This is a genomic window from Azospirillum sp. FG154, assembly GCF_057809575.1.
The window spans coordinates 1-57671 of the sequence record NZ_JBMDKF010000016.1 but is presented as its reverse complement, the minus strand read 5'-3'; the positions used below and the strand labels follow the sequence as shown (position 1 = coordinate 57671).

Genomic DNA, 57671 nt, shown 5'->3' with positions numbered 1-57671 from the left:
AGCGACCCGCCGCCCCGCGCGGGCGACAGCTTGGCCGCGCGCTCCAGCAAGCGGGCGTGCAGGTAAAAGACGTCGCCGGGGTAGGCCTCGCGCCCCGGCGGGCGGCGCAGCAGCAGCGACAATTGCCGGTGCACGGCGGCGTGCTTGGTCAGATCATCGACGATCACCAGCGCGTGCCGCCCGCTGTCGCGAAAATGCTCGGCCATGGTGAAGCCGCTGTAGGGGGCCAGCCATTGCAGCCCCGGCGGGCTGTCGGCGGCGGCGACGACGAACAGGCAGCGGTCCGCCGCGCCGCCCGCGCGCACCGCCTCGATCACCGCGCGGACGCCGGACGCCTTTTGGCCGATGGCGATGTAGACGCATAGAACGTCGCCGCCGCGCTGGTTGAGGATGGCGTCCACCGCGATGGCCGTTTTGCCGGTGGCGCGGTCGCCGATCACCAATTCGCGCTGCCCGCGCCCCAACGGGAACATGGCGTCGATCACGGCGGTTCCGGTCAGCATCGGTTCCGTCACCGCCGCCCGGTCGGCGATGGTCGGGGCGGGGCGCTCCACCGGCTCCCAACGGTCGGCCTCGACGGGCGGCCCGCCGTCGAGCGGGTTTCCCAGCGGATCGACCACCCGGCCCAGCAGGGCGTCGCCGACCGGCGCGCGCACGACGGCCCCGGTCCCGCGCACGATGTCCCCGGCGGACAGATGGCGGTCCTCGCCCAGCAGCACGCAACCGATGTCCTGGTCAAGATCGACCGCCAGCCCGGCCACCCCGCCGGGAAAGACCAGCCGTTCGTCCGACCGCGCGCCGGGCAGGCCGGACACGCGGGCGACGCCGTCGCCCACCGATTCAATGCGCCCGATGGATTCAAAGCGCGGGTTGGCGGCCACGCCGTCCACCCGGCGCAGCGCCTGCGGCAGCCAGAGATCCAGCGCGTCCTTAAGCGGCGTCGTTTTGGGTGCGGTCATCGCGCGTCAGCTCCTCCATCGCCTCGGCCAGAGCCTGTTTCCAGGAATGGCGAAGGACGCTGTGCGGAAAATGCAGCTCCACCCCCGCGATCAGGCCGGGATCGTCGCCCGTGTCCAGCGCCACGGGCCGCCCCAGGGCGGTTTCCAGCCGCGCCCGCGCGTCGGTCAGTGTTCCCTCGCCCAAGGGCGCGGCGCTGACCAGCCGCAGCGGCAGCGGATTGGGCGGACTGGCCCCATCCTCGACCAGCGCGCGGCGGTCGGCCTCGGCCAGCCCGGCGACGCTTTGGCAGGCTTCGATCAGGAAGCGTTGGGTCAGGCTGGCCGCGCCGTCCGCCGCGCCCAGCAGCCGCGCCGCCACCGCCAGAGCCAGTTCGGCGGCGGCCTGCCGCTGGCCGTTGACCGCTTGGCGGCGCTCGTCGTCCAGGGCAGCGGCGGCTTCGGCCAGCAGGCGCGCGGCCTCGGCGCGGGCGCGCTCAAGCAAATCGGCGCGTTCGGCGTCGGCCTGACGGCGGGCGTCGGCGAGCAGGCGGTCGCGCTCCTCCGACAGCCCGGCCCGTTCGCCCTCCAGCCCCTGCCGCAGCCGTCCGGCGTCGGCGCGGGCGGCGTCCGCCTCGACCCGCGCCCGTTCGGTGGTCGCCTGCCGTTCGGCGATCACCGCCAACACCGGGCGGTAGAGGAAATGGCGGAGCAGCCACGCCAGAACCAGAAAATTGATGGCCTGAAGAAGCAGCGTCCAACCGTCGATTCGCATGGCCGCCCCCTTCAGACGAACGGATTGGCGAACAGCAGCAGCAGCGCGATGACCAGACAATAGATCGCCATCGTCTCAATCATCGCCAGCCCGACGAACAGGGTGCGCGACAGGGTGTTCGCCGCTTCGGGTTGGCGGGCGATGGCCTCCATCGCGGCGGCGACCGCCCGCCCCTCCGCCAACGCCGGGCCGATGGCGCCGACCGACACGGCGATGGTCGCGCACAAAACGCTGATGGCGTGGATGTCCATGGCTTAACCCCTTTCGATGGAGCCGACCGCGCCGCCGATGAAGACGGCGGCGAGAATGGTGAAGATGTAGGCCTGCACAAGCCCCAGCAGCAGTTCCAGCGCCATCAGCGGCACCGGCACGAACAGCCCGGCCAGCGACAGGACGATGCCGATGACGAATTCGCCGCTCATCACGTTGCCGAACAGGCGCACCGACAGCGAAAAGGCCCGCGTCAGCTCCGCCAGGATGTTCAGCGGCAGCAGCAGCGGCGTGGGTTGGGCGAAGCCCTTCAGATAGCCCCACAGCCCGCGCGCCCGCACCCCCAACGCCTGGGTGGCCAGCAGCACGACCAGCGCCAAGGCCCCGGCGGTTTCCAGGAACGCGGTGGGGGCCTTCAAACCGGGAACCAGCCCGGTGAGGTTGGCCGTGGCCAGATACAGGAAGAGCGTGCCGAGCAGCGGCAGGAAGGGGGCGGGGTCGGCCTGCATGGTCTCGCCGATCTGCCGGTTCAGCGTCTGCACCACCAGCTCCAGCGCCGTTTGCACGCGGCCCGGCTCCACCACGCGCAGTCGCCGCGTCGCCAGGGCCGATCCGAGAGTCAACACCGCCATCAGGCCCCAGGTGGTGAGAACCGGCAGGGTGATGGTCACAGGCCCCAGCGCGAAGGCGATTGGGGCGGTGAGAGGCGATTCGATCATGATCGCGCCTCCTGCGTCGGGTTTTTCGCTTTTTCGCGGCGGACGATCACGACGCGGGCGGCGTGGAAACCGACCAACATGCCCAGCAGCGCCGCCGCCCCGGCCAAGGCGGCCAGCGTGAAGGCGGCGACCGCCCCGACCAGCCGCAGGGCGTAGAGCGGCAACACCCGGCGGACGCCGCCGTCCAGGCAACGGTCGATCGTGACGGCGAGGCTGCGGAAGAACAGGACGCCCAGCGCCGCCCCGGCCAGCAGCCCCAGCAGGGCCGACAGGATGGTGGAGATCGTCATGTTCACCGCTCCTCCTCGATGCGCTTCCAGGCCAGCCAGCCGCCGAGAACCACCCCGGCGAAGATCAGCGAGGCGGTCCAGAAGATTCCCCCCCCAACCATCCGGTCGAGCCAGCGTCCGATGAACAGGCTGACGAGCAGCGGCGTCACCACCAGCCAGCCAAGCGCGCCGATCAGCGCCAGATTGCGCCCGATGGGCCGTTCGCCCTCGCGCGCCCATCGTTCGCGCCGCTCGCGGCGGCGGCGCACCGGCTCGGCAAGGTGGTTGCGGCCATTGCCGTTGGAAGCATCCGGTTTTGGGTTGGTCGGTTCGGTCATGGCGCGTCCCCTTCCCCGCCCCCGCCGTCGCGCAAGGATGGCGGGGCGGTTCGCCGGTCGGGGCGCAGGTAAGACAGGATGTGACGAACCGCCGCCAGCCGCAGCCGCCGGGCGCCGCCGCGCGCCTCGCCCTCCGCCGCGCGCTCTTGACGGAAGCGGGTCAGCACGTCGCGCTCCAGCGTGGCCAGATCGTCGCCCGCCACCGCCTCCCGCGTCGCCACGGCGATCCGCGCCCCGTCGGCGACGGTCAGCACGCCGCCGCGCACCGCGCAATGGCGCTCCCTCCCGGTTCCGTTTGCGTCGTCGTCCGCTTCGCGCCAACTGACCACCGACACCGACAGCGCGGTCAACAGATCGGCGTGGCCGGGCAGGATTCCGAACGCGCCGCTGTCGTCCTCCGCCCGCAGATGGGTGACGGCGGCGCTGCGCGCGACCACGGCGGTCGGGGTGGTGATGACCAGATCCAGGAATCGGCCCGCCATCAGCGTTTCCCCTCCGTTTCGCGGGCTTGCGCTTGCGCAAGCGTGCCGGTCATGAAGAAGGAGGATTCGGCCCAATCGTCGCCGACCCCGTCCAGAATGGCCCGGCATCCGGCCAGCGTGTCGGCCAGCGGCACGCTGACGCCGCTGTGGCCGGTGAAGGCCTCCGTCACGGCGAAGGGCTGGGTCAGGAAACGTTGCAGACGGCGGGCGCGCTTGACCGCCAGACGGTCGGCGGCGCTCAACTCCTCGACGCCCAGCAGGGCGATGACGTCCTGCAAATCGCGGTAATGGGCGATGGTGCGGCGGACGTCCTCGGCCAGCCGGTAATGCTCCTCCCCCACCACCAGCGGGTCGAGCAGGCTGGAGGTGGAGGTCAGCGGGTCGATGGCCGGATACAGCCCCTCCGCCGCCATGGCGCGGGACAGCACGATGGAGCTGTCGAGATGGCTGAACAGCTCGGCCACCGCCGGATCGGTGAAGTCGTCGGCGGGGACATAGACCGCCTGGATCGCCGTCACCACCGCCCCGTCGGTCGAGGCGATGCGCTCCTCCAGCTCAGCGACTTCGCTGGCGAGAGTCGGTTGATAGCCGACCCGCGACGGCAGCCGCCCCAGCAGGCCCGACACCTCCGCCCCCGCCTGGACGAAGCGGAACACATTGTCCATCAGCAGCAGCACGTCGCGCTTGGCCGCGTCGCGGAAATGCTCGGCGATGGTCAGCGCGGTCAGGCCGACGCGCCAACGCGCCCCCGGCGGCTCGTTCATCTGGCCGAACACCAGGGCGGTGCGGTCGAGCACGCCCGACGCGCGGGTTTCCTCCCACAGCTCCTGGCCTTCGCGCGACCGTTCGCCGATGCCTGCGAAAACGGAAACGCCGCTGTGCAGGTCGGCCATCTTGCGGATCAGCTCCATGACCAGCACGGTCTTGCCGACCCCGGCCCCGCCGAACATCGCCCCCTTGCCGCCGCGCGCCAGCGGGGCCAGCAAATCAATCACCTTGATGCCGGTGGCGATGGGTTCCCGCTTGGACGAGCGTTGGGACAGCGACGGCGGCGCGCGGTGGATCGGCAGGCGCGGCCCGTCGGCGGGCAGATCCGGCCCGCCGTCGCGCGGGGTTCCCATCACGTCGATCAACCGCCCCAGCACGGCGTCGCCGACCGGCGCGGTCAAAGGCGCGCCGGTGGCCCGCGCCGCCACGCCGCGCGCCAACCCGGAGGTGCTTTGCAAAGCGATGGCGCGGGCTGTTTCGGGATCCAGGTGCGACTGAACCTCGGCGATCAACCGCTCCGGCCCGTCCCACAGGATTTCGACGGCCTCCAGCAACGCCGGAAGCGCGTCTTTGGGAAAGGCGAGGTCAAGCACGGATCCATGAACCGCTGCCACCCGCCCAAGAGACGGGACGGCGCGGGGCGCGTCGGAAGGCTGCATGATGATTCCAGCCGAAAGGCTCGGAAGGCCCAAAAGGCTCACAAGATAGGGGAACGATGGGCGACGCCCTTCATTCCGCAGGACACAAGCCTACGCCCCCGACATCGGCCTGGGTATGGTCCAAATCAACGCAGTCAATGGTGAGAGGCGTCACGCGGCGGTTTTCTCCGCCCCCAGCCGTTCGGCCAGCGGGTAGAGTTCGGCGTTTTCGCGGGCGATCCGGTTTTTGAGCTGGTCCAGAATCGTCCTGGTTTCGGCGACGAAGCCCGCCGGATCCTTGGCGATGGCCAGCGGGCCGGGCCAGCGTTTGCGGTAGGCCTCAAAGCGCTGGGTCAACCCGCCCATCTCGTCGTGAAAGCGGGTGGCCAGACCGCGCAGCGTCGGATCGCCGTCGCGCGTCAGCCGGGGATAGAGCGCCTTGTCCTCCACCGCCAGATGGACGGAGAATTTGCCGAACAGCCGCACCAGATCGGCGGCGACCGGGGCCGGATCCGCCGCGACGCCCGCCGGGTCCAGCCGCCGTTCGACAGCCGCCGCCAGAGTCAGAACGTCGTTGTGATGGTCGTAGAAATTTCTCATGTCCATGATCGGACGTTCCTTGAAAACACAGGATGTTCGCTCCCCCATCCGGTAAGGAATGGGGGAGCGGGCGGACGGCGTGGGCGCTCAGGCGACGGCTTCCTTGGGACCGAAGAACTCGTGGAAAATGGCGCCGCTCGGCAGGCCCAGCGCGGTCAGGGCGGCGATCACCGCCGCCATGAAGGGCTTCGGCCCAACGACATAGGCCTCGGTCCCGGCGTCGGTCGGCAGCAGGGCGGCCAGTTGCTCCTGGTCCAGCAGGCCGATCAGGTCGGGTTGGTCGTGGGCGTCCGGTTCGGCGTAGCAATAGACGGTTTGCAAGGCGGCGTGGCGGGCCGCCAGCGCGTCGACATGGTCGCGGAAGGCGTGAACCGATCCGTTGATCGCCGCGTGGACATAGACCACCCGCCGCCCGGCGGCCAATGCCTGTTCGGCCAGCGGCAGGGCTGGGGTTTGTCCGACGCCGCCAGTGATGAGCAGCAGCGGCGCGGCGCTGTCGGTCAACACGAACTCCCCGGCGGGCGGGTAGACCTCCAGCTCGTCGCCCACGGCGGCGCGGTCGTGCAGGAATCCCGAAACCTGCCCGCGCTCCTCCCGCTTGACCGAGATGCGGTAGGTCTGGCCGTTCGGGCTGGCCGACAGGCTGTAGTTGCGGTGGACGGTTTCGCCGTCGATGGTCAGCTTCAGGCCCAGATATTGGCCGGGCTGGAAATCCATCACCCGCCCACCATCGACCGGGGCCAAGCGGAAGGAGGTGATGACCGCGCTTTCCGGCGTCTTTTCGACGATGCGGAAGCGCCGCGCGCCGCGCCAACCGCCGGTCAGCGCCGCCTTGCGGGCGTATTCGGCCTCTTCCGCCGCGATCAGCAGGCGGGCGAGCTGCCAATAGGCGGCCCCCCAGGCGTCGGCGATCTCCGCCGTCACCGCGTCGCCCAGAACCCGCCCGATGGCCTCCATCAGGCAGCTTCCGACAATCTCATACTGATCCGCTGTGATGTTCAGCGAGACGTGCTTTTGCACGATGCCCGCCACCGCTGACCCCAAAACCTCCAGCCGGTCGATGTTGGACGCGTAGGCGATGATGGCGTTGGCCAGCGCCTGCGGTTGGGCGCCGCCGCGCTGGTGGCTTTGGTTGAAGACGGCGCGCACCTCGGGGAAACGCTCGAACATCAAGGGGTAGAAGGTGGCGGTGATCTGGTTGGCGTGGGCGGCGACCACCGGGGCCGTGGCCTTGATGATGGCGGTCTGGGCGGGCGTCAGCATGGCGGGCGTGATCCTTTGTTGCGCGGCGAGATGTCGCATCTCCAATGGCAATCCCTGTGCCAGAGCGTCGGGCGCGGGTTTCCGCGCCGCGTCAGCGGGCTGTTGTCAGACGGACCGACTGGGGTATGATGTCGAATGGACAACATGGATGTCTTTTCGACACTCTCCTTCGTTCCCGACGAGGTCGCCGGGCTGCTGGACCGGCTCGATAGCCCGGATCGGCTGTGGCCGACGCTGTTGGAGCTGGTCGCCCGACGCCTGCCCTGCGACGCTTGCGCGGTGTTGCGCTTGGACGGCGATCGGCTGGTTCCGCTGGCCACGCGGGGCCTCAGTCCCGACACGCTGGGCCGCCGCTTTCGCCTGGACGAGCACCCGCGCTTGCGCGCCATCGTCGAATCCGGCGCGCCGCTGACGCGCTTTCCCGCCGATTGCCCCCTGCCCGACCCTTACGATGGGCTGATTCCCGACCGGCTCGACCGGCTGCACGTCCATGATTGCGTTGGCGCGCCATTGAGGGGATCAGGTGGGGATGTGGTGCGGGGGGTGTTGACGTTGGACGCGCTGCATCCCGGACGGTTTGACGGGCTGGACGACGCCATCGCCAGTCTGGCCCGATTGACGGCGGCGTTGGCCGAGGCGATGGAGCGGCGGGCGCAATTGGCGGAGCCGTCGCGCGCCTTCGACGAGCGGCCCGATCCGGCGCATGAGCTGGTTGGCGAAGGCCCGGCGATGGCCGCGCTGTTGCGGGAAATCGACGCGGTGGCCGACAGCGATCTGGTGGTGCTGGTGCTGGGCGAAACCGGCGTCGGCAAGGAGCTGGTGGCGCGCCGCCTGCACGCCCGATCGCGTCGGGCGCGCGGCCCGCTGGTGCATGTCAATTGCGCGGCTCTGCCTGACGCGCTGGTGGAAAGCGAGCTGTTCGGCCATGTGCGCGGGGCCTTTTCCGGCGCGGTGGCCGACCGGCGCGGCAAGTTCGAGCTGGCCGACGGCGGCACCCTGTTTTTGGACGAGGTTGGGGAACTGCCCCTGGCGGTTCAGGCCAAGATGCTGCGCGCCTTGCAGAATGGCGAGATCCAGCGGGTGGGATCCGACCGCCATCTGACCGTGAACGTCCGCGTCATCGCCGCGACCAACCGCGATCTGGCGCGCGAGGTGGCGGAGGGGCGTTTCCGCGCCGACGTCTACCACCGGCTCAGCGTTTACCCGCTGCCGGTGCCGCCGCTGCGCCAGCGCGGAACCGAGGCGTTGCGGCTGGCCGGGCTGTTCCTGGACCGCAACCGGGCGCGGCTGGGTTTGCGCAATTTGCGCCTGTCGTCGGACGCGGAGCGGCGGTTGCTGTCCTACCCCTGGCCGGGCAATGTGCGGGAGTTGGAGCACGCCATTGGCCGGGGGGCCATCCGCGCCCGCGCCGCTCGCGCCGCCGAGGGCGGGGTGCTGACGCTGAACGCCGCCGATCTGGGGCTGACGGACGTCGATGGGCCGGTCAGTCCGACGACGCCCTCTGTTGTTCCGGCGGTCGAGCCGCCGTTTGCCGCTGACCTGCCTTTGCGCGAAGCGGTGGAGGATCTGCAACGCCGGATGATCCGCGAGCATCTGGCCCGTCATGATGGGAATTGGGCCAAAGCGGCGCGCAGCCTGGGGGTGGACCGCAGCAACCTGTTCCGGTTGGCCGGACGGTTGGGGCTGCGGGAGGGCTGATTTCACCCGGATAATATCTTGCGCTTCCACTTCATCCGGGTATATTGCCGCCGCAACCAAGAACCCGGCGGAGAGCAGTGGTGAAGAGCGCGGACAAAAAGGCGGCGGTCGCCGCCTACAAGGAACGGAAATCGGTGGCGGGGATCTACGCGGTGCGCTGCGCGCCGTCGGGTCAATTGTGGGTCGGGCAAGCGCCCAATGTGGACACGGTGCAAAACCGCCTGTGGTTTTCGCTGCGCACCGGCGGCGACCCGCACCGCGACGTGCAACAGGCCTGGACCACCCACGGCCCCGACGGCTTCACCTTTGAAACGCTGGAACGCTTGGCGGACGAGGAATTGCCCTACGCCCGCCAAGCCCAAGTGAAAGCCCGCTTGGCCCATTGGCGGGCGACGCTGAAAGCCGGGGCAATTTGACGCGGCGGGGGAGACGAAGCCCTCTCCCCTCTGCCGGGCAAGACCCGCGCGCCTTGTGGGGCGGCGGCGCTGCGCATCATTTTTTGCAAAACAACACAAACGCTCAACCCCCGGCATCTCCTTCTGGCAAAGTTGTTGAGAAACATTTTGCGATATCAGCAACAAAACAGCATATCATTCATTGCTTCAATACAAAGAATGATTTGAATATTGACCATGAAATTTTTATTGGTCTTTCGTCTAATCGTTTGATGTGAATCAAGAAGGCACTCTCATTGAAGAGGCACACTCTGACATGCCTTCCTTGCGACATGATGGATGGCGAAAACGGCTTCGCGCAGAGATGAAGAGTTTTCCGACTCTTGCTTGATCTCCTATGGGGCCGTCATTCGCCATGTTCTTCGTCACGCGCTGCACGGCATGATGACTTTGGGGGATGCGATGCGGATGAAATCGATACAAAACAAAATCGCGGCTTTGGCGGGCGCCTGCTTGGCCGGAACCGTGATGACTCTCGTCGCGTTCGGCGTGGCGTCCACCCGAACGACGAACAGTTATGTCGGCGACAGCGTTTCGGGCATTCTCGACAAGACGACGCAGGAGTCGCTTCAGAATCTCGCCGCGTCGCAAGCCGGGCTGATCCGTTCGGAGTTTGAAACGGCGCTGAACGCCGCCCGCACCATGGCCCACAGCTTCGCCACCATGGCCGACGGGATGAATCCCGGTCATGTCCCCGTGGAACGGCGCCGCGAAGCGCTCAACGGCGTTCTGCTCAACGTGCTGCGCAACAACCCGCTGTTCAACGGCACCTATTCGGCGTGGGAACCGGACGCGCTCGACGCCGCCGACAATGAGTTCCGCAACCGGCGCGACACCGGGACCGACGCGACCGGGCGCTTCATCCCCTATTGGAACCGCGATGAATCGGGCCGCGTCGCCATGCAGCCCTTGGTGGAGTATGACAGCCGCGCCCTGCACCCCAACGGCGTGATGAAGGGCGGCTGGTACATCGGGCCGCAGGAAACCGGCAAGGAAAGCGTGCTCGACCCCTTGCCCTACATCGTGCAGGGCAAGCAGGTGTTCCTCGCCACCCTGTCGGTTCCCATCGTCGTGGGCGGCAAGTTCGTCGGCGTCGCCGGGTCCGACTTCAACCTCGACTTCGTTCAGCAATTGGCGACCAAGGTCAGCAAAGCGGTCTATGACGGGCGCAGCGAGGTCGTCATCATCAGCAACATGGGCCTGATCGTCGCCCACAGCGCCCGCCCGGCGAGCGTCGGTCAGCCGCTCGCCACCATCGATCCGTCCTGGCGGGAGGATCTGGCCATCGTGCAGGGCGGCAAGCCCCAGGTCGATGTGCAGACCGGAACCAACCTGCTGCGGAGCTTCGCGCCGATTCCGTTGGGGGCCACCGGAAAGCCGTGGGCGGTGTTGATTCAGGTGCCGCGCGACGTCGTTCTCGCCGATGGCCTGGCCCTGTCCGCGTCGTTGAACGAGCGGGCCAACAGCAGCGTGCTGTGGCAGGTCGCCGTCGGCGTCCTGGTCGTGTCGTTGGCGGTCGGCGCGATGTGGATGATGGCGCGCGGGATCGCCCGTCCGATCCGGGCCAGCGTCCGCTTCGCCGAAGGGATCGCCGCCGGTCAGTTCGACCAGACGCTGGACATCCGGCAGGAGGATGAAATCGGCGTGCTCGCCGACGCGCTGCGCAAGATGCTGGACGATCTTCAGCGTATGATCGCCCAGCGCGCCGCCGATCAAGCGCGGATGGAGGCGGACCGGCGCGCGGCGATGCTGCGGCTCGCCGACGATCTGGAGGCGCGGGTGGGCAACGTGGTCGAAACGGTCGACTCCGCCGCCCGGACGATGAACGGCACGGCTCAGGCGATGGCGGCGACCGCCAGCCAGACCACGCAGCAGGCGGGCGTCGTGGCCGCCGCGTCGGACGAGGCCAACGTCAATGTGCAGACCGTCGCGGCGGCGACCGAAGAATTGTCGGGGTCGATCCGCGAAATTGGCCAGCAGGTCAACCGTTCGGCCAGCGTCGCCCGCGAGGCGGTGGCCGCCGCCCAGCAGGCGAATGGCCGGGTTCTGGGGCTGACCGAGGCGGCTGTCAAGATCGGCGCCGTGGTCCAGTTGATCCAAGACATCGCCAGCCAGACCAATTTGCTGGCGCTGAACGCCACCATCGAGGCGGCGCGCGCGGGCGAGGCGGGCAAGGGCTTCGCCGTCGTCGCCGGGGAGGTGAAGAACCTCGCCACCCAGACGGCCAAAGCCACCGAGGAAATCGCCGGGCAAGTCAGCGACATGCAGCGGGTGACGAGCGAAACGGCGGCGGTGATTAAGGAGGTCGGCGTCATCATCGCGCAGATTGACGACATTTCGACCAGCATCGCGGCGGCGGTGGAGCAGCAGGGCGCGGCGACGGTTGAGATCGCCCGCAACGTCCAGCAGGCGGCCACCGGCACCCGCGAGGTGTCGTCCACCATCACCGACGTGCGGCACGCCGCCGAGAAGGCGGGGCAATCGGCGGGCGAGGTGTTGACGGTGTCCACGCAGCTTTCCGGCGAATCCACCCGGCTGCGCAGCGTCGTGGACGCCGCCCTGTCCCAGATCCGCGCGGCCTGACAGGCGCGGCGATTTCCCAATGGCCCCCGGCGTCAGAGTTTTTGCGCCTGGGGCCAAACAGGGAGAATGGTGTGCGCCGCTTTGGATGACGACAGGCGGTGAGGGGGGCCACAAGGGTCAGCCGGGTGATTTCGCCATCGACGGCCCGGTGAAAAAAGCGCATCTCTTGGCGACAAAACCAAAGTCGCGGGGGTACGGTTGTTCGCAGCCCCGCAAGCCGTCACGCAAGGTTGGTGAATGCCCAAAGTTGGAATGGAACCCATCCGTCGCCGTCAGTTGATCGACGCCACCATCGCGTCGATGGGGGAACGCGGGCTGGCGGACACCACGGTTCAGACGATCAGCCGGGGGGCGGGCGTGTCGCCCGGCATCATCCACCATTATTTCGGCGGCAAGGACGAACTGCTGGCGGCGACGATGCGCAGCATGTTGGAGCAACTGCGCGCCGACGTGACCGAACGTCTGGCCGCCGCCGATTCGCCGCGCGCCCGGCTGGAGGCGATCATCGACAGCAATTTCGCCGCCGGCCAATTTGATCCGCGCGTGGTGTCGGCTTGGTTGGGCTTTTGGGCGCAGTCCCCGCACAACCCGGCGCTGGCCCGTTTGCAGCGGATCAACGCCCGGCGTCTGCATTCCAATCTGCGCCACAGCCTGCGCGTCTTGCTGCCGTTGGAGCGGGCCGAGCGGGTGGCGAGCGGACTGGCGGCGATGATCGATGGGCTGTGGCTGCGCTCGGCCTTGACCGGGGCGATGGATGGGCGGGAAGCGCGCGCCGTCGCCTTGAGTTATCTCGACGCCGAACTGAACGCCTGAGGCCGGGGCGCGGAGCGGCCTGCGTTCACCGCGCCCCGCCCTTTCCCGCCGCTCGCCCAAAGCTCTGGGTGATGCGGTCGAGCATGATGGCCAGCAACACGACCGACAGGCCGCTTTCGACCCCCAGCCCGATGTCGAGCCGCTGGATGCCCTGAAGCACGACGTTGCCCAAGCCCCCGGCTCCGATCATTGACGCGACCACGATCATCGACAGCGCCATCATCATGGTCTGGTTGACCCCAGCCATGATCGACGGCAGCGCGTTGGGCAACTGCACCTTCAACAGCAATTGACGCTCGCGGCAGCCGAAGGCGCGCCCCGCTTCGACCAGTTCGACCGGCACTTGACGGATGCCCAGCGCGGTCAGGCGCACGGCGGGCGGCATGGCGAAAATGACCGTGGCGATGATGCCCGGCACCCGACCCAAACCAAAGAACATCACCGCCGGAATCAGATAGACGAAGGCGGGCATGGTCTGCATGAAGTCCAACAGGGTCGCCCCCACGCCGTTCGCGACCCGGCTGCGCGCCATCCAGATTCCCAGCGGAATCCCGGCCAGAAGGCTGAGCGTGGTGGAGGACAGCACCAACCCAAGGGTCGAGACCATCGGTTCCCACAGCCCCATGGAGAAGATGGCGGCGAGCGACAGCAGGGTGAACAGGGCGAAGCCCTTGCCGACCCGCCACAGCGCCGCCGCCGTGACGACCGCGCCCAACGCCCAAGGCGGCGTGGTCAACAGCGCCGCGTCGATGGCGCCGCCGAACCCATCGACCACGGCGGCGATGACGTCCAACGTCGGTTGCCCATGGTCCAGGATGAGATTGACCAGCCAGTCGGCCCCGCGTCCGACGCCGCCGTCGAGAAGGGTGTTGAGGAGGGCGCCGAGGAGCGCGGAGAGCCGCTCATCCATGGCGCGGCGCTCCACGATCCAGCGCGCTCAGCAGCGCCGCGCGCGACAGCGCGCCGAGGAACCGGCCCGCGTCGTCCACCACCGGCAGCGGACAGGGGGCCGAGGCCACCCGGAGCAGCAGGCTGTGGAGGGAATCGTCGGCCCGCGCCGGTTCCAGACCGCTCACCACAGTTCCAGAGTCCCGCGACAGCACGCCGAGGAACCGCCCGTCATGGCCCCGGATGTAGCCGTAGCCGACGCCACGCTCGGCCAAGCGGCGCAGAGCCGGGGCCGGGTCGGCCTCTTCGTCCAGCAGAACCGTTCGGTCGTCGCAGCGGGCCAGATCACGGGCGCGCAGCACCCGCGAGGCGTCCACCCCCCGGAAAAAGGCGCGGACATACTCGTCGGCGGGGCTGCGGATGATCTCCGCCGGGGTTCCAATTTGCACGATGCGGCCATCTTCCATCACGGCGATGCGGTCGGCGATGCGCATCGCCTCTTCCGCGTCGTGGGAGATGAAGACGATGGTCCGCGCCTGCGCGCGCTGAAGCCGCAAAAGCTCGTCCTGCATGTCGGCGCGGATCAGTGGGTCGAGCGCCGAAAACGCCTCGTCCATCAGCATGATGGTGGGGTTCTTGGCCAACGCGCGGGCCAACCCGACGCGCTGTTGCATCCCGCCGGACAATTCGCGCGGGTAACGGTCGGCGTAGGCGGACAGGCCGACCTTGTCCAACGCCTGCAAGGCGGCGGCTCGCCGCTCGACCTTGCCCATTCCGGCGATCTCCAGGCCGAAGGCGGCATTGTCCAGGGCGTTGCGGTTGGGCAGCAAGGCGAAGGATTGGAACACCATCGACATGTCGCGGCGCAAAACCTCGACCAGTTCGCCTTTCGACAGCGCCGTCAGATTGCGGCCGTCCAGCCGGATGTCGCCGCCGGATGGTTCAATCAGCCGGTTCAACAACCGGATGATGGTCGACTTGCCCGACCCCGACAACCCCATGATGACGAAGATCTCACCCGCCCGAATGTCGAAGCTGGCGTCCACCACCCCGACATTGACGTTCAGCCGCCGCAGCACCTCCGCCTTGTCAGCCCCGGCCTTGAGCAGGGCGAGGGCTGGACGGGGGTCGTCGGCGAAGATTTTGCACAGATTGCGGATCTCAAGCCGAACGGTGGACCGCGCTTCCACCACCCGCGCGTCTGGTCGCGTTTGCGCCGCGACCGCCGAAGAAAAAGCGGCGGCGGATGGCAAGATCATGGTCATTAAGGATGAGTCCCTGAACGCTGCGGAGGCCTCCCAGAGCGAGAGTCGCCGCAGATTGCCCTGAGACCCCTGGCCGGGTCGATAGTCACGTCGCCTGGAATTGCATTTTGATGACTGGATCGTGACCAAAGGACAACATGCCGCGCTTTGTTTTTTATTGAACGATCAATTAAAAAAACAGACAAACAGTCCCAAATGCCTTTTCAAGAGTCTCCGAGCGGGTTGTCGCTCTCGACAAATGGCGACGGACCATGGTCGCCATCGTCATCAATCTGAAAGCGCGTTTGCACGCCACGCAGGCGGCGCGCCTTTCGGCGCGCGCCTGCCGTCGCGAATGACGTCAGATCCGAAGGGTCAGAACTTTCCGGATCTGGTGTTACAAAACGCCCTTGCCCGCGACCAGATCGCGGAGATTGACCTCGGGCCGCGCGCCGACATGGCTGATGATCTCGCCCGCCGCGATGGCGCCCAGACGACCGCAGACCGCCGGAGACAGATCGCGGGTGAAGCCGAACAGGAAACCGGCGGCGTAGAGATCGCCCGCCCCGGTGGTGTCGACGACGTGGGCGACCGGCTCCGCCGCCACCTCGACCACGCTGTCGCCAGACACGATGACCGCGCCCTTTTCGCTGCGGGTCAGCGCCGCGACCTTGCCCAACCGCTTGACGGCGGCAAGAGCGTCTTCAAAGCGATCAGTTCCGTACAGCGCGCCGATTTCATGCTCGTTGGCGAACAGGATGTCGACATGGTTTTCGACCAAATCCAGGAATTCGGCATGATGGCGGTGGACGCAAAAGCTGTCGGACAGGGACAGCGACACCTTGCGCCCGGCCGCGTGGGCGATGGCGGCGGCCTTGCGGAACGCTTCTTTGGCGCGGGGCGGATCCCACAGATAGCCTTCCAGATAGGTGACTTGCGAGGCGGCGATCAGCTCCTCGTCAATGTCCTCCGGTCCCAGTTCGACGCAGGCGCCGAGGTAGGTGTTCATTGACCGCTGGGCGTCGGGCGTCACCAGGATCAGGCAACGCGCGGTGGACGCGCCGCCAACCAGGGGGGCGGTGTCAAAGCGCACGCCCGAGGCGCGGATGTCGTGGCCAAACACGTCGCCCAATTGGTCTTTGGCGACCTTGCCGATGTAAGCGCCCTTGCCGCCCAGCATGGCGACGCCGGCCATGGTGTTGCCGGCCGATCCACCGGACATTTCAACGCCCGGTCCCATGCGGCCATAGAGGGCTTCGGCACGCGCCGTGTCGATCAGGGTCATGGCCCCTTTTTCAACGGCGTTGGCGGCGAGAAAGGCGTCGTCGGCGTGGGCGATGACGTCCACGATGGCGTTGCCGATGCCGGTGACGTCGAAGGCGGCGGTGGCCATGGGCGCTCCTTACAGGAAATGGGGTCGGTGGCGAATGCGGGCGGGAGTATAGCGGCGGCGACGGCGTTCACAAGGCTGGCGGCGACCGTGACGCGCGCAAATGTTGTGAACAGTCACCTGCTGTGGAATTTTAATTGTTTTCAACAAATTCGAGTGCGCGAAAGCCTCTCGCATCAAAAATTCCAAAGAACTCAGCCGGTTGAAATCAGGGTTAGCCCTGAGTTCGACGATGAACATCCCTTGCTTGACAGGCCCAATCTTGAGAGTGAGGATTTCCGGGCGTCGACACGAGCGCCGATTGCCCAAACAGGTTGGCCCGCCGAGGAGGCGAGATGCTGCAAAGCCGTATCCGGCGTTTGTCCCTGCGAACGGCGATCATGCTGCCTTTCGCCACGCTGATGCTGGTGTCGGTGGCGTTGATGGGCTACGCCGCGCATGTCGGCCATGAGCGGTTGTTGACCGAACAGAGCCAGCGCGTGATTGGCGGTCTGACCGCGCGCACGCATGATGTGCTGTCTCATTTCCTGGATGCTCCCTACGCCATTTTGCGAGTGATGCGGCAGGAGATCCTGTTCGACGATCTGTACACGCCCGGCGACATGACGCGGATCGAAAACAAAATCCGGTCGCTGTACAACGGCGCCTTCATCGATCTCCAGCAAATCAACGTCATCGGGTACGCCACCCGGCAAGGCGAATGGTTTGGCTTGCGCCGGGAAGCCGGGGGCGGTTTCGCCGCCATGGTGCGCGACAAACGCAGCGATTGGGAATTGCGCATCCACGCGGGTGATTCGCTGAACAGCCCGATCATCGCGCGTTATCCTGATTACGATCCGCGCAAACGCCCCTGGTATCAGGATGGACTGGCGAAGAACGCCCCCGCCTGGACATCCATATACAGCAATTACGACGAGAAACAGGAGATCACCATCTCCGCCACAGCGCCGAGTTTGGACGCGGGCGGGGCCGTTCAGGGCATCGTCGTCGCCGATGTGAAGCTTGAGGGGATCAGCCGTTTTCTGAGCGACGCCCCCGATCTGCGGCGTGGGGCGATCTTCATCATCGACGCCGAAGGCCGTCTGGTCGCCCAATCGGGCAACAGCCCGATTCTGGCGTCATCGTCCGACACGGAAAAGGTTGGAGCCCGACTGTTGGCGCGCGACAGCCATCATCCTATGGTCCGGGCGGCGGCGCCCTTTCTGGACGAGGCGACGGACAGCGCGCGGGAAATCACCCGGAATGAAGGGGAGCGCCTGTTCCTAAAGGTTACGCCCTACGCCGACCCTCGTGGTCTGGATTGGCGGATCGCCGTGGTGATGCACGAGAACGACCTGATCGGATCGCTGCGGGGCGAAATCCTGGCCACCTTGTGGGGGGTGATCGGCATCGCCTTGTTGGGGGTTGGGGTTGGTTTGGTGTTGCTGCAACTCATCATCCAACCGATTTTGCGCACCGCTCACGCCGCCAACAGTCTGGCGCGTGGCGAATGGCGGCCTGAGTTGAAGGTGGACGGCGCGCTGAAGGAAACAGCTCTGCTGATCGACGCCTTCAACGACATGTCGGTTCGGTTGAGAAACTCGTTTCAGGAGCTGCGCGACCGCATCGTGCGTGATCCGTTGACAGGTCTGTTGAGCCGATCGGGCCTGTGCGAAACGCTGGCTGAGCGCAGCCGCAACGCTCCTGACGCCGGTGCGGGCGTCGCAACCGTGGTGGCCCTGATCGGGCTGGACGGTTTTCGCGGCATCAACAACAGCATCGGTCATGGCGCGGGCGACGCCTTGTTGTCCAGCGTCGCCAACCGTCTGACCCTCCATTGCCCCAACGACGGGCTTGTCGCGCGGGTGGAGGGGGACGAATTCGCCGTGGCGCTGCGCGGCCCCGTGACGACCGAAACGATGGAGAGCGTCGCGCAATGGGCGTTGGAGTTGTTCGCCGCCCCCTTCCGCGCCGGGGATGACGAGGTGGTGGTCAGCGCCTGCGTCGGCGTGGCGGGCGGCGCGCTGGACAAGCAAGACGACGTTGAGGCGCATCTCCGGCACGCCAGCGTCGCGTTGACCGAGGCCAAACGGCGCGGTCCCCGCGCCGCCAGCGTTTTTGAACCCGCCATGATGAGCAGGTTCATGGAACGCGCCCGGCTGATCGCCGAAATGGCGCCAGCGTTGGCGGGGGGAGAGTTTCGCTTGGTCTATCAGCCGGTGGTTGATCTGGGCCGGGGCGGGCGCGTGGTGGGGGCGGAGGCCCTGTTGCGCTGGCATCACCCGCGATCCGGGTTGATTCCCCCCGATCTGTTCATTCCTTTGGCCGAGGAGTGCGGACAAATCCTGGAGATTGGCGATTGGGTGTTGCGCGCCGCGTGCCGCGACATCGCCAGTCGCCTGCGTCAAGGATGGCCAATTGATTTTGATCTGCACGTCAACGTGTCGGTGCGTCAGCTCATTCAGTCCGGCTTCGTCGAAACGGTTGAAGCCGCGCTGGCCTCTTCCGGGCTGCCCGCCGACAATCTGACTTTGGAAATCACGGAATCGTCGTTGGCCACCGATGGGTTGATCGCCAGCGAAACCCTGACGCTGTTGCAAAAGCTGGGCGTGCGCATCGCCATTGATGATTTTGGCGCCGGCTATTCCTCGCTCTCTTATTTGACCTGTCTGCCTTTCGATGGCTTGAAGATTGACCGTTCTTTCGTCAACGGCATGACCGGGACCGGCCAGGCGCGGATCATCGTCCACTCCATCGTTGGCATCGCCCGCAGTTTCGACGTGCATTTGGTGGCTGAAGGGGTGGAGACGCTTGAACAGGCCGCCGCTCTGCGGGATTTGGGCTGTGAGCGGGCGCAGGGTTATCTGTTTGGCCGCCCCGTTCCTCTGGATGATTGGACCGATCCGGCGCATCGGTCCCAATTGGTCACTGGGTGACGGTTTGCAGACGCATGAGCGGCGGCGCAAGGCTTGGACCGGGGCGGGAAGCGGCTTGACGTTGGCGTATGGTCGATGGCCAAATCAGCGCCCCAACCCGCGCCCCACCATCGGATTCCCCTCCCATGACCTCCGCCTTCTCGCGTCTGGCGAATCCCTTCGCCGCTTCCCCCGTCACCTGCGTTGAGGATTTGCGGCGGCTGGCCAAGCGGCGGGTGCCGCGCATGTTTTATGATTACGCCGATTCCGGCTCCTACACCGAAGGCACCTATCGAGCCAACCAGTCGGATTTCGCCAAGGTGACGCTGCGCCAGCGCGTCGCCGTGGACATGACCAACCGCAGCCTCGCCAGCCAGATGGTCGGGCTGCCGGTGGCCATGCCGGTGGCGCTGGCCCCGACCGGCCTGACCGGAATGCAGCATGGCGACGGCGAGATCCTCGCCGCCCGCGCCGCCGCCAAGGCCGGGGTTCCCTTCACCCTGTCCACCATGAGCATCTGCTCCATTGAGGACGTCGCCGAGAACACCGACAAGCCCTTTTGGTTTCAGCTCTACGTGATGCGCGACCGTGATTTCATCGACCGGCTGATCGACCGGGCCAAGGCGGCGCGCTGTTCGGCGCTGGTGTTGACGCTTGATCTGCAAATTCTCGGGCAGCGGCACAAGGACATCAAGAACGGCCTGTCCACCCCGCCGCGCATGACGTTGCCCAACATCCTGGACATGGCGACCAAGCCGCGCTGGTGCCTGAGCATGTTGAACACCCAGCGGCGGACCTTCCGCAACATCGTTGGTCACGCCAAGGGGGTTGGCGATCTGCGCTCGCTGTCCTCCTGGACCGCCGAGCAGTTCGACCCGACCCTGAGCTGGGACGACGTGCGCAAAATTCGCGACCGTTGGGACGGCAAGCTGATCGTCAAGGGCATTTTGGATCCGGAGGACGCGGTCATGGCGGCGGAGAGCGGGGCCGACGCGCTGATCGTCTCCAACCATGGCGGGCGTCAATTGGACGGGGCCATGTCCTCCATCGCCGCCCTGCCCGCCATCGCCCAGGCGGTCGGCGACCGGATCGAGGTGCTGATGGACGGCGGAATCCGCAGTGGTCAGGACGTCATCAAGGCGCTGGCGCTGGGGGCCAAGGGCGTTTTCATCGGTCGGGCCTTCCTGTACGGATTGGGCGCCGGCGGCGAGGCGGGCGTCACCCAATGCCTGGACATCATCCGCAAGGAACTGGACGTCACCATGGCCATGTGCGGCCTGCGCGACGTGCGGGACGTCACCGGCGCCATTCTGGCCGGAACGCCGAACTTCGCGCCGTAAGCGCAAAGGCGCTTCGCTCCATCCCCGTTCCCGTCACAGCGTTGCGGCGACGCTGGCGATTTTCTCGCGCAGCCAACTGTGGGACGGGGATGCGGAGTGCCGTCGGTGCCAGATCAACGACATTTCATAAGATTCGGATGGGAAGGGCAAGGGGCTGATCGTCAATCCCAAAGGACCAGCGCAGAGGTCGGCCACTTTTCCGGGCAGAGTCGACAGCATCGGCACTTGTGTCAGCATGGTTGGAATCGTCATGAACTGCGTCGTTGACGCGGCGACGCGCCGTTTGGTTCCTAAAGCGTGCAGTTCGTCGTCAACGAAGCTGCTGAATCCTCCACGCATCGACGGCATCAAATGGGGGAAGCGGGTGTAATCCTCCAAACTGATTGGCGGTTCCAGCGGCACCAGGCGCGGGTTGAACAGGCACACAAGATTTTCCGAATAGAGAGCTTGACGGTCGTGCCAACGTCGGATGGTCGGAAAATAACCAATGGCCATGTCCACGCTTCCGTTGTCCATCGCGTCCAACGTGGCTTCTGGATCCAAACTTATGATGGCGATGGCGATTTGTTGACGACTGGCGTCCCATAAAACCGTCGTCAGCAAGATCGGTTGGACGGAATCAAACGCGCTGATGGTGAAGCTTCGCTCCTCGTTTCCGGGTTCAAAGGTCTCTTCCAACGACAGCGCCTGAGCGGCGGCAAGCAGCACGTCGCGCAAGGGTTGGGCCAACCGCTGAGCGCGGGGGCTGGGTTCCATTTGATTGCCGGTCCGCACGAACAACGGATCGCCGACCAGCGATCGCAACCGACTGAGTGAATGACTGACTGCGGATTGACTCACGCCAAGCCGTTCGGCGGCGCGCGAGACGTTGCGGGTTTCCAACAAGGCGTCGAACACCTTGATGAGATTCAGGTCCAACTGAGGGCTATGAATGCTGGTCATAACGTTATGTTTCGCTTCAGCCTTGCTCCAGAGGTCCAACCTTGCATACAGTGAATCGCACAAACCAACCAAACATCTAAAGCAATAGAAAGGAAATTCTGTGCTTCATAGAGACGTATAAAAATCGTTATAGATGAATCCGGCATTAAAATGCAGAAGTTACGTAAAAATAGAGTGGTGCCGTCATAGTTGATTAATAGTTTCATATGCAAATTTTATCACTTATTACTAGTGGTAATTTCTTGTTTTGCAAATACAAAAGTCACGTTGCTTTGCGTTGCAAGGCAAAGAACGTCATCCTCTGCCCATAGACTTCCCATCCCGCGCTTAACGCATGTCCATCACAGCTTTCTTTGAAAGTTATGAAAGCTGTTTGCCGTGCTTGCGTCGTTTTAATTTTTTTGAATGTGGGGCTTCCATGCTGAACACTCTTGCCCAGATCTCTGCGACGCATCTGTCCGATGAAACCGTGCTCGCTCTGCGCGTCGCGTTGCGGCTGCTTCATTTCATAGGGCTTGTTCTTGGCCTTGGCGCGGCGACGTTGCTGGACTTGATGCTGTTCAAACGGCGCAAGGAACCTTTGACCGACGACATGGTCGCGACAGTCGAGATGTTTTCCAAGGTTGTTTTCTTCGGTCTCACGCTTCTCTGGATTTCCGGAGTAGGTTTTCTCCTCCACTACGCTCAATTCGACCCCCAAAAGCTTGCCAATCCAAAAATATTGGCAAAAATTGTGATCGTTTTCATCCTCTCCGTCAATGGTCTGTTCATTCACTCCTTGGTTTTGCCTCATCTTCGGGCAAATATCGGCTGGCCTTGCCTTGCGCAACTCAACCGAGGCCGTCGTTGGTTGTTTTGTTCCATTGGCGCAGTGTCCGCAGTGTCTTGGTACACGCCGCTGCTCCTTGGGGTGGCGCCGCAGTTCAACTTTTCCATGCCAGCCCTGACCATTCTGACTGGCTACGCCATCATTCTGTTGCTGGCCATGCTCGCCGCCATTGCGTCGCTTCTGCCGCAGCCCGCTCCGCAAGATCGGCTCAACATGATCGGCGCGCGGTGAGTTTCAGGGGAGCGCGCAACGCGTCAGAACGCCGGACTCCATCTTGTAAAGAGAATCCGCCCGATGAAAGTAATGATCGTCATGCGTGATCGCGATGATCGTCTTTCCCTGCTCTTTTAAGAATGGGATGATTTCCGTATAAAAGATCCGGCGAAACTCCGGATCCTGGTCGGCGGCCCATTCGTCGAGGATCAGAATTGATTTGTCCTCCAGAATGGCGGCGATCAACGCCAAGCGTTTCCGCTGTCCCTGAGACAACGCGACGGTGCTCCACGCCCCGTTGGACAAGGCGACCTTGCCGTCCAGCGACAGCATCCGCAGCAATCGGCTCGCCACAGCGGGGGTTGGCGGTGATCCTTCGGCGGTCAACGCCTCGGCGAACAGATGGAAATCGCTGAGGATCACCCCAACATGCTGGCGATACCACGCCGTCTGATCGGCGGTGATCTCCCGACCGGCAAAGGTTACGGCCCCCGCTTGCGGCGGATAAAGCCCCGCGACCAGCCGGGCGAAAGTCGATTTTCCCGATCCGTTGCCGCCAATGATGAAGACGATTTCGCCGCGTTCGACGGTCAGATCGACCGGCCCGAAGGCGAAACCGGCATCCTCGCCGCGCGGCGGATAATGATAGGACAGCCCGCGCAACTCCAACCGCGACCAGTCGGCGGCGGGCGGCGGCGGGGCGACGTCCTCCCCCGTTTCGGCCAGGGCCAGCGACCCCACCGTCTGGACGGCGATGTTTCCGGCGATCCAATGCGGCAGGGAGCCAATCAGCCCGGCCAGCGGCGCGCGGATGAACAGCACCATGGTGGCGGCGGCGGTCGCCTGCTCGACCGTGCCGATCCCCAGCCCCTGTTTGAGGATGAGAACCGCCAGGATGGTCAGAAGGACGGCGCTGTTGACGAGGTTGGCGGTCAACACCCCGAACAGGTCGGCGGTCGCCTCTTGCTTGCGGGCCTCGGCGGCGGCGGGGCGCAGACCGTCGCGCAGAAAGGCCAGCCGCCGCGCCCGGCTCAACCGCAACTCGTTTCGCCCCCGGATCAAGGCGTCGAACGCCTCATGGATCCGGTCGTCGGCCAGGCGGGCCAGCCGCTTGTGCCGCTTGGCGCGCCCACCCAGCGCGCGCGCCACGACGACGACCAGCCCCGTCACCACCGCCAGCGCCAGCGCGTAGACCGGCGACAGCCAGACCAGATAGCCATAGCCGCTGACCAGCACGCTGCCGCCGAACATGACGAACGGCAGGCTGTTGAAGGCTTGGCTGATCGCCGCCACATCCTTGGTCAGCGTCGCCAGAATGCGCGGGCCGCCGATCCGGTCGATGGTCTCGACGTCGGTGGCCATCAGCCGCTCGACCAAATTGAGGCGGAGGTCCTGCACGATGTCGTGGCCTGCGCCAATAATCAGCGATTGCGACGCCAACCCCAGCCCGAACAGCGCGGCGATCAACGCCAGCCCAGCCCCCGCCGTCGTCCACAAATGGAGCGAAGGCGTGGCGAGGGCGTGATTGAACAGGGCCACCGCGCTGATTCCGGCGATGGCCGCGCCCAGATTCAAAACGCCGCCCAGCGCCACGCGCCGCCAGCGCCCCTTCAGAATGGACAGCAGCGTCACGCGCGTTCTCCCGCCAAGGCCCCGACGGACGCCGGGCGCCGGCGCCAAGCGACGGCGAACAGCCAGCCCGCGAACAGCCAAGCGGTGGCGTCCACCACCATCACCGGCGCGCATCCCAACCATGGCGCCGACGGAAACAGCGCCAAACGCAGCAGCGGCAACCCGGCGTAGGCGACCGCCAGCACCGGCAGCGCGACCCGCGACAGGGCGGGCCGCAGCCGATCCAGCGCGGGCGAAAGATGGAGCAGGATGGCCGCCGCCGCGACCGACCACGCCAACCACGGCCGCGTCGCGCCGCTCACCAGATTGTCGGTCAGCAGGACCAGCGGCAGCAGGACATACAGCGCGTTGTTGGCGGCGAACAGCCGCGACGACCAGGGAATCCGCCCGTCCCGCCCCGGCGCGCCGCGCAGCCACAGCAGCTTCATCCCGGAATCGACGACCCACAGACACAGAACGCCAAGCAGGCAATAGACCAGCGCCGTCGTGGTTCCGCCAAAGCGGGCGTAGTGCAGCGGGCGCAGGGCGCTTTCCACCACCCCGGCCCAACCGCCGTCGCGGGCGTCGCGCGCCGGGCCAAGCGCGCCGTCGGACAGGGAGCAATCGGCGCGCAGGCTGCCAGCCCCCTCCCCCGCCCAGGTCAGGCGGCCATGGGGGACGCCTTCGACCATCAGCCGGTCGCCCTGGCGCTGGATGCGCCCGACGCGCGCGTCGGGAAAGCGCTCGGCGAAACGGTCCAGGCAACGGGCGAAACCAGCGGGCACGCCGCCCGCCGCGTCCGCCGAGGCTTTGCCCGGCTCGTCGTCGCTCATCAGGGCGCGCAGGGCGGCGGGGTTTCCCCCCGTCTGCAACACGGCGTCCAGCGGCAGGCTGGCCACCTTCAACCCCAGAATTCCGCCGGTCAGCCCCATGACGAACAGATAGGGGATCAACCAGAAACCAAAACGCTTGTGCGCGTCGCTCAAATCAAGCAGCCGGGACCGGCGGCGCCAGCTCCAGGCCTCGCGGATCAGCTTGCCATGGATGAACAGGCCGGTGCCGACCAGCAGAACGATCAAAATCCCGGCCAACCCCATCAGGAACCGGCCATAGGGTTTGGGCAGCAACAAATCGGTGTGCAGCCGCCGGAACAGCGTGTCGGTCAGCACGCCGTTCCACGGAACCATCACGTCGGCGCCCGGATTGACCACCAGATTGGTCAGCGGCGCCGTCTCGCCAAAACGGCCGGAAAAGATGAAGAAGGGCCGCAACGGGTTGGGCGCCATCATCGTCCATTGCGCCCCCACCGCGTGGCGGTCGGCGACGTGACGCAGGCTGTCCACCGCGTCGGGCGGCGGTTGCGTCACCGCCACCGCCAGCGCGGGCGTCATCCAAGGCCGGACGAAATCGGCGTAAAAGGCGAGGATTCCCGTCCACAAGGACCAGGAAATCAGCAGGCAGAACACCAGGCTGATGACCCGATGGATCGCCAGCAGACGGTTGGACGCGGCCTGACTCAGCATGGGATTCTCCGCATCGAACCGCTCACCGGCTCGGTTGCTTCGCGCTGGACGGCGCGGCTTTCGCCGGGGTGGCGATCCACAGGGCGACGAACCATTGGACCGTCCACAGGACCGGCCCGGCGACCATGACGCTGTGCAGACGCTCGGTCCCCGCCATGCCCGCCAGAGCGCACAAGCCGGACACCGCCGCCAGCGACAGCGGCAACCCCAGCAGCAGGCTGGCGATGGACGCCAGGATCGCGCGCCTCATCGCCGCCCCCGCGCGTCGGGGGATTCCCGCAGCAACGCGGTCAGCAGGCTGCCGGACAGCCCGATCTCCATCAGCGCCAGCGCGATCCCGGCCTCGGTCCCCACGCTGGGCAGGGCGACGGCCAATCCGCCGGTCTGAAGCGCCCAAAAGGCGCCCCAGACCAGCCGACGGGTCCGGCGGTCTTGCGGATGCCGCTTAGAAATCAAGGCTGAGACCGCCATAGACGGTGCGCGGCGCCCCGACCGACACACGGTAGGTGCCGCCCGACGCCGTCAGATAGGCCTTGTCGGTCAGGTTCTTGACGCCGAAATCGACGCGGACCTGCCGCTTGTCGCCAATCGGGATGTAGTACCAGGCCCCGGCGTCGACCAAGGTGTAGCTGCCCAGCTCGAACGTATGCTGCGCGTCGCCGTAACGGTTGCCGACCAGCGTCACGCCCGCGCCCAACCCCAGCCCCTTCAACGGGCTTTCCGGGTCCTTGAACTCATAGCTCGACCACAGGCTGGCGTTGTGCGTCGGCACGTTGGTCGGACGGTTGCCATCGACGGTTCGGTCGCCGCTGACCAGCTTGGCGTTGACCATGCCAATGGCGGCGCGAATGTTCCAGCCCTCCGTCGGGTTGCCGACCACCGACAGTTCGCCGCCGCGCGACCGCTGGCCGCCGGTCAGAACGGCCACGCCGTTGACCGTCTCCACCACGTTGTTCTGCTTGATGTCGAACAGCGCGCCGGTGACGAACAGCCGCTCGCCCATCAGGTTGATCTTGGTTCCAACCTCGTACTGGCGGCCCTTTTCCGCCGGAAAAACCTGGGTGTCGCCGTTGTAGAAATTGTGCGGCTGGAAGGTGTCGGCGTAGTTGGCGAAGAAGGACACATCCTCCAGCGCCTTCCACATCAGGCCGGCGGTCTTGGTCAGGTTGCCGTCCACCGGATAGGAACCGTTGGTGCTCCCCGCCCCCAACAGATTTTGCACCGAGGCGCTGCCCTTGGAATATTCATAGCGCGCGCCCAAGGTCAGGGTCAGCGCCCTGGTCAGGCTGATGTCGGCCTGGGCGAAGGGGCCGAAATCGGTCTGATCGACCTTGCGGGCGGTCCGCGCCGTCGGTCGGGCGCTGTCATCGACCAAGCGCCAGCTCAACGGGTTGGACGCGGTGCCGCCGGTCTGGTTGGACCCGACATAGTTGATCCAGCTTTCCCGCTGGTTGCGGTATTCGACGCCGGTGGCGAATTTCACCGGCAGCAGCGCCTCGAACTCGCCCTTCACCTGCACGCGACTGAAGAAGGTCCGCAGGTCGCGGTCGTCGTTGCCTTCCACCCGCCGAACCAAGGTTCCGTTGGTCAGAACGCTGCGGACTTCGGTGTGGATCTCATTGGTTTTTTCGCGGGCGTAGTACAGCTTGCCTTCCAGTTTCCAGGCTTCCGACCCCAGCGGAACCGACACGTCCAGCTCGCCCTGATGCGAGGTGGAATCGCGGTTGCTGAAAGTCGCGTCGTAGCGGGTGTTGCTGCCCGGATCGGTCACGCGGCGCAGACTTCCGGTGGTCGGCACGGTGATGAAGCCGCGATCCAGCGGGCGGCTGTCCTTGCCATACTCATAGCCGACCGTCACCGTGGCCCCATTGGCCCCCGCCCAGCTCAGGGTCGGCGCGAAGAACTGGCGTTGCACCAGGGTGGAATCGCGGAAACTGTTGCTCGCCTCGGCGCTGCCGACGACGCGGTAGGCGAACTCCTCCGACAGCGGGCCGGTGCTGTCGAACATCGTTTGGCGTTCGCCATAGGAGTCGACGTTCACCTCGATGTGGTTGCGCGGGGTCCAGCTCGGCTTTTTGGTGGTGATGTTGACCAGACCGCCGGGGGTCATCTGGCCGATGTCGGACACCGGACCCTTGATGATCTGGATGTTTTCCACCGTGCTGGGGTCGATGCGGCTGTTGCTCTTCAACCGGACGCCGTTGCGGTAAACGTCGTCGCGACGGCGGAAGCCCCGGATGATGTAATCCTCGCGCGTGCCGCCGTAACCGTCGTTGTTCACCACGTTGGGGAAGTAGCGGTAAACCTCCTCCATCTCGCGGGCGTGCTGGTCCTGCAACAATTGTTCGGGGATGACGTCGATGGTGCGCGGGATGTCGGTGACGTCGTTGGACAGGCGCCCGCCGACCTCGGTGACGCGGCTGTCGTAACGCGATTGCGGGGTGCCGCCGACCATCACGGAATCGAGCACAATCGGTTCAGCCGCCGCTGCGCCGTCCGTGGTCTGCGACAGGACCGGCGTGGCCATCACCACTGTTCCGCCCATCGCCATGGCCCCCAGCAGAGCGAGGCGCGACACCCCCGTCTTCGCCCAACGTCGTCCAACCGCGCCCATCACACCTGTCGTCATCAAACATCCCCCAAGACGTAAAGCCCGTGGCGCGCCGCGCCATTCATAAGCGAATAAGAGTCAGTCGCATTTATAGCGAGCGTTTCGACCCACGCCACGCTCAAAACACGCCCATGACCGCGCCGTCTTCCCCCGGACGGTCAGTCCGCCGGCCTTTTATGACGCGGCGTCCAGCGCCCGGCGCAAGCTGAGCGGGCGCATGTCGGTCCACACCCGATCAATGTGGGCCAGACATTCTTCCTTCGTGCCTTCAACGCCATCCCGGCGCCATCCCTCTGGAATCGGCTTGTAGCTTGGCCACAGGGAATATTGCTCCTCATCGTTGACCACGACGAGCAAGCGCTGATCCGCGTCGTCCCACGCCATATTCTCACCTCTTATGCGGGATGCGCGCGCCGCCGCGCGCTGTTTGCGATGCCCTGGACCATACAGAGGCACGCTCGAATTTCAAGATTGAAAATGATTCTTAGTCGCGCTAATGGTTTTTCCGCAACTGCGAATCATTTGCAAGTTTCTTAAAACTCTACTCATTCGCGCGTTCTGGAATTTCAGGGCGCTGGAGGTTGGCGTGGAAACTCTGGAAAAACTGCCCCTGTCCATCGAAATCCGCACATTGGGGCCGGGTCCCGGCGACGTGGTGGTGGTCGCCCCGCAGGGCGACGCCCCGCAACCGTTGGCGCTGTCCAACGCGATCGCCGCCGTCGTCGATCGCCATCTGCTGCGCGAGGGGGCCATTCTGTTTCGCGGGTTCGACATCCTTGGGGAACAGCCGTTCCAGGCCTTCGCGTCGGCGTTCGGCGATCCGCTGCTGGATTACCGCTTTGGCTCCACCCCGCGCACCGATCTTGGCGACGGGGTTTACACCAGCACCGAATACCCGGCCCATCAGGTCATCCCCCTGCACAACGAGCAGTCCTACACGCGCTCTTGGCCGCTGCGCTTGTGGTTTCATTGCGTGATTCCGGCGGAGGAGGGCGGCGAGACGCCCATCGCCGACAGCCGCATCGTGTATGACCGGCTGGATCCGGCCCTGCGGCGGCGCTTCGCCGAAAAGCGCCTGTGCTACAGCCGCAATTACGGCGGCGGGTTGGATGTTCCCTGGCAAAAGGTCTTCGCCACCGACGACCGCGCCACCGTCGAGGGCTATTGCCGGGACAACGGCATCGCCTGCGAGTGGAAGCCGGACGGCGATTTGCGGACCCGCCAGATCGTGCAGGCGGTGGCCGACCACCCGATCACCGGCGAGACCGTCTGGTTCAACCAGGCCCACCTGTTCCACGTCTCCAACCTCGACCCGGCGGTGCAAGAGGCGTTGATGAGCATCGCGGGCGATTCCTGGAATTTGCCGCGCAACGTCTTTTACGGCGACGGCTCCCCGCTGGAAGACAGCGCGCTTCAGGAGATTCGCGGCGTTCTCGACGCCTGCACGATCCGCTTTCCGTGGCGGGCGGGGGACGTGCTGATGCTGGACAACATGCTGTTCGCCCACGCCCGTTCGACCTTCCGGGGCAAGCGCAAGGTGTTGGTGGCGATGGCCCAACCCTGCTCGGAAGGAGCGGCCTCGTGACCCCGCCCAGCCTGCGGCGGTCGGCGCCGCTGGTGTCCGCCAACCAGCGGGCGCTGTGGTTCCTGCACCAGTTGGCCCCCGACGGCGTCGCCTACAACATGGCCTTCACCGGCCCGCTGCGCCCCGACGTCGATCCGCAGCGTCTGGAACGGGCTTACCGGCGCGTCGTCACCCGCCATCGGGCGCTGCGCACCGGCTATCGTCAAAAGGACGGGGCTGTCGAAGCCCACCTGTTTCCGGCGGAGCGCGCCGAATTCCGCCTTGCCGTCACCGCCCCGGCTTCGACGGACGAGGCTGACCGGGAGGCGGAAGTCTGGTTCGCCGAATTGGCCGACCAACCTTTCGCCCTGGACGACGGGCGGGTCTGCCGCCTGGGTCTGCTGCGCCAGACGGGGGCCGCGCCCGGCGCCCATCTGGCGGTGGTGACGCACCACATCGCGGGCGATCATTACGCCGTCGAACGCTTCGTCGAAGCCCTCGCCATCGCCTATGAGCGCGGGGAGGCGGACGCCGCCGCCGCCGATGACGATGACGACGGCTATGATTACGCCGACTGGTGCGCGGAGCAGGCCCGGCATCTGGAATCGCCGCGTGGCCGCGAGTCCCTGGCGGTCTGGACCAGCCTGCTGTCGCCGCTGCCGCCGCCGCTTGACCTGCCGACCGACCACCCCCGCCCCGATTCCCCCTCGTTCACCGGGGCGGAACGGGTGTTTGTCTGGGACGCCGACCGCTCCAATCGGATCGCCGCCACCGCCGCCGCGCTGAAAACCACGCCTTACGTCGTGCTGCTCAGCGCCTTCCAACTGTTCCTGGAGCGTTTGAGCGGGCAGAGCCGTTTCGTGGTCGGGTCGCCGGTCATGGGCCGCCATTCGGCCCAGCACCGCCGCGTCATCGGCTATTGCGCCAACCCGCTGCTGCTGCCCATCGACATGGCGGCGCAGAGTGATTTCGCCGGTCACGTCGCGCACAACCACGCGCTGCGCCGCCGTTTGATCCGGCACGAGCGCGTTCCCGTCGCCGCCGTGCTCGACCGGCTGGATCTGCCGCGCGACCGGGGGCGGATCGCCGTCGCGCCCTGCATGTTCACCTTCACCCGCCACCATGACCGCAAGTTCGCCCAATCCCTTGGGCTGGGATTCCGCGCCGCCGGGCAGCGCGGGGCGGCGCACGACCTGAATCTGGTGGTCAACGACCGCGACGGCGCTTACGTCGCCCATTGGCGCTACAGCGACGCGCTGTTCCGGCCCGAGACGGTGGACGCCGTCGCCGCCGATTTCGACAGTCTTGTCGACGCCCTGTGCGCGACGCCCAGCGCGCCCTACGCCGCCTTGACCGTTCCCGGCTGGACCGCCCGCCCGGCCCCCGGTCAGGACGCCCCTCCCGACACCGCTCTCGCCCGGCTGTTCCGCCAGCCCGACGACGCCCCTGCGATTCTGGACGGCGACGACGCCCTCACGCACGGCGCTTTGCGCCGCCAAGCGGCGGCGCTCGCCGACCGGATCGGCCCCGCCCAAAACGAAACGGAACGCGCCGACCGTTGCGTCGGCTTGCTGCTGCCGCGCGACGCCCGACAGATCGTCGGCATGATCGCCTGCTGGTTGGCCAAGGCGGCCTTCTTGCCGCTCGACCGTTCGCACCCCGCCGACCGCCTCGCCCGCGCGACCGCCGCCTGCGAGGCCGTCGTCGGGTTGGGCGCGCGCCCGGACTGGCTGCCGTCCGCCTGCCGTTGGATCGACGGCGCCGCGCCTGAGGAATCCAGCGGGCTGGAGACGCCAATCACCACGACGATCCCGATTCTCCACCCCCATCACACCGCCTATCGGCTTCAAACCTCCGGCTCCACCGGCGCGGCGAAGACCGTGGCGGTTGGCCATGGCGCGCTGGCCGCCTACGCCCACGCGGCGTGGGACCGGCTGGCCTTGCCGTCGGGGGCGGTCTGCGCCAGCCTCGCCGCGCCATCGACCGACCTTGGTTACACCAGCCTGTTCGGCGCGCTGCTGAACGGGGGACGGCTGCGCGTGCTGGACGAGGCGCTGGCCCTCGACGGCGTGGCGCTGGCCGAGCATCTGGCCCGCCATCCGGTGGATATGTTGAAGATCGTGCCGTCGCATCTGGCCGCCCTGCTGGCCATCGGCGGGGCGGCGCTGCTGCCCCGTCACACGCTGGTTCTGGGCGGTGAAAGCCCAGCGCCCGCGCTGCTCGACCGGCTGCGCGCTCTCCGCCCCGATCTGCGCATCGTCAACCATTACGGCCCGACCGAAACCACGGTCGGCGTCGCCGCCGACGCTCTGCGTCCCGGCGGCCCGGTCGCCTTGGGCCGCGCCCTGGACGGCAACCGGCTGCATGTTCTGGACGAGGCGCTGCGGCCCTGCCCGTCGGGCGCAATTGGCGTCCTGCATGTGGCGGGCGCGCAGGTGGCCTTGGGCTATCACGCCCGCCCCGCCGACACGGCGGCGTCCTTCCTGCCCGATCCCTTTTCCCCAACGCCGGGCGGGCGGCTCTACCGCACCGGCGACCGGGTGCGGCGGATCGGCGACCAGTTCCAATTTCTGGGGCGCGCCGACGGGCAGGTGAAAATTCGCGGCCACCGGGTCGAGCTGGCCGAGGTGGAAAGCCATCTCCAGGCCGCTCCCGGCGTGGTCGAGGCCGCCGCCATCCTGGTCGAGCGCGACGGGCACCGGCAAATCGCCGCCTTCCTGACCGGCGGGGCCGACATGGACGCGGCGCGCGGCTTCCTGCGCGACCGGCTGCCCGCCGCCATGACGCCGGACCATTGGCGCGTGATCGACCGTCTGCCCCGCGCCGCCAACGGCAAGATCGACCGGCAAGCGCTGGCCCGCCGCTTCGCCGAGGCGACCGCCCCGCATCCCACGTCAGAACCGGCGACCAACCCCGCCCCCGCCGCCGTGATCGAGCCGCTGCGCCGGATCTGGCAAGCCACCCTGCGCCGCGCCGACATCGGCGATGACCAGGGGTTTTTCACGCTGGGCGGCGATTCCATCCTGGCTTTGCAAGCCGTGGCCGCCGCCCGCCGCGCGGGCATCGTTTTCACGGTCCAGGATCTGTTCCGCGCCCCGACCCTGGCGGGCCTCGCCGCGCTGATCGCCGAGGCCGCGCCCGCCCAACCGCCGGAAAATCCGCTGTTGGAAACCCTGCGCGTGGTTTGGGGCGCGGTGCTGCGGCGCGACCGGGTGGCCGACGCGGATCATTTCTTCGCGCTGGGCGGCGATTCCATCCTCGCCCTGCAAATGGTGGCGGAATGCCGCCGTCGCGGCGTGACGGTGACGCCGCAGGATCTGTTCACGCAGCCGCGCCTGGACGCGCTGGCCCACCTCCTCGCCGAACGGGCGCCGCAGGCCGTGGCGCCGCCAAGCGCGGCGGTCGCGCCGGAGGAGCCGCTCTCCACCCTGCTCAGCCCGATGCAGCGCTGGTTTTTCGCCACCCAACCCGATCACCCCAACCATTGGAACCAGTCGCTGCGGCTGCGCGCCGACCGTTGGCCGCCCCCCGCCGATCTGGAACGGGCGCTGGCCTGGACGCTGGCCCGCCACCCGATGCTGACCACCCTGTACCGGCGCGAGGATTCCGGCTGGCGTCTCGCCCCGCCCGCCGCTCCAGCGTCCACGATCCTCGCCCATCATCGTTGCGCCGACGAGGCCGAGGAGATCGCCCTGTGCCACGCCGCCGAGCGGGGCCTGTCGATCACCCACGGCCCGATCCTGCGCGCGCTGCTTCTGGAGCGCGCCGACGCGCCGGACGGCGGCGCCCTGTTCCTCACCGCCCATCATCTGGCGGTGGACGGCGTGTCGTGGCGCGTCCTGTTGGGCGACCTGCGGCACGCTTGCGCGCGGCTGGCGCGCGGCGAACCGTTGCCCGCCGCCATCCCCGATCCGCGCTACCGGCGCTGGGCGGCGGAGCAGGCCCACGCGTTGGCGCGGGTGGAGGCGTCCAGCGCGCGCGCCCACGCCGACGCCATCCGCGCCCGCCGCCCCGAAGCCGTGGAATGGCGACCCGACGTCAACGCACCCGCCCTGTTGGAGCGGCGGGCCGTCGCCCTGGACCCCGTCGCCACGGCGGCGCTGCTGCGCGCCTCGACCGACGAACCGCGCGCGACCGTCCATCACCGCGTGCTGGCGGCGTGGCTGGCGGCGTGGCGGGACGTCACAGGGCGCGATTGGGCGCTGGTCGATGTCGAGGAGCATGGGCGCGACGAGCGCATGGGTGATTGCGTCGGCTGGTTCACCGCCCGTTTCCCGGTTCTGTTCGACCGGCTGCCGCGCGACCCCGGTCGCATCGCCGACGCCGTGCGGCGGACGCTGGACGCCATCCCCGCCCCGTTGCGCAGCCACGGCGCGGCGCTGGCCGCCGACGGCGTGCTGCCAACCGCCGAATGCTGCGTCAATTATCTGGGCGTGCTGGACGGCGGCTTGTCAGGGGGCGGCTTGTCAGATGGCGGCGACGACGAGGCCATCGCTGGCCTGCGTCTGGATTCCTGGCCGCTCGACTCCCTGCGCGCGCCCGGCAGCCGCAGCGTCAACGGCGTGACCGTTGACGCCTGGGTGACGGAGGGTCGGTTGACCGCCTCCCTCGCCTTTCAGGGCGGACGGTATGACGAATCCTTTCAAGAGCGACTGACCGCAGCCTTCCGCGACGCCCTGCGCCGCCACGACGACGCCGACGGCGCCCGCATCGCCGCCCAGATTCCCGCCGACGAAATCGAGGCCGTCTGGCCGCTGACCGCCGCGCAGCGCGGCATCCTCTTCCAATGCCTGTTGGAAGGGCGGCGCGACCTTTACCTCAACGCCACCGTGCTGGAGATCGGCGGGCCGCTGGACGCCGACCGCCTGCGCGCCGCCTGGGAGGCCGTCCGCCGCCGCCACGCCATCACCCGCGCCCACGCGGTGTGGGATGGTCTGGATCAACCCCGTCTCGTCATCCGCGCCAACGTCATCCGCGCCGACGCCGCCGACGCCCTGCGCGTGATCGACGTGACGGACGGCGACGCGGCGCTCGACGCGCTGATCGCCGAAGAAAAAGCGACCGGGTTCGATCTGGCCGCCGCGCCGCTGATGCGCTTCACGCTGGCGCGGCGCCCGAACGGACGCGGCTGGTTGATCTGGACGCGCCATCATCTGGTGGTCGATGGCTGGACCTCCGCCCTGCTGCTGGAAGAGCTTCTGGCGACCTACGCCGGGCAAGCCCCAACGCGCGCGGTTCCACCGATGACCCGCTATTTCGCGTGGCTGGAGCGCCGTCCAAGGGACGCGGCGCTGGCGATCTGGCGCGACCATCTCGCCGGTCTGGCCCCGCCGGACGCGCCGCCCCCCGCCCTCTCCGGGGATGGCGAGGCCGTCGCGCTGGAGTGGCGGGCGGGTCCGCCCCTGCTCCACGGGCTGCGCGAGCGCGCCGGACGCGCCGGGGTGACGCTGGGGACGCTGCTGCAATTCGCCTGGGCCGCCGCGATCGGCGCCCAGCGCGGACGGGACGACGTGGTGATCGGCGTCACCGTCGCCGGTCGTCCGGCGGATCTGCCGGACGTCGACCGCATGACCGGCGTCTTCATCAACAGCGTGCCGCTGCGCGCCCGCCTGAGAATGGCCGAGCCGATTGAGGATGGGCTGCGGCGGCTTCAGGACGACGCCGCGCCGCTGCGCGCCGCTCCCTTCACGCCGTTGGCCGACATCCAACGGGCGGCGGGCTTCGACGCCACGCGCCCGCTGTTCGACACGCTGCTGGTTCTGGAAAATTACCCGCTGCCCGCCATCGCCGGAACGGCGCTTCCCGCCATCGCCCTGCGCCGCGCCGACGAACGCAGCCATTTCCCGGTGACATTGCAACTGACGCCGGGGGACGACCTGCTCGCCCTGTGCCGGATCAACCCCGACCGCTGCGACCAACGCGACGCCGCCGCCCTGTTTGAGCGGTTCCAGGCGATGCTCTCCCGGCTGGCCGATGCGTCGGCGGCGGCTCCGACAACGCTCGACGCGCTGGCGCGGCGCAGCGCTCCCCCCGCCCTGTGGCGCGGCGCGTCCGGCCCATCCATCCCAGCCCACCCCGGCTGGTGGGTTGGCCGGGCGATCCTCGACCAGTCGGCCCGCGCGCCCGACGCGCTGGCCCTGGAAACCAGCGTCGGCCCGATGAGCTACGGCGCGCTGACCCGCAGCGCCCTGGCCCTGGCGCGCGGCCTGCGCAAACGCGGCGTCGGGCCTGAGGACCGCGTCGCCCTGCGGCTGGAGCGCGGCCCCGCCCTGGTCGTCGCCCTGCTGGGCGTGCTGTTCAGCGGCGCCGCCTATGTCCCCCTCGACCCCGCCCAGCCCGAAAGCCGGTTGGCCGACATCCTCGACCAAGCCAATCCCCGCCTGATCCTCGCGCGCGGCGACGGCAGCCAGAATGGGGAAGTCGAAACCGTCTCCCCCGACGCCCTCATCCGCGACGGGCGCGACGCCGAGGATGACGGTTGGCTCCCCGCCACACCCCACCCCGAACAGACCGCCTACGTCATCTTCACCTCCGGCTCCACCGGACGGCCCAAGGGCGTCGCCGTGCGTCACGCCGGTCTGTCCAACCTGCTGCGCGCCATGGCCGGGGTCTCGCCGCTGACCCCCGCCGACCGCTGGCTGGCCGTCACCACCATCGGCTTCGACATCGCCGCCCTGGAGATCTTCGCCCCGCTCATCACCGGAGCCGCCGTGGTGCTGGCCGACGAGACCGACCAGCGCGACCCCGCCGCCCTGCTCCGCCTGCTCGACCGCCACCGCGTCACCGTTTTGCAAGCCACCCCCGCCAGTTGGGCCATGCTCGCCGAACTCGACAGCCCGGCCTGGACCGGCCTGCGCGCCCTGACCGGCGGCGAGGCGCTGCCCGCCGCCCTCGCCGACCGCCTGTTGCGGCGCGGCGCGCGGCTGACCAACGTCTATGGCCCCACCGAAACCACCATCTGGTCCAGCGCCGCCCCGGTCGAAGCCGTGGCCGACGGGCAAAGCGCCGTCCCCATCGGCGGGCCGCTCGACAACACCAGCCTCTATGTCCTCGACGCCGCGCTCAACCCGCTGCCGCCGGGGGCGGAAGGCGAGTTGTGGATCGGCGGCGACGGGCTGGCGCGCGGCTACCACGCCCGCCCCGGCCTGACCGCCTCCGCCTTCCTGCCCGATCCCTTCGCCGCTGGCTCGCGGCCCGGCGCCCGCATGTACCGCACCGGCGATCTGGTCCGCCGGGGGTGGGATGGCGCCTTGCGCTTCGTCGGGCGCCGGGACTTTCAGGTCAAGCTGCGCGGCCACCGCATCGAGCTGGGCGAGATCGAAGCCGCCCTGCTCGCCCAGCCCGGCGTCGCCGCCGCCGCCGTCCGCCTGTGGGACGCCGGAACCGACGCCGCCTTCCTCGCCGCCTACGCCGCCGGAACGGCCCTCGACCCCGAGGCGCTGCGCCGGGGGATGGCCGACCGGCTGCCCGCCGCCATGATCCCCGCCAGCCTGCTGACGCTGGACGCCCTGCCGCTCAACCCCAACGGCAAGATCGACCGCGACGCCCTGCCCCGCCCCGGACGCCCCGCCGCCGCCAACCGCCAACCGCCCCAGGGCGACGTCGAACACTGGCTCGCCGCCCTCTGGCAAGACCTTCTCGGCGTTCAGGACGTCGCCCGCGACGATGATTTCTTCGCGCTCGGCGGAAACTCCCTCACCGCCACCCGACTCGTCGCCGCCGTGCGGCGGGAGTTCGGCGACGAGCTTCCACTGGCCGCCTTGTTTGGCAATCCGACCATCGCCGCCCTGGCCGCGCGCCTGCCGTCCACCGGACGGCGGCAGCGCGACGACGCTCTGGCCCTGATGGCCGACCTTTTGACGGATCTGGAATAAATCATGACGACGACGGTCGATTCCCACGCCATCGCCGCGCGCCTGCACCGGCTGCCCGCCGAAACGCGCGCCCGCTTCCGCGCCCAGTTGGAGGAGCGCGGCGTCGACAGTTGGTCGCTCCCGCTCGCGCCCTTTTCCGGCGACGCCATCGCCGACGGCGACGAAACCGTCGGTCCCTTGTCCTGCGGGCAGGCCCGGCTGTGGGTGATCGACCGGGTCGAGAGCGGCGGCGGTCAACCGGGCACGGCGCTGTACAACCTCGCCACGCTGGTGGAGATCACCGGGGCGCTGGACGTCGCGGCCCTGCGGCGCGCGCTGGACGGGTTGATCGAGCGCCACGACATTTTGCGCACGGTGTATGAGCCGGGCGATGGCGACGGCGCGCCGCCGCGTCAACGGGTTCTGCCCCGCTGGCCCGACGTCTTGGACGTCTGGACGCAGAACGGCCCGGCCCACGACGCGCGCGACGCGCATCTCCAGGCCCTGTGCGACCGCCCGTTCGATCTGGCGCGCGACCCGCCCCTGCGCGCCCATCTTTTGCCGATGGGCGAGGGGGTTTGGCGCCTGCTGCTGGTGATCCACCACATCGCCTGTGACGCGTGGTCGGAAGCCATCCTGATTCGCGATCTCGCCCAGCTTTACGAGCGTCACGCGCAAGGCGCGCCGTCGGCGACGACCGCGCCAATCGGCTTAAGCCATCGCGACGTCGCCCGCTGGCAACGCGATTGGCTGGAAGGCGGCGACTGCGCCCGTCAAACCGCCTTCTGGCGCCGCCATCTCGACGGCGCGCCGGAAGAACTGGCCTTGCCGCTCGACCGCCCGCGCCCGTCCCCCTCCCAGCGCACCCACGAGGGGGCGGAGATCGAGGCGGCGATCCCCGCCGCTCAACTGGCCGGTTTGACCGCGCTGGCGGTCCGGCATGGCGCGACGCTCTACGCCGTCGCCCGCGCGGCCTTCACGCTGCTGCTGGGGCGTTACGGCGACACCGACGATCTGGTGTTGGGAACCACGGTGGCCAACCGCCAGCGGCCCGAATTGGCCGATCAGATCGGCTTCTTCGCCAACACCCTGCCGATCCGCCACCGCTTTGATTGGAACGACCGCTTTTCCGACTTTCTCGATCAAGCGACCGCCGTGCAGATCGAGGCGTTCGACCATCAGGATCTGCCCTTTGACCGGCTGCTCGACGCGCTGGAGATCCGACGCGGCGGCCCGGCGTCGCCCCTGTTCCAGGTCCTGTTCGTCCACCAGAACGTGCCGCGCGAGACTCTCGCGCTCGCCAACGCCGCCTTGCGGCCGCTGCCGCTGCCCAAAAGCCGGGCGCGCTTTGATTTGACCTTGCGTCTGCACACCGGCGACCAAGCCCCGCGCGTGGCGTTGGAATACAGCCGCGAGCTGTTCGACGACGCCACGGCGGCCCGGCTGCTCGACGATTACGCCGCTTTGCTGGAGCAGATCGCCGAGGATGCCGATCAACCGCTGTCCGCCTATCGTCTGCGCCATGAATCCACCCCGCTGCGCGGCCCGGCGGCGCTTGCGGCCACGGACGACGCGCTGACCGCCTTCCTGCGGCAAGACGGCGCGCGCGCGGCGTTGCGCTGGACCGACGGGGCGATGAGCTACGCCGCGTTGAACGCGCGCGCCGACCACATCGCGCGCGCGCTTGGCCGACAAGATGGGCGGCGGATCGGCGTTCTGCTGCCGCGCGGTCCGGCTCAACCGGCGGCGATGCTCGCCGTGTGGAAGGCCGGAGCCTGCTGGACGCCGCTGGACGGCGCCCTGCCCGCCGAGCGGCTGCGCTGGATCGCCGAAGACGCCGCGCTCGCCGCCGTCATCGGCCACGGCCCCGCGCCGCATTGGCTGCCGCCCGCCGCCGTCTGGCTCGACCTTGCCGCGTTCGCCGAACCGGGTGACGCCGCGACGACCCCGGAAACGGCCAACCCCGCCCAACCGGCCCCGAACCGCCCGGCTTATGTGATCTACACCTCCGGCTCCACCGGGCGGCCCAAGGGGGTGGAGGTCAGTCACGGCGCGCTGGTCGCCTACGCGCGCGGCGTCGCCGACGCGCTGGACTGGCCGCCGGAGGCGGCCTTGGCGGCGCTCTCCTCCGTCGCCGCCGATCTGGGCTTCACCAGCCTGTGGGGGGCGCTGCTGACCGGGCGGACGCTGCGCCTGCTCGACGACGCCGAATGCGCCGACCCGGAAACGCTGGCCCGCGCGCTGGATCGCGTCCCCGCCGATGTGTTGAAGATCGTGCCGTCGCATCTCGACGCGCTGCTGGCCCTGCCGTCGCCCCAGCGTTTGCTGCCGCGCCGCGCCCTGATTCTGGGCGGCGAGGCGGCCCCGGCGGGGTTGCTCGACAGGCTGGCCAGCCTCGCCCCCGCCATGGAGATCTGGAACCATTACGGGCCGACCGAGACCACCGTCGGCGTCGCCATCCACCGCCTGACGCCCGGCCAGGAAACCCACCTCAGCCGCGCTTTGGGCGACAGCGTCCTCCACACGCTGGACAGCCGGATGCGCCCGACGCCCGTCGGGGCGACGGGCGATCTGTGGATCGGCGGCGACCAATTGGCCATCGGCTATGTCGGCGCGCCGGGCCTGACCGCCGAGCGCTTCGTCGCCACCGCCGAAGGCGGGCGGCTCTACCGCACCGGCGACCGGGCGCGCCGCCTGCCCGCCAACGCGGCGAACCCCCAAGGCGGCGTCGCCTTCCTCGGGCGCGCCGACGGGCAGGTGAAGATCAACGGTTTCCGGGTGGAGCTGGGTGAAATCGAAACCCAGGCGCGCCGCGCGGGCGTCGCCCAGGCGGTCGCGCTGGCCGTCCCCGGCCCGAACGGCGCGCGTCTGGCCCTGGTCGCGACCGACGGCGGCCCGGACGTCGCCACGCTGCGCGCCCGATTGGCCGACACCCTGCCCGGCTACATGACGCCGCGCGACATCCGGCTGGTGGGCGCGCTGCCGCTGCTGCCCAACGGCAAGATCGACCGCCGCCGCCTGCTCGACGAGGCCGCCGCCCACGCCGCCGATCCGCAAGGCGCCGCCGCGCCAGACCGGGCGATCAACGCGCTGACCACCCGGATTCAGGCGCTGTTCGCGCGGGTGCTGACTCGCGCGGTCGGGCCGGACGAGAATTTCTTCGCCGCTGGCGGCGATTCCATCCTCGGGCTGCGGCTTGCCGCGCTGGCCCGCGCCGACGGCCTGCCGCTGACGCCCAAAATGCTGTTCGAGCAGGAAACCCCGGCGGCGGTCGGCGCGGCCCTGGCCCGAATCCTGCCGTCCGAGGACGCGCCCGTCCTCACCCCCACCACCCAAGCGGTGCTGGACCTGTTCCGCGAGGCCCTGCGCCGCCCCGATCTGGGCGAGGACGAGGATTTCTTCGCGGCGGGCGGCGATTCCATTCTGTGCCTTCAGGTCGCCGCCAAGGCGCGGCGCGGAGCGTTGGCCCTGACGCCGAAGCTGGTTTTCGACCACCCCACCGCGCGCGCCGCCGCCGCCGCCCTGGATCGCGCGGCGCCGCCGTCCACCGCGCGCGCCATCCTGGACTCCGCCGCGCCCGTGCCGCTGCGCCCAATCCAACGCTGGTTCCTCGCCCAGCGCCAACCACGGCCCGGCCATTGGAACCAGTCGATCCTGCTGGAGCTTCACCAGCCGGTGGCGCCCGACGCTTTGCAAGCCGCGCTTGACGCGCTGGTCCGCCGTCACCCGGCGCTGTCGATGGCGTACGCCGTCGGCCCGGATGGCGGCTGGACGCAAGTCTGGCGCCCGGCGGCGGGGGCCGTTCCGCTGTCCCGCCACCGCGTCGCCTCGGCGGACGCGCTGGAGGCCTTGCTGCCGACGCTGCAACCGGAATTCGACCTCGCCCAGCCGCCCTTGATCCGCGCCGCCTTGATCGACAGCGACGCGGCGCCCCACGCCCATCTGCTGCTCTCCATCCATCATTTGGCGGTGGACGGCGTGTCGTGGCGCGTCCTGCTCGATGATTTGTTCAGCGCGCAGGACGCGCGCCGCGCGGCGGGTCGGCCTCCCGATCCGGGCGACGGCCCGGCCATGGCGCTCGCCGCCTTCCACGCCGCCGCCACGCCCGACGACGCCCTGCTGGAGCGCGCCCGCGCCCATTGGCGCGACGCGGCGCCGGGGCTGCGCGCCGCGACCGACGCCATCCTCGCCCGCGCCTTCGACGGCGCCGTCAACGCCGACGCCCCGAAAGGCCCGTGGCGAAACCATGACAGCGTCGAACGTCGGGACACGCTGGACGCCGCCGGGCTTGGCCCCAACCCACGCGACGCGCTGCTGGCCGCGCTCTGCGAGACTCTGGCGCTGTGGAGCGGGCATGACGAGCTGGCGATCGAGATGGAGGCCCACGGGCGCGACGGGCTGGACGGCGCCCAGGCGACGGCGGTGGGCTGGTTCACCAGCCGCTACCCGCTGCGGCTGCGCTGGCGGGCCGACGCCAGCCCCGCCGCCAACCGCGCGGCCATCGCCGCGAGCGTGAACGCCGTGCCGGACGGCGGTCGCGGCTTCGGCCTGCTGCGCCACGGCCCGAACGGAGCGGCGGCGGAGGTCGCCGACCTCCCGGTTCCTCCGGTCGTCTTCAACCATCATGGCCAGATCAACAGAGGCGGTGGCGGGGACGGATCGGTCCGCCGCTCGCCGCGCGCCGTGCCGAACCAGCGCCACCCCGACAACCACCGCCTGCACGCGCTGGAACTGGACACGGTCATCGAAGACGGAATCTTGCGCCTGCGTTGGACGTGGCCCCGCGACGCCGCGTCGATGGCGGCGCTGCCTGAGTTGTTCCTGGAACGGCTGGCCGCTCATCGTGATGACGTCGAGCCGGACCCGGCGACCGAAGAACGCTACCCCCTGTCGCCGGTGCAGACCGGCCTGCTGTTCCACGCGCTGACCGACGCCGGGCGGGGCCAGTATCTCAATCAAGTGATCGTCCGGCTGGACGGCGACCTGGACGCGGAACGCTTCCGCGCCTGCTGGCAGGCGATGGTCGATCATCACCCCGCCCTGCGCACCGGATTCCACTGGCCGCAGGATGGCGACCCGCAGCAGAGCGTCGCCGCCCACGCCGCCCTGCCCTGGCGTTCGCTGGACTGGAGCGCGACCGATTCCGGGCCGGAGGCGCTGCGCCGGGAGGCCGACCGCGATCTGGCCGCCGGGCTGGATCTGACCCGACCGCCCTTGATGCGGGTCACGCTGTCGCGGTTGGCCGCCGACCGCCACGCGCTGATCTGGACCCGTCACCATCTGATCGCCGACGGCTGGTGCACCGCCCGCCTGATGGGCGAGGTGGCGGAGCGCTACCGCGCGGCGCTCCATGGACAGGCCCCCGTCATCGACAGCCCGCCGCCCTACCGTGACTTCATCGCGTGGCTGGACCGCCGCGATCCCGCCGCCGGGCGCGCCTATTGGGCCGAACAGGTAGGCGACGTGACCGAACCGGCCCGCTTGCCGCGCGGCGGCGCCCCCGACGGCGGCGCCCATCACCGCGAAACGGCCTTGTCCCCCGCCCGCTTCGCCGCGCTCAAGGCGCGGGCCGCCCGCGCCCATGTTACCGTCAACACCCTGTGCCAGACGGCGGCGGCGTTGGCCCTGGCCCGCCACACCGGGCGCGACGACGTCATTCTGGGCGTCGTCGGGGCCGGGCGTCCGGTCGATCTGCCCGGCGCCGACCGCATGATCGGTCTGTTCATCACCACCATCCCCTTGCGGGTCCGCATCGACCCGCGCCAGCCGCTGGACGCGCTGCTGCGCGCCGTGCAGCGGCGGATGAGCGACGCCCGCGACCACGAGCACACGCCGCTGACCGAGATTCAGGCGGCGGCCCCCGTCCGCGACGCGCTGTTCGACACGCTGCTGGTGTTCGAGAATTACCCGCTGCCCGCCGGATCGGGCGAGGGGCCGTTGCGCGCCACGCTGGAACGGACCATTGAGCGCACGAACTACCCGCTCTCCCTGGTGCTGATCCCGCGCGAGGGGCTGACGCTGCGGATCACCGCCGACCGCGCGGTGATTGACGACGCCATCGCCGACAGCATGGCCGACACGCTGATGACCATCCTCACCCACATGGCCGAGGCGCCGGAGCAAACGGTGGAATCGCTGCTGTCCCTCCTGCCGCCGGGCGATTTTGAGCGCCAGCGGGTTTGGAACGCGACGGCGTCGGATCTCGGCGGCTTCGCGCCGCTGGGGCGGTTGCTGAGCGAACAGGCGACGCGGACCCCCGACGCCGTCGCGCTGGAATGGGAGGCCGATGGCCGGACCGAGCGGCTGAGCTACGCCGCGCTCGACCGCCGGTCCAACCGGCTGGCCCATTGGCTGATCGCCCAGGGTTGCCGCCCCGACGACCGCGTGGCGCTCTGCTTCGACCGCTCCCCCGAGCTGGTCGTCGCCATCCACGCCGCCGTCAAGGCGGGCTGCGCCTATCTGCCGCTCGACCCCGAACACCCCGCCGCCCGCCTCAAAACCATGCTGGAGGATGGCGGCGCGGCGCTGGCGCTGACGCAAAGCCGCCACCGCGCCCAACTGCCTGACGATCCCGGCCTGACCGTGGCGATCCTCGACGCCGACGCCACGCTCGCCGACGGCCAACCCGACCACCTCCCCAACCGGCCCGTCGCCCCCGGTCAGTTGGCCTACGCCCTGTTCACCTCCGGCTCGACCGGGCGACCCAAGGCGGTCGGCGTGCCGCAGGCCGGCCTGCTCAACCGGCTGCGCTGGATGCAGGACCGCTACCGCCTGTCCCCCGCCGACGCCGTGCTGCAAAAGACCCCCTACGGCTTCGACGTGTCGGTTTGGGAGTTCTTCTGGCCGCTGATGACCGGCGCCCGGCTGGTGCTGGCCGGACCCGGCGAGCATCGCGACGCCGCCCGTCTGACCGCCTTGATCGAGACGCACGGCGTCACCACCCTGCATTTCGTCCCGGCCATGCTCCAGGTCTTCCTCGACGCGCTGGAGCCGGGTCGCTGCGCCGGGCTGACCCGCCTGCTGTGCAGCGGCGAAGCGCTGCCCGCCGCCCTGCGCGACCGCTGCCTCGCCGCCCTGCCCGCCGAACTGCACAACCTCTACGGCCCGACCGAGGCCTCCATCGACGTCACCGCCTGGGATTGCCGGGCCGAGCCGCAAGGCCCCGTGCCGATTGGCCGCCCCATCGCCAACATCCAAACCTGGATTCTCGACGGCGCGCTGAACCCGGTTCCGGTCGGCGTCGCGGGCGAACTCTATCTGTCCGGAATCGGGCTGGCGCGCGGCTATCTCGGGCGGCCCGGCCTGACGGCGGCGGCCTTTTTGCCAAATCCGCTGGCAGACGGCCCCGACCACCGCCGCCTCTACCGCACCGGCGACCTCGCCCGCCACCGCCCCGACGGCGCCATCGAGTATCTCGGACGCGCCGACTTCCAGGTGAAGATCCGGGGCCAGCGCGTCGAACTGGGCGAAATCGAAGCCGCCCTGGCCGCCCTGCCCGGCGTCGCCGAGGCCGTCGTCGCCGCCTCCACCAGCGCCAACGGCGAGGCGAGTTGGCTCACCGCCTGGATCGTCCCACCGGCGGGCATTCCCGCCCCCACCCCGGACGAGGCCCGCGCCGCCCTGGCCCGCAGCCTGCCCGACCACATGATCCCCGCCGTGTTCCTCACCCTTGACCGCATGCCGATCAACCAGAACGGCAAGATCGACCGAAAGGCCCTGCCACAGCCGCAACCGCCCGACAGCGGCGGCGACGCGCCCCAGGGCGAGACCGAAACCGCCCTGGCGGCCCTGTGGAGCGAGCTTCTCGGCCACCCGATTGACAGCCGGGACGCGCATTTCTTCCTGGCGGGCGGGCATTCGCTGCTGGCCCCGCGTCTGGCGGCGCGCATCCGCGACCGGCTCCACCGCCCGGTCGAGCTGATCGCGGTGATGGCGCACCCCGTCCTGCGCGATCTCGCCGCCCACATCGACGCGCTTCCGGTCGTTCCTCCCAACACGGCCTCCCCAAGCGCGACCTCCCCAAACACCGCCTCCCATGACACCGCGCCCGCCGACGGCGCCAGCTATGAACGGTTTGAGCTATGAGCCTCGAAGAGCTTCTCTCCTCCCTCGACCGGCAGGGAATCCGTCTGTCCGCCCGCGACGGGCGGTTGGTGGTGGACGCGCCGACCGGGACGCTGAGCGCCGATCTGCGGGACCGGCTGGCGGCGCGCAAGGCCGACATCCTGACATGGCTTGAACGCGGCGGCGGCGATGAGGAGCCAATCATTCCCCGCCTGCCGCGCCAGCCCGGCATGGCCGCGTCCCCGACGCAACGGCGGCTGTGGCTGCTGCAACGGCTCGACCCGACGGATTCGCGCTACAACGTCAATCTGCTGCTTGAGCTGTCGGGAGTCATCGATTCTGGACGGATCGCCCGCAGTCTCGACGCCCTGATGAACCGGCACGAGATTCTGCGCAGCCACGCCCGCGAGGAAGACGGCGACCTCGTCATCGACCATCTCGACGAGGCTGCGGCGCCGCTTGAGATCCAGGACGCGGCCATGGCCGACGCCGCGCCGCTGATCGCGGCGGCGATGACCCGGCCCTTCGTCATGGACGCGCGGTCGCCGCTGTTCCGCGCCCTGCTGGTCCGCGCGGCCCCGGATCGGGAGTCGCCAGATCGGGCAGCCCCGGATCGGGCGCGGCTGCTGCTGACCTTCCATCACATGATCGTGGACGAGGAATCCCTGAAGATCCTCGCCCAGGATTGGGCGGCGCTCTACGCCAACCACAGCCTTGCCGACCGACCGACCGCCGTCCAGCATGTGGACGCCACGGCGTGGCGGCGGCGACGGTTGGACGCGCGCGGGCAGGACCATCTGCTGGCCTATTGGACCGAGGCGCTGGGAACCGACCAGCCGACGCTGACCTTGCCGCAAGACCCGACCGCGAACGGCGCCAGCGCGGAGAATGACGGCGCGCGCGTCGAACGCCCGCTGCCCCGCGCGACGGTCGAACGGATCGCGCGCTTCTGTTCGGAACGGCGGATCACCCCCTACATCCTGCTGCTGACCGCCTATCACTGGACGCTGTCGCGCTGGAGCGGGCAGGACGATGTTCGGGTCGCCACGCCGGTGTCCGAACGCCTGCACCCGGCGTTGGAAAGCGTGGTCGGGCCGATGATGAACACGCTGGTGATGCGGGCGCGGATCGCGCCCGGCGTGACCGGCTTGGCGCTGTTGGAGCAGACCCGGCAGACCGTGCTGGACGGCCAGCGCCACAGCGCCTTGCCGTTCGAGATTCTGGTCGAGCGTCTGCGCCCCGCCCGCGACAGCCAGGGCGAGCCGCTGGCCCAGACCATGTTCAATTACCTGCGCGGCGGCGACCGGGCGACGTTGGACCTGGGCGACGTGACGGCGACCGTCCTGCCGATCCCCGAGCGCAGCGCTAAATTCGACCTTTCGCTGTTCGTCAGCGCCCCCGCCGGGGCCTTCACCCTGTCCTTTCAGCACCGCACCGCCCGTTTCGGCACGGCGACCATCGAGCGTTTCGCCGACCATTGCCTGCGCAGCCTGGACGCCCTGCTGACGGCGCCGGAACGCGCGCTCGACGGGCTGGCGGCTCTCCCGCCGGGCGATTTTGAGCGCCAGCGGGTTTGGAACGCGACGGCGTCGGATCTCGGCGGCTTCGCGCCGCTGGGGCGGTTGCTGAGCGAACAGGCGACGCGGACCCCCGACGCCGTCGCGCTGGAATGGGAGGCCGATGGCCGGACCGAGCGGCTGAGCTACGCCGCGCTCGACCGCCGGTCCAACCGGCTGGCCCATTGGCTGATCGCCCAGGGCTGCCGCCCCGACGACCGCGTGGCGCTCTGCTTCGACCGCTCCCCCGAGCTGGTCGTCGCCATCCACGCCGCCGTCAAGGCGGGCTGCGCCTATCTGCCGCTCGACCCCGAACACCCCGCCGCCCGCCTCAAAACCATGCTGGAGGATGGCGGCGCGGCGCTGGCGCTGACGCAAGGCCGCCACCGCGCCCAACTGCCGGATGATCCCGGCCTGACCGTGGCCATCCTCGACGCCAACGCCACGCTCGCCGACGGCCAACCCGACCACCTCCCCAACCGGCCCGTCGCCCCCGGTCAGTTGGCCTACGCCCTGTTCACCTCCGGCTCGACCGGGCGGCCCAAGGCGGTTGGCGTGCCGCAGGCCGGACTGCTCAACCGGCTGCGCTGGATGCAGGACCGCTACCGCCTCTCCCCCGCCGACGCCGTGTTGCAAAAGACCCCCTACGGCTTTGACGTGTCGGTTTGGGAGTTCTTCTGGCCGTTGATGACCGGCGCCCGGCTGGTGCTGGCCGGACCCGGCGAGCATCGCGACGCCGCCCGCCTGACCGCCTTGATCGAGGCGCACGGCGTCACCACCCTGCATTTCGTCCCGGCCATGCTCCAGGTCTTCCTCGACGCGCTGGAGCCGGGCCGCTGCGCCGGGCTGACCCGCCTGCTGTGCAGCGGCGAGGCGCTGCCCGCCGCCCTGCGCGACCGCTGCCTCGCCGCCCTGCCCGCCGAACTGCACAATCTTTACGGCCCGACCGAGGCCTCCATCGACGTCACCGCCTGGGATTGCCGGGCCGAGCCGCAAGGCCCCGTGCCGATTGGCCGCCCCATCGCCAACATCCAAACCTGGATTCTCGACGGCGCGCTGAACCCGGTTCCGGTCGGCGTCGCGGGCGAACTCTATCTGTCCGGAATCGGGCTGGCGCGCGGCTATCTCGGGCGGCCCGGCCTGACGGCGGCGGCCTTTTTGCCGAACCCGCTGGCAGACCTGATGGCCGACGGCCCCGACCACCGCCGCCTCTACCGCACCGGCGACCTCGCCCGCCACCGCCCCGACGGCGCCATCGAGTATCTCGGGCGCGCCGACTTCCAGGTGAAGATCCGGGGCCAGCGCGTCGAATTGGGCGAGATCGAGGCCGCCCTGACCGCCCTGCCCGGCGTCGCCGAGGCCGTCGTCGCCGCCTCCACCAGCGCCAACGGCGCGGCGAGTTGGCTCACCGCCTGGATCGTCCCCCCGGCGGACACCCCCGCCCCCACCCCGGACGAGGCCCGCGCCGCCCTGGCCCACAGCCTGCCCGACCACATGATCCCCGCCGTCCTCCTCACCCTTGACCGCATGCCGATCAACCAGAACGGCAAGATCGACCGCAAGGCCCTGCCACAGCCGCAACCGCCCGACAGCGGCGGCGACGCGCGCAACGCGGCGGAACAGACCTTGGCGGCGCTCTGGCGCGCGCTGCTGCGGGTGGAGCGCGTCGGCGTCAACGACAATTTCTTCATGTTGGGCGGCGATTCCATCATCAGCTTGCAATTGTCGACCCAGGCGCGCGCCCATGGCCTGCTGTTCGAGCCGCGCGCCGTGTTCCGCCATCAGACCATCGCCACGCTGGCCGCCCACGCGACGATTCTCGACGCGGCCCCGCCCGAGGCCGCCGCCGCCGACGTCGTTCCCAGCGACGGGCCAACGCCGCTGACCGGCATCCAACGCTGGTGGCTGGACAGCCAACCGGCGGTTCCCGACCACAACAACCAAGCGGTTCTGCTGACCGCCGACGCGCCGGTGAACGAAGCCGCCCTGCGCGCCGCGTTGACCGCCGTTCTGGCCCGTCACCCCACGCTGTCGGCCCAATTCCGGCGCGTTGACGGACGCTGGACGCAACAGATTCCCGCCACGCCGCGCCCGCTGTCGCTGCGCGTCGTCGCCGTGACCAGGGACTCGCAACCCCGGATCCCGGCGGCCATCGACGCGGAGGTCGCCGACACGCAAAGCAACCTGTCGCTGGCCGAGGGACGCCTGTTCGCCGCCGCCCTGCTGCGGCTGCCCGACGGCGGCGACCGGCTGTTGCTGGTCGCCCATCACCTCGCCGTGGACGGGGTGTCGTGGCGGATCCTGCTCGACGATCTCGCCAACGCTTACGCCGAGGCCGAGGCCGGGCGCGATCCCGCCGCGCTTGCCCGCCATCCGACCGTTTCCTTCCGCCGTTGGGCCTTGGCCGAAGGGGAACGGCGCGCGGCGCTGCCCAACGCCCCGGCGCCGCTGTGGGCCAGCCTGTCGCGGCGCCCGCCCGACGCGCTTCCGCTCGACCACCCGCTTCCCGCCGACGGCTGCAAGGTTGGCCGCCAGATCCGCCACAGCGTCACCCTGCCCGCCGAGGCCGCGCGCCGTCTGACCCACGACGCCCCCACCGCCTTCCGCACCGGCCCGGAAGCGCTGTGCCTGACCGCCCTGGCCCGCGCCCTGACCGCGTGGCGCGCGCGCGCGGGGCAGACCGCCACCGACGTCACCCTGTTCATGGAAGGCCATGGCCGCGACCTGCTGCCGCTCGACAGCGGACGCACCGTCGGCTGGTTCACCCGACTGCACCCAGTCCGGCTGGAAACAGTCCGGCTGGAAACAAACGCGCCGGACAGCCTAAGCGCCGCCCTGCTGTCCACCCGCGCGGCGCTCGCCGCCTTGCCGGAAGCTGAGGATCCGTACCTGCTGCGCTGGGATCGCGACGGTCTCGCCATCCAATCGCCGATCCTGTTCAACTATCTGGGCCGCTTCGACGAGCGGGCCGGCGCCTTCCGCCGCGCGCCCGAACCGTTGGGCCATTTCCGCGCGCCCGACAACGCCCTGCCCTGGTTGATCGAGGTCAACGCCTCCGTTGGTCCGCGCGGCCTGACCATGAGTTGGCAAGCCGCCGGAGAGGTTCTCGACCCGGCGACGGTGGAGCGTCTGGCCGCCGACACGCTGGCCGAACTGTCGGCGCTGGCCGCGCTGTGCGCCGACCCCGGTCCCGGCGGGGCCATCCCCGCCGACTTCCCGCTGGCCGATCTCGCCCCCGGTGATTTGGACCTCATCGCCGCCCGCCACCCGCTGGCGCGGGTCGAGGACGTCTATCGCCTGTCGCCGATGCAGCGCGGCATGCTGCTGCACAGCCTGGGCGGCGAGGAGGGCCAGTACGTCAGCCAAACCACCCTGGGCTGCGACGGCGCGCTCGACCCCGATCTGTTGCAGCAGGCCTGCCAGCGGGTGGTTGACCGCCATCCCAGCCTGCGCACCGCCTTTCTCGCCGATGGGCTGTCGGCCCCCTGCCAGATCGTGTTGCGGCGGGCGCGCTTCGCCCTGCGCTGGGAAAGCCTGTTCGACGCCGACGCGACGGAGCGGGCCGAGGCGCTCGACCGCATCGCGCGGGAGGACCGCGCCGCCATCGCGCTGGACCGCCCGCCGCTGCTGCGCTGCTCCGTCCTGCGCACCGCCGCCCGCCGCTTCCAACTGGTCTGGACCATCCATCATCTGGTGATGGACGGCTGGAGCCTGCCGCTGCTGACCGCCGACGTCTTGCGTCACTACGCCGCCCTGCGCGCGGGCGCGGACGGCGCGGCCGCGCCGCCGCCGGTTCCCTACCGCGACTTCATCGCCTGGCTGGACCAGCGCGACGGCGCGACCGACGCCCGTTTCTGGCGGGAGGAGTTGGCGGATTTCCCCGGCGCCGCGCCGCTTCCCGGCGCCCGCCTCGCCAGCGGGTTGGGCCACCACACGGAGGAGCACGCCGTCAGCGCGGCGACCAGCGCCGCCCTGCGCGCGCTGTGCCGTGATCGGCGGCTGACGTTGAACAGCGTCATTCAGGGCCTGTGGGCGCTGGTCATGGCCCGCCACGCCGGGGTGGAGGATCTGACGGTCGGCGTCACGCTGGCCGGACGCCCCGCCGATCTGCCCGGCGCCGACCGTTGCCTGGGAACCTTCATCAACACGGTTCCGCTGCGGATCCGTCCGGCGGCGGCGCAGCCGATGGCCGCCTTCCTCGACGGGGTGCAGCAGCAGGCGGCGCGCATCCGCGATCATGGGCACGCGCCGTTGGCCCGAATCCGCGATTGGGCGGGCGCGCCCGACGCGCTGTTCCACAGCATCATCGTATCCGAAGCTCTGCCCCCCGGCGAGACGACCGACGCCACCGGGCTGACCTTCACCCGCGAGACGACCGAGGTCCGCAACAGCTACCCGCTGACTCTGCGAATCGTGCCGTCGGAGACTCTGCGCTTTGACCTGCTGCTCGACCATGACCGCGTCGATCCGCTGACCGCCCGGCGGATGATGGCCGACCTGATCGGCGCCCTGGACGATCTGGCCGGATTGATCGACCGGCCCTTGTCCGCCCTGTTCCAGCGTCTGGCCCCGCCGCCGTCCGCCGCCGCGCCCACGGCGCCGAACGGCTGCGCGCTAACCCGGCTGTTGGCGCAACCCGGCGACGCCGTGGCGCTGGAGGAGTCCGGCGTCACCACGTCTTACGCCGCGCTGCGCGCGCGGGCGGGCGGGTTGGCCGCAAGATTGAGCGCCATGGGCGGCGGGGCGGGCGGCGGGGCGGGCGGCATGGTCGCCATCGTCCTGCCGCGCGTTGGCGCGCACATCGACGGCGTGATCGCCGCCTGGTGGCTGGGCGCGGCCTGGGTCGCGCTGGATCCGGCGCTGCCCGCCGCCCGTTTGGCCTGGATGGCGGCGGACAGCGGGGCGACGGTGGCGGTGGGGGCGGGCGAACGCCCGCTCTGGCTGCCCGAAACGCTGGGCTGGCTCGACCTGACGCACGCCGAGGAACCTTGCGAACCGCCGCCGCCCGTTCTGACGGCGCCGGACCGGATCGCTTATCTGCTCTACACCTCCGGCTCGACCGGAACGCCCAAGGGGGTCGCGGTCACGCATGGCAACCTGCTGTCCTACGTTGACGCGGTCATGCCCCATCTGGACCTGCCGCCGGACGCCCGGCTGTCCACCATCGCCACGGTGTCCGCCGATCTCGGCCTGACCAGCGTTTTCGGCGCCCTGTTGACCGGGCGGCGCCTGAGCTTGATCCCGCCGGAGCTGTCCACCGACCCGCCGGGCTTGGCCGACCATCTCGCCCGACACCCGGTTGACGCGCTGAAGATCGTCCCCGGTCATTTGCTGGCCCTGCTGTCGGTCGGCGACCCGGCCCGGCTGCTGCCCCGCCGCTGCTTGATTTTGGGCGGCGAGAGCCTACCCCCGGCGGGGTTGGCCCGGTTGCGTCGTCTCGCCCCCGGCTTGCGGATCGTCAACCATTACGGACCGACGGAAACCACGATCGGCGCCGCCGCTCAATGGTTGGATCCGGCGCAAGACGGCGCGGAGGCTCTTCCCATCGGCCCCGCCCTGGCGAACGCCCGCGCCTATGTCCTCGATTCGGATCTGGAGCCGGTCGCCGGGGCCGCCGTGGGCGAGCTCTTCCTTGGCGGGCTGGGGGTGTCGCGCGGCTATCACCGCCGCCCCGGCCAAACGGCGGAACGCTTCCTGCCCGACCCGTGGCTGTCGGGTCGGCGCATGTACCGCACCGGCGACCGGGTCCGGCGCAACCCCGACGGATCGCTGACCCTTCTGGGGCGCGCCGACGATCAAGTGAAGATCCGGGGCTTCCGGGTCGAGCCGGGCGAGTTGCGCCACATTCTGGCCGGTCTCGCCGGGGTCGAGGATTCCGCCATCCTGGTTGACCAGGGACCGAACGGCGCGCGCCTGGGCGCGCTGGTGGCCGCGCCCACGCGCGACGCGGACTCGATCCGCGCCGAATTGGCCGGTCTGGTTCCCGATCCGCTGATGCCGAGCGCGCTGCGCCGGGTTGACCGTCTGCCTTTGACCGCCAACGGCAAGCTGGACAAGGCGGAGGCCGCGCGCCTGCTGGCGGCGTCCGTCAGCGACAGGGCGGAACCAACCGCCACGCCATCGCCCAACCCAACGGACCCAAATCCAACGGCCCCCAACCCAACGGACCCCACGCTGGAACGTCTGCAACGGCTGTGGGCGGAGATCCTGGGGCAACCGACCTGCGGACCCGACGATCATTTCTTCCGCATGGGCGGCGATTCCATCCTGTGCCTGCGGTTGTTGGCCCGCGCCGCCGCCGACGGGCTGCGCCTGACAACGCGGCAGGTGTTTGAACACCCAACCCCCGCCCTGCTCGCCGCCGCCTTGCGCCCGCCAGCGCCCGAACCGCAAGCCGTCAACGCTCCGGCCAGCGCTCCCACCAATGGAGACGGCGACGGCGGAGCCGCCGCCATCCTGCGCCCGCTCTGGGCCACGCTGCTGGGCCGTCCGGTCATCGCCGACGACGATCATTTCTTCCGGTTGGGCGGCGATTCCATCATGGCGCTGCGGCTGATCGCTCTGGCCGCGCGCCAAGGTGTGCGCCTGACCGCCCGCGATCTTTTTGAACAACCGCTGTTCCGCGACCTTGTCCGCGCCGTCGATCCCGCCGCAACCACCGCCTCCCCGCCGCCGCGCGCCGACGACGGCGCGCCCGTCGCCTTGGCGCCGATCCAACGCTGGTTCCTTGAGCAGCCGCAACCTCATCCCGACCATTGGAATCAGGCGGTGATGCTGGCCCTGCCGGAGGGGGTGGACGCGACCGCCCTGCGCGTCGCGGTTCACGCCCTGGTGGCGAGTCAACCGATGCTGCGCGCCCGGTTGGTCCAGACCGACGCGGGCGACGAGCCTCGGTTGGCCATAGCGACGGAAGCGAGCGACGCCCGGCTTTTCGCCGTCGTCCCCTGCTCCGACGAGGCGGCGGTGGACGCCGCCATCGCCGCCGCCCACAGCGGCCTGTCCCTGCGCGACGGCCCGCTGTTCCGCGCCGTTCTGATCCCGGCCCTGGAAACGGCCCTGGAAGCGCCCGCGCGCGAGGCCCGGCTGTTGCTGGTCGCCCATCACATGGTGGTGGACGGCGTGTCCTGGCGGATCATCGCGGCGGATCTGCGCGCGGCCTATGAGGACGCCCGCCAAGGCCGAACCCCGGTTTTGCCGCCGCCCGCCGACGGTTTCGCCGCCTGGACCGCCGCCCTGTCCGCCATCCCCGACGACCGGCTGGACGCCGCCCGCCGCTATTGGAGCGAATTGGCCGATCATCCCGGTTGGGGCGAATTGGCGCGCGGCGCCGATCCCGGCACGCTGTCGGGCCTGCGCCGGGTCGAACGGACGCTGGACGACCAGCAAACCGCCGTCTTGCTGCGCCAGCCCGACGGGGTGGAGGCGACCTTGCTCGCCGCCCTCGCCCGCGCCTTGGGCGAATGGCAAAATCGCGCCGATCTGGTCATCGAGTTGGAAGGCCATGGCCGCGAGCCGGACGCCTTCGGCGACAGCGCGCTGTCCGCCCTGGACCCCAGCCGCAGCGTCGGTTGGTTCACCAGCCGATACCCGGTGCGTCTGACCAACGATCCGGCGCAACCCGGCGCCATCCGACGGCAGCGCGACGCCGCGCCGGGGCGCGGCTTGGGCTATGGCCTGCTGCGTTACTTGCGCGTTGGGGAACGGCTGCCGCCGCACCCGCAATTGGCCTTCAACTATCTGGGACAGGTTCCCGGCGAGGCGGGCGGTTGGCGGTTGATCCCCGACGGGGCCGGGCAAGCCCGCCATCCCGACAGCCGCCGCCGTCAATTGATCGACGTCACCGCGCAATTGCGCGAGGGCCGCCTGTCCGTGGTCTGGGCCTTTCCGAAAAATCTGCCGCAAGGGCCGTTCGTGGACGCGACCGCCCGCCGCTTCCTCGACCATCTGGGCGACCTGCTGGACAGCGCCCCCGCCGAAGACTCCTCCGGCCCATCCGCCCTCCTGCCGCCGCCATCCTCCTGTCCGTTGACCCCGTTGCAACAGGGGATGCTGTGGCACGCGCTGGCCGCCCCTGAGGAACGGCTGTACGTGAATCAGACCGCCGTTCAGCTTGATGGCGCGCTGGATCCGGCGGCCTTCGCGGCGGCGTGGCAGGAGACAGTGGACGCCGAACCCATCCTGCGCACCGGCTTCACGACGCCGGCGGATGGCCCGCCGATTCAGACCGTCGCGCCCTCCGCCCGTTTCCCTTGGGCGTTGGAGGATTGGTCCACCCGACCGCCCGAACGCCGGAACGCGGATTTGCGCCGCCTGATGGCCGACGACCGCGCGGCGGGCTTCGCCCTGGACGAACCGCCGTTGATGCGGCTGCGGATCCTGCGGTTGGCCGATGACCGCCATTGGCTGTTGTGGAGCCGCCATCACCTGATCGTGGACGCGTGGTCAACCGCCATGCTGATCGCCGACGTCTTCCACCGCTACCGCAACCGGCTGGGGGCCGGGGCGCCGCCCCCCATCCCCCGCCCGCCCTTCGCCGCCTATCTCGCGTGGCTGGCGCGACGGGACGCCGCCGCCGATCACGCCTTTTGGACGGCGGAACTGGCGGACGCGTCGCCGTTGCCGGACTTCCCGACCGGCCCGCAAGGGGCTGAGTTCCGCTTGACCGACCACCCCTTGCCCGAGAGCGTCGCCGTCGGCGCGCGGGCGCTGGCCCGGCGGGTCGGGGTGACGCTGAACAGCGTCATCCAGGCCGCCTGGGCCATCACGCTGGGCCGCCACACCGGCGCCGACGACGTTCTGTTCGGCATGACCACCGCCGGACGTCCGCCCGGATTGGCCGGAGCCGACCGCATGCTGGGGGCCTTTATCAACACGGTGCCGGTGCGGGTTCGGCTGAAACCCGCCGAAACCGTCGCGTCCCTGCTGGACAGCGCGCAGCGCCGGGCGCTGGCGGCGCGCGAGCATGAACACACGCCGCTGGCCGACATTCAGCGCTGCGCCGGTCTGGCGCGCGGACAAGCCCTGTTCCAATCGCTGCTCGTCTTTGAAAATGAAGGCATGGGCGATGGCGGGGAAATCGGCGCCAGGGTTCGCCTCACGCCGCTGTCCGCCTATGAGCGGACCAACTACCCGCTGACCGTGACCATCATGCCGCGTGGCGGCTTGACCCTGCGGGTTGGCCGCGACGAGCGGCGGATCGCGCCCGCCCTGGTGACGGCTCTGCTGGACGGCCTCGCCCAGACTCTGACGGCGCTGGCCGAGAACGACGCGCGCCCGGTCGGCGCCCTTCCGGTTCCCGCCGACGGGGTGGAGAAAGGCCCGTCCGTGCCCGCCCACCCCGGCTGGTGGGTTGGCCGGGCGATCCTCGACCAGTCCGCCCGCGCGCCCGACGCGCTCGCATTGGAAACCAGCGTCGGCCCGATGAGCTACGGCGCGCTGACCCGCAGCGCCCTGGCCCTGGCGCGCGGTCTGCGCAAACGCGGCGTCGGGCCTGAGGACCGCGTCGCCCTGCGGCTAGAGCGCGGCCCCGCCCTGGTCGTCGCCCTGCTGGGCGTGCTGTTCAGCGGCGCCGCCTATGTCCCCCTCGACCCCGCCCAGCCCGAAAGCCGGTTGGCCGACATCCTCGACCAAGCCAATCCCCGCCTGATCCTGGCGCGCGGCGACGGCAGCCAGAATGGGGAAGTCGAAACCGTCTCCCCCGACGCCCTCATCCGCGACGGGCGCGACGCCGAGGATGACGGTTGGCTCCCCGCCACACCCCATCCCGAACAGACCGCCTACGTCATCTTCACCTCCGGCTCCACCGGACGGCCCAAGGGCGTCGCCGTGCGTCACGCCGGTCTGTCCAACCTGCTGCGCGCCATGGCCGACGTCACGCCGCTGACCCCCGCCGACCGCTGGCTGGCCGTCACCACCATCGGCTTCGACATCGCCGCCCTGGAGATCTTCGCCCCGCTGATCGCCGGCGCCGCCGTGGTGCTGGCCGACGAGACCGCTCAGCGCGACCCCGCCGCCCTGCTCCGCCTGCTCGACCGCCACCGCGTCACCGTTTTGCAAGCCACCCCCGCCAGTTGGGCCATGCTCGCCGAACTCGACAGCCCGGCCTGGACCGGCCTGCGCGCCCTGACCGGCGGCGAGGCCCTGCCCGCCGCCCTCGCCGAGCGCCTGTTGCGGCGCGGCGCGCGCCTGACCAACGTCTATGGCCCCACCGAAACCACCATCTGGTCCAGCGCCGCCCCGGTCGAAAGCGTGGCCGACGGGCAAAGCGCCGTCCCCATCGGCGGGCCGCTCGACAACACCAGCCTCTATGTCCTCGACGCCGCGCTCAACCCGCTGCCGCCGGGGGCGGAAGGCGAGTTGTGGATCGGCGGCGACGGGCTGGCGCGCGGCTACCACGCCCGCCCCGGCCTGACCGCCTCCGCCTTCCTGCCCGACCCCTTCGCCGCCGCGCAACCTGGCTCGCGGCCCGGCGCGCGCATGTACCGCACCGGCGATCTGGTCCGCCGGGGGTGGGACGGCGCCTTGCGCTTCGTCGGGCGCCGGGACTTCCAGGTCAAGCTGCGCGGCCACCGCATCGAGCTGGGCGAGATCGAAGCCGCCCTGC

Annotated in this window: 31 protein-coding genes (1 of these 31 running past the window's edge); 11 read left to right on the top strand and 20 right to left on the bottom strand. The window is 69.2% G+C overall.

The genetic code is table 11. From position 1 onward, the window contains the following. From ACODS4_RS18140 to hmpA, 10 genes are all read right to left on the bottom strand, one after another. Nucleotides 1-959: the 5' portion of a F0F1 ATP synthase subunit alpha gene (locus tag ACODS4_RS18140; RefSeq protein ID WP_488866135.1), read on the bottom strand. 589 nt of this gene lie to the left of the window's left edge; the window shows 959 of its 1548 coding nt (coding positions 1-959); it begins with the start codon at nt 957-959; its stop codon lies off the left edge, out of view. Then, complete coding sequence (locus tag ACODS4_RS18135) at nt 931-1710, bottom strand: F0F1 ATP synthase subunit B family protein (protein ID WP_488866133.1); 780 nt, start codon at nt 1708-1710, stop codon at nt 931-933. The genes ACODS4_RS18140 and ACODS4_RS18135 overlap by 29 nt, the downstream gene beginning before the upstream one ends. An 11-nt stretch (nt 1711-1721) precedes the next feature. Then, a complete protein-coding gene (locus ACODS4_RS18130) occupies nt 1722-1961 on the bottom strand; it encodes a F0F1 ATP synthase subunit C (RefSeq protein ID WP_488866131.1) in 240 nt (79 codons plus the stop codon). 3 nt (nt 1962-1964) lie between these two features. Then, nucleotides 1965-2639, bottom strand: a complete 675-nt coding sequence (locus tag ACODS4_RS18125) for a F0F1 ATP synthase subunit A (protein ID WP_488866129.1) — start codon at nt 2637-2639, stop codon at nt 1965-1967. Continuing rightward, entirely contained in the window at nt 2636-2929 is a 294-nt protein-coding gene (locus ACODS4_RS18120; protein WP_488866127.1) for an N-ATPase subunit AtpR, read from the bottom strand. The genes ACODS4_RS18125 and ACODS4_RS18120 overlap by 4 nt, the downstream gene beginning before the upstream one ends. 2 nt (nt 2930-2931) lie before the next feature. Further along, a complete protein-coding gene (locus ACODS4_RS18115) occupies nt 2932-3246 on the bottom strand; it encodes an AtpZ/AtpI family protein (RefSeq protein WP_488866125.1) in 315 nt (104 codons plus the stop codon). Continuing rightward, the gene (locus ACODS4_RS18110; protein ID WP_488866123.1) at nt 3243-3728 is read right to left on the bottom strand and encodes a F0F1 ATP synthase subunit epsilon; all 486 of its coding nucleotides are present in this window, start codon (nt 3726-3728) and stop codon (nt 3243-3245) included. The genes ACODS4_RS18115 and ACODS4_RS18110 overlap by 4 nt, the downstream gene beginning before the upstream one ends. Continuing rightward, nucleotides 3728-5155: a F0F1 ATP synthase subunit beta gene (atpD, locus tag ACODS4_RS18105; RefSeq protein WP_488866121.1), complete on the bottom strand. Its 1428-nt coding sequence runs from the start codon at nt 5153-5155 to the stop codon at nt 3728-3730. The genes ACODS4_RS18110 and atpD overlap by 1 nt, the downstream gene beginning before the upstream one ends. Before the next feature lie 150 nt (nt 5156-5305). Beyond that, nucleotides 5306-5740 (bottom strand): hemerythrin domain-containing protein, encoded by a 435-nt coding sequence (locus tag ACODS4_RS18100; protein WP_488866119.1) that lies wholly within the window; start codon nt 5738-5740, stop codon nt 5306-5308. An 81-nt stretch (nt 5741-5821) separates the two neighbouring features. Then, nucleotides 5822-6997: an NO-inducible flavohemoprotein gene (hmpA, locus tag ACODS4_RS18095; RefSeq protein ID WP_488866117.1), complete on the bottom strand. Its 1176-nt coding sequence runs from the start codon at nt 6995-6997 to the stop codon at nt 5822-5824. 135 nt (nt 6998-7132) lie between these two features. On the opposite strand from hmpA, the gene norR reads away from it, so the two are divergent. The 4 genes from norR to betI all read left to right on the top strand — a co-directional run bounded on the left by norR (nt 7133) and on the right by betI (nt 12546). Next, a complete protein-coding gene (gene norR, locus ACODS4_RS18090) occupies nt 7133-8695 on the top strand; it encodes a nitric oxide reductase transcriptional regulator NorR (protein ID WP_488866115.1) in 1563 nt (520 codons plus the stop codon). 80 nt (nt 8696-8775) lie between these two features. Further along, complete coding sequence (locus ACODS4_RS18085; protein WP_488866113.1) at nt 8776-9111, top strand: GIY-YIG nuclease family protein; 336 nt, start codon at nt 8776-8778, stop codon at nt 9109-9111. Nucleotides 9112-9558: 447 nt separating this feature from the next. Next, on the top strand, nt 9559-11733 hold the full coding sequence (locus ACODS4_RS18080; RefSeq protein WP_488866111.1) for a methyl-accepting chemotaxis protein: 2175 nt from the start codon (nt 9559-9561) through the stop codon (nt 11731-11733). Between the two features lie 237 nt (nt 11734-11970). Next, on the top strand, nt 11971-12546 hold the full coding sequence (gene betI, locus ACODS4_RS18075; RefSeq protein ID WP_488866109.1) for a transcriptional regulator BetI: 576 nt from the start codon (nt 11971-11973) through the stop codon (nt 12544-12546). A gap of 25 nt (nt 12547-12571) precedes the next feature. Here the strand turns inward: betI and ACODS4_RS18070 are convergent, their stop codons facing one another. From ACODS4_RS18070 to ACODS4_RS18060, 3 genes are all read right to left on the bottom strand, one after another. Then, nucleotides 12572-13456: an ABC transporter permease gene (locus ACODS4_RS18070; RefSeq protein ID WP_488866107.1), complete on the bottom strand. Its 885-nt coding sequence runs from the start codon at nt 13454-13456 to the stop codon at nt 12572-12574. Beyond that, nucleotides 13449-14699 carry a quaternary amine ABC transporter ATP-binding protein gene (locus ACODS4_RS18065; RefSeq protein ID WP_488866106.1) on the bottom strand — a complete coding sequence of 417 codons (1251 nt, stop codon included), beginning with the start codon at nt 14697-14699 and terminating at the stop codon, nt 13449-13451. Before ACODS4_RS18065 ends, ACODS4_RS18070 begins: the two co-directional genes overlap by 8 nt. A 376-nt stretch (nt 14700-15075) precedes the next feature. Then, the gene (locus ACODS4_RS18060) at nt 15076-16071 is read right to left on the bottom strand and encodes an adenosine kinase (protein WP_488866104.1); all 996 of its coding nucleotides are present in this window, start codon (nt 16069-16071) and stop codon (nt 15076-15078) included. 332 nt (nt 16072-16403) lie between these two features. Between ACODS4_RS18060 and ACODS4_RS18055 the strand changes: the two genes are divergently transcribed. Together ACODS4_RS18055 and ACODS4_RS18050 are read left to right on the top strand one after the other, a co-directional pair. Then, nucleotides 16404-18983 (top strand): bifunctional diguanylate cyclase/phosphodiesterase, encoded by a 2580-nt coding sequence (locus ACODS4_RS18055; RefSeq protein ID WP_488866102.1) that lies wholly within the window; start codon nt 16404-16406, stop codon nt 18981-18983. Nucleotides 18984-19108: 125 nt separating this feature from the next. Further along, a complete protein-coding gene (locus tag ACODS4_RS18050; protein ID WP_488866100.1) occupies nt 19109-20302 on the top strand; it encodes an alpha-hydroxy acid oxidase in 1194 nt (397 codons plus the stop codon). 33 nt (nt 20303-20335) lie between these two features. Here the strand turns inward: ACODS4_RS18050 and ACODS4_RS18045 are convergent, their stop codons facing one another. Next, complete coding sequence (locus ACODS4_RS18045) at nt 20336-21316, bottom strand: LysR family transcriptional regulator (RefSeq protein WP_488866098.1); 981 nt, start codon at nt 21314-21316, stop codon at nt 20336-20338. 346 nt (nt 21317-21662) lie between these two features. Here ACODS4_RS18045 and ACODS4_RS18040 point away from each other — a divergent pair, with 346 nt between their 5' ends. Continuing rightward, nucleotides 21663-22304: a hypothetical protein gene (locus ACODS4_RS18040; RefSeq protein ID WP_488866096.1), complete on the top strand. Its 642-nt coding sequence runs from the start codon at nt 21663-21665 to the stop codon at nt 22302-22304. A 3-nt stretch (nt 22305-22307) separates the two neighbouring features. Here the strand turns inward: ACODS4_RS18040 and ACODS4_RS18035 are convergent, their stop codons facing one another. From ACODS4_RS18035 to ACODS4_RS18010, 6 genes are all read right to left on the bottom strand, one after another. Continuing rightward, nucleotides 22308-23918 carry a cyclic peptide export ABC transporter gene (locus ACODS4_RS18035; protein WP_488866094.1) on the bottom strand — a complete coding sequence of 537 codons (1611 nt, stop codon included), beginning with the start codon at nt 23916-23918 and terminating at the stop codon, nt 22308-22310. After that, on the bottom strand, nt 23915-25420 hold the full coding sequence (locus tag ACODS4_RS18030) for a PepSY-associated TM helix domain-containing protein (RefSeq protein ID WP_488866092.1): 1506 nt from the start codon (nt 25418-25420) through the stop codon (nt 23915-23917). The genes ACODS4_RS18035 and ACODS4_RS18030 overlap by 4 nt, the downstream gene beginning before the upstream one ends. 22 nt (nt 25421-25442) lie before the next feature. Next, nucleotides 25443-25670 carry a hypothetical protein gene (locus ACODS4_RS18025; protein WP_488866090.1) on the bottom strand — a complete coding sequence of 76 codons (228 nt, stop codon included), beginning with the start codon at nt 25668-25670 and terminating at the stop codon, nt 25443-25445. Then, complete coding sequence (locus ACODS4_RS18020; RefSeq protein WP_488866089.1) at nt 25667-25876, bottom strand: hypothetical protein; 210 nt, start codon at nt 25874-25876, stop codon at nt 25667-25669. Before ACODS4_RS18020 ends, ACODS4_RS18025 begins: the two co-directional genes overlap by 4 nt. Next, complete coding sequence (locus ACODS4_RS18015) at nt 25866-28049, bottom strand: TonB-dependent receptor (RefSeq protein ID WP_488866087.1); 2184 nt, start codon at nt 28047-28049, stop codon at nt 25866-25868. The genes ACODS4_RS18020 and ACODS4_RS18015 overlap by 11 nt, the downstream gene beginning before the upstream one ends. Nucleotides 28050-28205: 156 nt before the next feature. Next, complete coding sequence (locus ACODS4_RS18010; protein ID WP_488866085.1) at nt 28206-28415, bottom strand: MbtH family protein; 210 nt, start codon at nt 28413-28415, stop codon at nt 28206-28208. A 202-nt stretch (nt 28416-28617) separates the two neighbouring features. Between ACODS4_RS18010 and ACODS4_RS18005 the strand changes: the two genes are divergently transcribed. The 4 genes from ACODS4_RS18005 to ACODS4_RS17990 all read left to right on the top strand — a co-directional run. Next, nucleotides 28618-29616 (top strand): TauD/TfdA family dioxygenase, encoded by a 999-nt coding sequence (locus tag ACODS4_RS18005; RefSeq protein WP_488866083.1) that lies wholly within the window; start codon nt 28618-28620, stop codon nt 29614-29616. After that, nucleotides 29613-37469 carry an amino acid adenylation domain-containing protein gene (locus ACODS4_RS18000; protein WP_488866081.1) on the top strand — a complete coding sequence of 2619 codons (7857 nt, stop codon included), beginning with the start codon at nt 29613-29615 and terminating at the stop codon, nt 37467-37469. The genes ACODS4_RS18005 and ACODS4_RS18000 overlap by 4 nt, the downstream gene beginning before the upstream one ends. A gap of 3 nt (nt 37470-37472) precedes the next feature. Then, nucleotides 37473-45533, top strand: a complete 8061-nt coding sequence (locus tag ACODS4_RS17995) for a non-ribosomal peptide synthetase (RefSeq protein WP_488866079.1) — start codon at nt 37473-37475, stop codon at nt 45531-45533. Continuing rightward, nucleotides 45530-57671, top strand: a 12142-nt coding sequence (locus tag ACODS4_RS17990; protein WP_488866077.1) for an amino acid adenylation domain-containing protein, incomplete at its 3' end; no start/stop codon positions are given. The genes ACODS4_RS17995 and ACODS4_RS17990, both read left to right, overlap by 4 nt.

Excerpts from the sequence above, each read along its gene's own strand:
- ACODS4_RS17995 (WP_488866079.1), top strand. The coding sequence starts at position 37,473 with ATGACGACGACGGTCGATTCCCACGCCATCGCCGCGCGCCTGCACCGG.
- ACODS4_RS18010 (WP_488866085.1), bottom strand. The coding sequence starts at position 28,415 with ATGGCGTGGGACGACGCGGATCAGCGCTTGCTCGTCGTGGTCAACGAT.
- atpD (WP_488866121.1), bottom strand. The coding sequence starts at position 5,155 with ATGCAGCCTTCCGACGCGCCCCGCGCCGTCCCGTCTCTTGGGCGGGTG.
- hmpA (WP_488866117.1), bottom strand. The coding sequence starts at position 6,997 with ATGCTGACGCCCGCCCAGACCGCCATCATCAAGGCCACGGCCCCGGTG.
- ACODS4_RS18135 (WP_488866133.1), bottom strand. The coding sequence starts at position 1,710 with ATGCGAATCGACGGTTGGACGCTGCTTCTTCAGGCCATCAATTTTCTG.
- ACODS4_RS18065 (WP_488866106.1), bottom strand. The coding sequence starts at position 14,699 with ATGACCATGATCTTGCCATCCGCCGCCGCTTTTTCTTCGGCGGTCGCG.
- ACODS4_RS18050 (WP_488866100.1), top strand. The coding sequence starts at position 19,109 with ATGACCTCCGCCTTCTCGCGTCTGGCGAATCCCTTCGCCGCTTCCCCC.
- ACODS4_RS18100 (WP_488866119.1), bottom strand. The coding sequence starts at position 5,740 with ATGGACATGAGAAATTTCTACGACCATCACAACGACGTTCTGACTCTG.
- ACODS4_RS18015 (WP_488866087.1), bottom strand. The coding sequence starts at position 28,049 with ATGACGACAGGTGTGATGGGCGCGGTTGGACGACGTTGGGCGAAGACG.
- ACODS4_RS18060 (WP_488866104.1), bottom strand. The coding sequence starts at position 16,071 with ATGGCCACCGCCGCCTTCGACGTCACCGGCATCGGCAACGCCATCGTG.
- ACODS4_RS18115 (WP_488866125.1), bottom strand. The coding sequence starts at position 3,246 with ATGACCGAACCGACCAACCCAAAACCGGATGCTTCCAACGGCAATGGC.
- ACODS4_RS18125 (WP_488866129.1), bottom strand. The coding sequence starts at position 2,639 with ATGATCGAATCGCCTCTCACCGCCCCAATCGCCTTCGCGCTGGGGCCT.
- ACODS4_RS18040 (WP_488866096.1), top strand. The coding sequence starts at position 21,663 with ATGCTGAACACTCTTGCCCAGATCTCTGCGACGCATCTGTCCGATGAA.
- ACODS4_RS18080 (WP_488866111.1), top strand. The coding sequence starts at position 9,559 with ATGAAATCGATACAAAACAAAATCGCGGCTTTGGCGGGCGCCTGCTTG.
- ACODS4_RS18025 (WP_488866090.1), bottom strand. The coding sequence starts at position 25,670 with ATGAGGCGCGCGATCCTGGCGTCCATCGCCAGCCTGCTGCTGGGGTTG.
- ACODS4_RS18120 (WP_488866127.1), bottom strand. The coding sequence starts at position 2,929 with ATGACGATCTCCACCATCCTGTCGGCCCTGCTGGGGCTGCTGGCCGGG.
- ACODS4_RS18030 (WP_488866092.1), bottom strand. The coding sequence starts at position 25,420 with ATGCTGAGTCAGGCCGCGTCCAACCGTCTGCTGGCGATCCATCGGGTC.
- norR (WP_488866115.1), top strand. The coding sequence starts at position 7,133 with ATGGACAACATGGATGTCTTTTCGACACTCTCCTTCGTTCCCGACGAG.
- ACODS4_RS18055 (WP_488866102.1), top strand. The coding sequence starts at position 16,404 with ATGCTGCAAAGCCGTATCCGGCGTTTGTCCCTGCGAACGGCGATCATG.
- ACODS4_RS18130 (WP_488866131.1), bottom strand. The coding sequence starts at position 1,961 with ATGGACATCCACGCCATCAGCGTTTTGTGCGCGACCATCGCCGTGTCG.
- ACODS4_RS18070 (WP_488866107.1), bottom strand. The coding sequence starts at position 13,456 with ATGGATGAGCGGCTCTCCGCGCTCCTCGGCGCCCTCCTCAACACCCTT.
- betI (WP_488866109.1), top strand. The coding sequence starts at position 11,971 with ATGCCCAAAGTTGGAATGGAACCCATCCGTCGCCGTCAGTTGATCGAC.
- ACODS4_RS18110 (WP_488866123.1), bottom strand. The coding sequence starts at position 3,728 with ATGGCGGGCCGATTCCTGGATCTGGTCATCACCACCCCGACCGCCGTG.